The 54,091-nt window shown below is 51.4% G+C and carries 28 protein-coding genes, 1 tRNA gene and 1 pseudogene (1 of these 30 only partly in view); 6 read left to right on the top strand and 24 right to left on the bottom strand.

What is annotated here, in order from left to right; all coding sequences use genetic code 11:
* Positions 1–626: 626 nt before the first annotated feature.
* The 6 genes from ACMV5I_RS06200 to ACMV5I_RS06175 form a co-directional block, all read right to left on the bottom strand.
* The gene (locus tag ACMV5I_RS06200) at positions 627–1,745 is read right to left on the bottom strand and encodes a GGDEF domain-containing protein (RefSeq protein WP_414823895.1); all 1,119 of its coding nucleotides are present in this window, start codon (positions 1,743–1,745) and stop codon (positions 627–629) included.
* A gap of 137 nt (positions 1,746–1,882) precedes the next feature.
* Entirely contained in the window at positions 1,883–4,045 is a 2,163-nt protein-coding gene (speF, locus tag ACMV5I_RS06195) for an ornithine decarboxylase SpeF (protein WP_174333670.1), read from the bottom strand.
* 485 nt (positions 4,046–4,530) lie between these two features.
* Complete coding sequence (locus ACMV5I_RS06190) at positions 4,531–5,823, bottom strand: OprD family outer membrane porin (protein WP_414823894.1); 1,293 nt, start codon at positions 5,821–5,823, stop codon at positions 4,531–4,533.
* Positions 5,824–5,987: 164 nt separating this feature from the next.
* Positions 5,988–7,289, bottom strand: coding sequence for a pyrimidine-nucleoside phosphorylase (locus ACMV5I_RS06185; protein WP_024483783.1), 1,302 nt, complete (start codon positions 7,287–7,289; stop codon positions 5,988–5,990).
* A gap of 17 nt (positions 7,290–7,306) precedes the next feature.
* The gene (locus ACMV5I_RS06180; protein WP_414823897.1) at positions 7,307–9,250 is read right to left on the bottom strand and encodes a bifunctional 2',3'-cyclic-nucleotide 2'-phosphodiesterase/3'-nucleotidase; all 1,944 of its coding nucleotides are present in this window, start codon (positions 9,248–9,250) and stop codon (positions 7,307–7,309) included.
* 68 nt (positions 9,251–9,318) lie between these two features.
* Positions 9,319–10,500, bottom strand: coding sequence for a NupC/NupG family nucleoside CNT transporter (locus tag ACMV5I_RS06175; RefSeq protein WP_414823893.1), 1,182 nt, complete (start codon positions 10,498–10,500; stop codon positions 9,319–9,321).
* A 395-nt stretch (positions 10,501–10,895) separates the two neighbouring features.
* Between ACMV5I_RS06175 and ACMV5I_RS06170 the strand changes: the two genes are divergently transcribed.
* Positions 10,896–10,971, top strand: a tRNA-Phe gene (locus ACMV5I_RS06170).
* Between the two features lie 49 nt (positions 10,972–11,020).
* On the opposite strand, the gene ACMV5I_RS06165 is transcribed toward ACMV5I_RS06170, so the two are convergent.
* The 4 genes from ACMV5I_RS06165 to ACMV5I_RS06150 form a co-directional block, all read right to left on the bottom strand.
* Complete coding sequence (locus ACMV5I_RS06165) at positions 11,021–12,133, bottom strand: M20 family metallopeptidase (RefSeq protein ID WP_414823892.1); 1,113 nt, start codon at positions 12,131–12,133, stop codon at positions 11,021–11,023.
* Positions 12,134–12,229: 96 nt separating this feature from the next.
* The gene (locus ACMV5I_RS06160; RefSeq protein ID WP_037434993.1) at positions 12,230–12,691 is read right to left on the bottom strand and encodes a YjiG family protein; all 462 of its coding nucleotides are present in this window, start codon (positions 12,689–12,691) and stop codon (positions 12,230–12,232) included.
* 16 nt (positions 12,692–12,707) lie between these two features.
* On the bottom strand, positions 12,708–13,442 hold the full coding sequence (locus tag ACMV5I_RS06155; protein ID WP_024529096.1) for a nucleoside recognition domain-containing protein: 735 nt from the start codon (positions 13,440–13,442) through the stop codon (positions 12,708–12,710).
* Between the two features lie 559 nt (positions 13,443–14,001).
* A complete protein-coding gene (locus ACMV5I_RS06150; RefSeq protein ID WP_414823891.1) occupies positions 14,002–14,805 on the bottom strand; it encodes a histidine phosphatase family protein in 804 nt (267 codons plus the stop codon).
* A gap of 421 nt (positions 14,806–15,226) precedes the next feature.
* On the opposite strand from ACMV5I_RS06150, the gene ACMV5I_RS06145 reads away from it, so the two are divergent.
* Positions 15,227–16,618: a M24 family metallopeptidase gene (locus tag ACMV5I_RS06145; RefSeq protein WP_414823890.1), complete on the top strand. Its 1,392-nt coding sequence runs from the start codon at positions 15,227–15,229 to the stop codon at positions 16,616–16,618.
* Positions 16,619–16,668: 50 nt separating this feature from the next.
* Here ACMV5I_RS06145 and ACMV5I_RS06140 read toward each other — a convergent pair whose 3' ends face one another.
* The 4 genes from ACMV5I_RS06140 to macA form a co-directional block, all read right to left on the bottom strand.
* On the bottom strand, positions 16,669–17,328 hold the full coding sequence (locus tag ACMV5I_RS06140; RefSeq protein ID WP_414823889.1) for a 4'-phosphopantetheinyl transferase family protein: 660 nt from the start codon (positions 17,326–17,328) through the stop codon (positions 16,669–16,671).
* Positions 17,329–17,397: 69 nt separating this feature from the next.
* The gene (locus ACMV5I_RS06135) at positions 17,398–36,762 is read right to left on the bottom strand and encodes an amino acid adenylation domain-containing protein (RefSeq protein ID WP_414823888.1); all 19,365 of its coding nucleotides are present in this window, start codon (positions 36,760–36,762) and stop codon (positions 17,398–17,400) included.
* 169 nt (positions 36,763–36,931) lie between these two features.
* Positions 36,932–38,878, bottom strand: coding sequence for a macrolide ABC transporter ATP-binding protein/permease MacB (gene macB, locus ACMV5I_RS06130; RefSeq protein ID WP_121607842.1), 1,947 nt, complete (start codon positions 38,876–38,878; stop codon positions 36,932–36,934).
* The gene (gene macA / locus ACMV5I_RS06125) at positions 38,878–39,987 is read right to left on the bottom strand and encodes a macrolide transporter subunit MacA (protein ID WP_414823887.1); all 1,110 of its coding nucleotides are present in this window, start codon (positions 39,985–39,987) and stop codon (positions 38,878–38,880) included. Before macA ends, macB begins: the two co-directional genes overlap by 1 nt.
* A 756-nt stretch (positions 39,988–40,743) precedes the next feature.
* Between macA and ACMV5I_RS06120 the strand changes: the two genes are divergently transcribed.
* A complete protein-coding gene (locus tag ACMV5I_RS06120) occupies positions 40,744–41,148 on the top strand; it encodes a dTDP-glucose pyrophosphorylase (protein WP_414823886.1) in 405 nt (134 codons plus the stop codon).
* 93 nt (positions 41,149–41,241) lie between these two features.
* On the opposite strand, the pseudogene ACMV5I_RS06115 reads toward ACMV5I_RS06120, so the two are convergent.
* Positions 41,242–41,861 (bottom strand): annotated as a pseudogene (locus tag ACMV5I_RS06115) (transposase); the annotation flags it as partial.
* Between the two features lie 374 nt (positions 41,862–42,235).
* Between ACMV5I_RS06115 and ACMV5I_RS06110 the strand changes: the two are divergent.
* The gene (locus tag ACMV5I_RS06110; RefSeq protein ID WP_414823885.1) at positions 42,236–43,183 is read left to right on the top strand and encodes a LysR family transcriptional regulator; all 948 of its coding nucleotides are present in this window, start codon (positions 42,236–42,238) and stop codon (positions 43,181–43,183) included.
* A gap of 328 nt (positions 43,184–43,511) precedes the next feature.
* Here the strand turns inward: ACMV5I_RS06110 and ACMV5I_RS06105 are convergent, their stop codons facing one another.
* The 3 genes from ACMV5I_RS06105 to ACMV5I_RS06095 all read right to left on the bottom strand — a co-directional run bounded on the left by ACMV5I_RS06105 (position 43,512) and on the right by ACMV5I_RS06095 (position 45,885).
* Positions 43,512–44,090, bottom strand: a complete 579-nt coding sequence (locus ACMV5I_RS06105) for a helix-turn-helix domain-containing protein (RefSeq protein WP_414823884.1) — start codon at positions 44,088–44,090, stop codon at positions 43,512–43,514.
* A gap of 720 nt (positions 44,091–44,810) precedes the next feature.
* On the bottom strand, positions 44,811–45,119 hold the full coding sequence (locus tag ACMV5I_RS06100; protein ID WP_414823883.1) for a PapB/FocB family fimbrial expression transcriptional regulator: 309 nt from the start codon (positions 45,117–45,119) through the stop codon (positions 44,811–44,813).
* A 112-nt stretch (positions 45,120–45,231) separates the two neighbouring features.
* The gene (locus ACMV5I_RS06095; RefSeq protein ID WP_414823882.1) at positions 45,232–45,885 is read right to left on the bottom strand and encodes a hypothetical protein; all 654 of its coding nucleotides are present in this window, start codon (positions 45,883–45,885) and stop codon (positions 45,232–45,234) included.
* Between the two features lie 1,305 nt (positions 45,886–47,190).
* Between ACMV5I_RS06095 and ACMV5I_RS06090 the strand changes: the two genes are divergently transcribed.
* Both ACMV5I_RS06090 and ACMV5I_RS06085 read left to right on the top strand, forming a co-directional pair.
* The gene (locus ACMV5I_RS06090; protein WP_414823881.1) at positions 47,191–47,856 is read left to right on the top strand and encodes a DUF3313 domain-containing protein; all 666 of its coding nucleotides are present in this window, start codon (positions 47,191–47,193) and stop codon (positions 47,854–47,856) included.
* A 141-nt stretch (positions 47,857–47,997) separates the two neighbouring features.
* On the top strand, positions 47,998–48,291 hold the full coding sequence (locus ACMV5I_RS06085; RefSeq protein WP_414823880.1) for a PapB/FocB family fimbrial expression transcriptional regulator: 294 nt from the start codon (positions 47,998–48,000) through the stop codon (positions 48,289–48,291).
* A gap of 442 nt (positions 48,292–48,733) precedes the next feature.
* Here ACMV5I_RS06085 and ACMV5I_RS06080 read toward each other — a convergent pair whose 3' ends face one another.
* From ACMV5I_RS06080 to ACMV5I_RS06055, 6 genes are all read right to left on the bottom strand, one after another.
* Positions 48,734–49,561, bottom strand: coding sequence for a hypothetical protein (locus tag ACMV5I_RS06080; RefSeq protein ID WP_202672112.1), 828 nt, complete (start codon positions 49,559–49,561; stop codon positions 48,734–48,736).
* Between the two features lie 79 nt (positions 49,562–49,640).
* The gene (locus ACMV5I_RS06075) at positions 49,641–50,171 is read right to left on the bottom strand and encodes a fimbrial protein (RefSeq protein ID WP_121607845.1); all 531 of its coding nucleotides are present in this window, start codon (positions 50,169–50,171) and stop codon (positions 49,641–49,643) included.
* Positions 50,172–50,186: 15 nt separating this feature from the next.
* The gene (locus ACMV5I_RS06070; RefSeq protein ID WP_121607846.1) at positions 50,187–50,675 is read right to left on the bottom strand and encodes a fimbrial protein; all 489 of its coding nucleotides are present in this window, start codon (positions 50,673–50,675) and stop codon (positions 50,187–50,189) included.
* A 13-nt stretch (positions 50,676–50,688) separates the two neighbouring features.
* On the bottom strand, positions 50,689–51,225 hold the full coding sequence (locus ACMV5I_RS06065) for a fimbrial protein (protein WP_414823879.1): 537 nt from the start codon (positions 51,223–51,225) through the stop codon (positions 50,689–50,691).
* A gap of 64 nt (positions 51,226–51,289) precedes the next feature.
* Positions 51,290–52,039: a fimbria/pilus periplasmic chaperone gene (locus ACMV5I_RS06060; protein ID WP_121607847.1), complete on the bottom strand. Its 750-nt coding sequence runs from the start codon at positions 52,037–52,039 to the stop codon at positions 51,290–51,292.
* 8 nt (positions 52,040–52,047) lie between these two features.
* Positions 52,048–54,091, bottom strand: partial view of an outer membrane usher protein gene (locus ACMV5I_RS06055; protein ID WP_414823878.1) — the 3' portion only. The gene runs 533 nt beyond the window's last position; 2,044 of the gene's 2,577 nt are visible here — the last part of the coding sequence; its start codon lies off the right edge, out of view; its stop codon occupies positions 52,048–52,050.

Below are 54,091 nucleotides of genomic sequence, written 5' to 3'. Positions count from 1 at the left end.
TGAGAGACAGACCGGGAATAGTGAGACGGATGAATATAGTTAACATGCTGAAAAAGTTAGGGAATGAGTACAGTAATATGGTCATGGGATGCTGACCATATTACTGGGGATCACTCAGCCCACAGGGAGAGGGGACCGACCGTGCTAGATCTTAACTACGGTATTCGTCCTCAACATCACCTTCTTACAGAATAACTTCCACATCTGAGCACAGCACCAACTCCTTTTTGGGGACAGATCGAGTACGCTGATTTTTCTGCGCCATACCCCATCCTCGTTCTTCTTACTCCGCATTTACCGGAGCAGCACAGGCCAACCAAGCACTCAGGTCAACTCCCTCTCCCGAAAAATAAGGGGACTGAACGTGCCACAACTTAACTCCAGTATCCAACCGCCACATCAAATCGAACATGCCACAGCTTTACGCCACACCTAACCACCACACCGGTCAGCTCCCTCTCCCGAAAAGTGAGGGGACCGAACGTGCAACAACTTAACTCCAGTATCCAACCGCCACATCAAATCGAACATGCCACAGCTTTACGCCACACCTAACCACCACTCCGGTCAGCTCCCTCTCCCTGTGGGAGAGGGTTGGGGTGAGGGGCAAATACTGGACTTGAGAGCTACCCTTTTTCCGCCAATGTATAGCCGTTGCGTCCATTAGCCTTGGTTTGATACAGAGTCTTGTCGGCCATCTCTACCAGTTGCTCACGCCCCACGCCTGCTCGCCATAATGCAATCCCCTGGCTCACCGTGACCCATTGCCCAACGTCGGAGCCTTCATGCGGGATCGCGATCGCCGCGACCTGAGACTTGATCCTTTCGGCCACCGCTATCGCCTCGGCACGATCGGCTTTTGGCAGCAGAATGATAAATTCCTCTCCACCGTAACGAGCCACCAGATCCTGTGAACGACGCACGCTACTTTCAAAGCATTCGGCCAGGCGGATCAGGCACTCATCCCCCATCTGGTGGCCGTAATGGTCGTTATATTTTTTAAAGAAATCCACGTCCAGCAGGATGATGGCGAAAGGTTCGCGACTCTCCGCCTCCCGAGAAAACACCGAGTCGAAGTAGTTGCTGAAATAGCGCCGATTGGCCAGCCCGGTCAGCGGATCGCGGTTAGCCAATTTCCCCAGCCGGTCAATCAGTTGCTTGTTCTCCCTTTCCCGCTCGATGGCCAACATAAACCATTTCTCCAACATGCGTTTGGCCGAGTAGATCAGAAACAGCATCAGCAAATAAGAGAACACGTTCGCCACAGAGGCCGCACCGCGCAGGATAATATTTTCGCTGATGGACATCGCCAATATCGGTACCGTAAACAGGCACAGCAGCAAAGGAGAGAGGTAAAAGGGGATCAGTGAGGCAAACACCAAGCCAATCAGCAAGGGGTAGACCAAGGTAACGTTGTCCATGACAATCAGGTGATGAAAGGCAGCACACCAACATAGCGACAAAACCGTCACACTGGCGATCAACCCCCACCAGCGGGCTTTCTCACCGTATGGCCGTAACACCCTCAACACCATATAGGTGACGAAGGAGACCAACATCACGCCGGAGATCGCCGGAGCTGAACGTAGCAAATGGCTTAACGACTCGTAAAGCCCTGACCCCAGACGCTGTAGGAACAGGTAGAAAGAGAACAAGGCGTTAACCAGCAAAAACCAGTCAAAACTGTGAAACGTGGACTTTCTTTTTTCTTTGGCAACCCAGGCGGCGTATTTTCTATCTTTCATCGTTGGACTCGTTGTCATACCACTCTACTCAATGTAGTGGTGACATCCGCCTTTGTCATGCAAGATAGACGGGGCGGCATACGGCTAAGCGGGCGCAGCATGCGGCGCCCCTACAGCAAGGCAAATTGGTTGCGATTTTACGGCTTGATCATATAGCCAAAAATCCGTTTCCAACCGTGATCTTTCTTCTCGATATACACGCCCTGCAGCTCCGGTGAGAAGCCAGGCAAGCGGTTGATGCCCTCCTCCAGCGCCAGGAAGTAACGCTGTACCGCGCCGCCCCACACTTCACCCGGAACTACACACAACACACCCGGTGGATAAGGTAAGGCACCTTCTGCCGCTATGCGCCCGGCTGCCTGAGCGATCGGCACCAGCTCAACGTTGTCGCGGATAAACTCGACGTTGGCATCCTGCGGATTCATCATCACCGGCGGGAAATGATCCTGACGGAACATCTCTTTTTGCAACTGCTTCACGTCGAAGCTGACGTACAGATCGTGCATCTCCTGGCACAGTTGACGAAGGGTGTAGCCTGCATAACGCTGCTGATTCTTGCGATAGACCGTCGGCAAGACCTCACTCAGTGGCGCATCTGCCTCGACGTAACGCTCGAACTGCACCAGCATATCCACCAGATGATCCATTTTCGCCGGGTTCTCCGCCGGGGTGAGCAGGAATAGGATCGAGTTGAGATCGCACTTCTCCGGCACGATGCCGTTCTCACGCAGGAAGTTGGCCAGAATGGTTGCCGGGATACCGAACTCGGTGTACTGACCGGTGGCCGCATCAATCCCCGGCGTGGTCAGCAGCAGCTTGCAAGGATCGACCAGATACTGCCCCTGCGCATAGCCTGCAAAGCCGTGCCATTGCTCGCCCGGAACAAAGTTGAAGAAGCGTGCGTCGTTGGCGATCAGGTCGGTATCGTAGTCCTGCCAGTCTTTGCCTGCCACCTGCGGCGGAATAAAGGGCCGCAGCTGCGAGCAGCGTGCCAGCAGTTGTTTACGCGTGTCGATCCCCAGCTTGACGCACTCCATCCACATGCGGCGGCCCGCGGCACCGGCATGCATCTTGGCGTTGACGTCCAGCGCGGCAAACAGCGGATAAAACGGGCTGGTTGAGGCATGCAGCATAAACGCATTGTTGAGATGCTTGTGGTTGCAGTGGCGTTTCTGGCCTTTGATGTGATCGTCTTTCTTATGGATCTGCGAAGTCTGCGAGAACCCGGCCTGCTGCTTATGCACCGATTGCGTGACGAAAATACCCGGATCGTGCTCATCCAGTTCCAACAGCAGCGGCGAGCACTCTTTCAGCATCGGGATAAAACCTTCATACCCCACCCAGGCCGAATCAAACAGGATGTAATCGCACAGATGGCCGATGGTATCGATCACCTGACGGGCGTTGTAAATCGTGCCGTCATAGGTGCCGAGCTGAATGATCGCCAGGCGGAAAGGCCGTGCCGCAGCGGCTTTTTCCGGGGCAACATGGCGGATCTGCTCGCGCAGGTAAGCTTCATCAAAGCATTGGGAATCGATGCCGCCGATAAAACCAAACGGGTTACGCGCGGTTTCCAGATACACCGGCGTTGCCCCTGCCTGGATCAACGCACCGTGGTGATTGGATTTATGGTTATTGCGATCGAACAGCACCAGATCGCCACGCGTCAGCAGCGCGTTGGTCACCACTTTATTGGAGGCCGAAGTACCGTTCAGCACGAAGTAGGTTTTATCAGCGTTGAACACTTTCGCCGCGTGTTTTTGCGCATCCTTGGCCGAGCCTTCATGGATCAGCAGATCGCCGAGCTTCACATCGGCGTTGCACATGTCCGAACGGAAAATCGTTTCGCCGTAAAACTCGAAAAACTTGCGCCCTGCCGGGTGCTTGCGGAAAAACTCGCCGCCCTGATGGCCCGGGCAGGCAAAGGTTGAGTTCTCCATTTCCACGTAGGTTTTCAGCGTTTTGAAGAACGGCGGTAACAGCGCCTGCTCGTAGGCATCAGCGGCGGCCTCCAACTGCGCCATGTAAAACGCTTTGGTCGCGGCAGCCAAGGCAAATACGCCAGTAATCAACGGCAGGTGATCCGGGGAGAGCTGTTCATCCCCCTCAACGGCAACAAACGTCGGGATCTCAAAGCCGGTCGCTTTGAGCGTTGCCAGAATACCGGCATCCACATCGCTAACGGAGACCACGGCAGCCGCCACATCGGTATAATCAGTCTGCCCCACGCGCACGATTTCGCGCAGGGTTTCAATGCTGGCTACCAGGCTGGCGCTGGTTGCTATCTTCAATTCTTTCATCATGCTGAGTCTCAAACGGTTAAGGATGAGGGTGTGCCACTGGGCACATAATGAGATAACCCTGGTTATCCCGGCAAAGTGATGAGCCAAGGCGCAACCATGACCGGCCGATGCGGGTAGGCATCAGACAACTATCGGGGACTGGGATCGGCAGCGTCCGATAGACATCAGTAAAATCAGAGCCGCAGCTCTATTTTTAATCATGCCTAACAGCGAGCATTGGCTAGCTTTACCGCATAAGGGGCAGCGGTATTCGCATAAATGGCGTTAAGGAAACTCGGAGTGAGGGCGTCATCAGGCTTCTGGAGCGCAGTTGCGCTGAGGTGGTTAAACCCGTCATGCCTGTACTCCTCTGTGATGAAATGGGGAATTCGCGCAATGATTACACGTTTTTTTCGAGGGTTCAAGCCGGTTAATAGTTACTATTAATGCATAATTATTTAGTGATGCCGTGTGGGTTTCCCACACGGCCAGGCAGGCGTTGATTAGAACAGGTTGAACTTGTAATCCACCTGGAACTCAATCGAGTGGTTCTGAGCGCGCATCGGCTTGCCATCCGAGGTCAGTTTCGGCTGATTGTTCTGGCTCTGGTAGTTCCAGGATGGGCCACCGGAGAGCTGAAACGCCAGATTCTTCAGCGCAGGCTGTGACGGCGTCCAACGGGAGTAAACCAGGGTTTCACCACGCTCGATGCTATGGCCACGGTACTTCATCCCCCAGCCATAGTTGGTGACCATCCCTAACTCAACTTCTGGCGTAACGGCATAGCCGAAGGTCCAGGCCAGCATCTTTTCCTTATCGCCCACATAGTCGTTACCCCAACTGTCGGCCATGGAGTTAAAGGTGCCCCGGCTGTGTTTAGCCAGGTGCCACTCAAAGCGCCCTAACCCGTTGCCATTATCGAGTGAGGCCCGGGTGTATGAAGCCCCAACCTTGTGCTTCCAACGCTCGGCGCGCCATTCGGCATACATCGCATAATGGTAGGCATCATCATCGAACGTCTTGTGACGGGTGGACATGCGGGTCCAGTCTTGCAAACCATGGTTGTAATATACCTGGCTGGCAAACTTGAGGCGATTCTCTGCCCAGGACGCCGGTTGCCAACCCAGCTCCACCCCGTGCCGTTGCATATAGTTATGGCTTTCACCCAGGAAATAGAGCGCGCTATAGCCGTGATCGCTATAGCTCAATTCACCGGTCGCAATGCTGCTGATCTCCTTTTTATCCGCAGTGCGGAAATGGATCTTATCCGGAGAATCTCTGTCGCTGTAGCGGGTCACGTAGGCGCCACGTAACCGTACTGGCCCGGTAGCCGCTTCGCCACGCAACCCCAGATAGGTACTTGGAATGGCACGCGTGGAGTTATTGAGTGCGCCCCATTTTTTAATCTGCTGCCAACCTGAATAAAGGTGGAGATAGGTGTCATCATCACCCAAACGTCCTTTCAGGTAGAGCTGACCAATCTTATTGAAACCTTTCGCCTGGCCGTTGTCGTTATACAACACGCTACGGCCCCAGAAATCATCGCTGGCGGCCAGCTTAATCACGCCATAATAAGAAGCGTCTACTCCCAACATATCCGCAAAATAGCCGGACTGATAATCAAGAGTGATCCCCTGCCCCCAGGCTGTTTGGATGGAGCGCTCCCCATAATCCTCGGTGCTTAAATTTTTAAACACGTTACGGAAAGAAAGGTCTGCGTGGCTATCGTTAATAAAACTTGAGAAGAGACGATCGCTTACCTTTATTTCCTCTGCGCTGAGGGGTAAAGAGAACATAAGAGCAAACAATACCAGAGGCTTTTTTATTTTAAATTTATTTATTTGATACATAGAAAAATCCCGTTTTCTATCTACTCACCCAGAACTATTTAATTAAATGATTTCTAGATAATGTTGAAAATGTTTCACCCTGCAACCAGGGTGAAACACGGCTAATATTATTATTCTGTAATAATGGTATGGATCAGTTTTGGCGCTTGCGCCTTATCGGCAAGGGTAATGCTGTCATAGATTTTCTCCATGACGTTTGCCACATCCGGGCGATTGGCATGGATCGTTACCAGCGAGTCACCGATGGCGACACGATCGCCGACTTTTTTATGCATCATCAGGCCCACGGCCAGATCGATGTCATCTTCCTTGGTGGCACGACCGGCACCGAGCAACATGGCTGCCACACCGATTTCGTCGGCCACGATATTGGCAACCACACCCGCCTGCTTGGCCGGTACCTCAATCAGGTATTTAGCCTGCGGCAGCTTCTCTGGATGATCCACCATTGAAGCATCGCCGCCCTGGTTGGCCAGGAAGTCACGGAACTTGGCCAGTGCCTTGCCGTTATCGATCACCTCTTGCAGCATGGCGCGCGCAGCCGGTAACGAATCGGCCTTCTTCGCCAGCACGACCATTTGGCTACCCAACTGCATGACCAGTTCGGTCAGATCTTCCGGGCCTTCGCCACGCAGCGTATCGATGGCTTCCTTCACTTCCAGCGCATTACCGATGGCGTAGCCCAAGGGCTGCGACATATCGGAGATCACCGCCATGGTATTACGGCCCACGTGGTTACCAATGCGCACCATCGCCGTGGCCAGCTCGACGGCATCTTCAGTGGTTTTCATAAACGCACCGGCACCGGTTTTCACGTCCAGCACGATGGCATCGGCACCCGCCGCAATCTTCTTGCTCATGATCGAACCGGCAATCAGCGGGATTGAGTTCACCGTGCCGGTCACATCACGCAGCGCATACAGCTTTTTATCCGCCGGGGTCAGGTTACCGGTCTGGCCAATCACCGCCACCTTGTCGCGGTTCACCAGCTCGATAAACTGTTTGCTGGAGATTTCCACGTGGAAACCCGCTACCGCTTCCAGCTTATCAATAGTGCCACCGGTATGCCCCAAGCCGCGGCCCGACATCTTCGCCACCGGGATATCCAGCGCCGCTACCAGCGGTGCCAGCACCAGCGTGGTGGTATCACCCACGCCGCCGGTGGAGTGCTTGTCTACCTTGACGCCTTCGATCGCAGAGAGATCGATTACGTCACCGGAGTTCACCATCGACATCGTTAGATCGGCACGCTCACGGTCGTTCATATCCTGGAAGAAGATCGCCATCGCCAGCGCACTGGCCTGGTAATCCGGAATATCTCCCCGGGTGTAGCCGTTAACAAAAAACTCGATCTCTTGCGTAGTCAGCTCTTTTCCATCGCGCTTTTTGGCGATGATATCAACCATTCTCATTGTCATTCCCCGGATCTTTATTTCTGTAAGTCGATCTTGTAAACGGCAAAACCGATATCGTCTTTTCCTACCAGCGCCATTGGATGCTGAGCAGCCTGTTTGATGTAATCAGCCGCATTCTGGCTTGGTGAGGTCTCGATGCGGATATCCAACGGCTTATCCGCAGTAATTTGCGCGATCCGCCAGTTGTTTTTTACCTCTGGCTTATATGCGCCATGCTGTTTGGTCTGCTCGGAGATGTAGTTGGCCACGATAGTGCGCACTTCATCCGGCGAGGAGATAACGATATTTTTTTCACCCGTGCCGGCGAACTTGCCGGTAAATGCCCGGTAATTGTTCACGGCAACCAGGAATGGCGCGTCTGCCACCACCGGCTTACCTTTATAGGTCAGCGACTTGATACGCTGGGCCTGTGGATTGATCACGTTGCAATCCACGTCATAACGTGCTGGCTGGGTCACGTCGATCTGATAGCTCAGATCGTCAAACATATCGAAGTTGTAGGCCCGGAAACCGTTCCAGTTGAGCAGTGACTGTGGCTTATCACTTTTCACGTCGATCTGGTTGTACATGCCCGCAGAGCACTCCAGCCACTCTTTCAGATCGCTGCCTTTCACTTTCACTGCCGCCAGCGTGTTGGAATACTGGTAAAGATCGGCCGCGTTACGGAAGCTCAGAGGCCCTTTACGCATATCGACGAAGGCCGCTGGGTCGTTCTTCCTGCCACCCGCCTTGAACGGTGCCGCAGCAGACAGTACCGGGATATCAGCAAGATCCGGATCGCCCTGAATAAAGTGCTCAACGTAGGCTTTCTGCGCCGCACGGATGATCTGGATGGCCGAGGAGTCCTGCACTAATGACAGATAGGTATTGGTATCTTCGGCAATGGTGCCAATCGGCTTGTTAACGAACTCACGGGTGTCGTTATGTGCCTGCTCAAGCGTTTTCACCAACGAGGCCTTGGCATCGACCAGCGATTTGTCATTCTTCTTATCAAAGATTGGGCGCGCTTCTGCACGGCTGGAGACCACTTTCCAGTTATTGGTTTCCCCTTCCAGCACCAGATCGATCACCCCCAGGTTATCTGCCCAGTGGCCCGGCATGACTGCAGGTACGCCGTTGACCGTCCCCTTTTCAAGATCTACCCCAGGAATAGCGGCGAAATCCTTGCTTGGGAAAATACCGTGAGAGTGGCCAAAGGTAATGGCATCGATGCCTGGAACCTGCGTGAGGTAGTAGACCGAGTTTTCTGCCAGCGCCTTGTAAGGATCGGCAGAGATACCGGAGTGGGCGATAGCAATCACGATATCCGCCCCTTTCTTACGCATCTGTGGCACCAACTCCTTGGCAGTTTCGGTAATATCTTTGGCTATCACCTTGCCCGACAGCTTGTCCTTGTCCCACAGCACTACCTGTGGTGGTACAAAGCCGATATAACCGATGCGCAGCTTGTGCTCTTTACCCTCGGTATCTTTTACCGGCGTTTCCACGATCAGGTACTGTTTGAAATAAGGCTTGTTGGTTTTGGCGTCATAGACGTTGGCGTTGATGTACGGGAATTTGGCCCCGCTAATCGCCATTTTCAGGTAATCCAGCCCGTAGTTGAACTCATGGTTACCCAGGCTGCCGACCGCATAATCCAGGGTGTTCATCGCCTGATAAACTGGATGCACATCGCCCTTTTTCAGGTTGGCTGCAGCATAGTCCGCCATCGGGCTGCCCTGGATGATATCGCCGTTATCGACCAGCACGCTGTTGGTCGCTTCCGCACGGGCAGCATCAATCAACGTGGCCGCTCTCACCAAGCCGTACTGAGCGGTGGCTTTATCTTTGTAATAGTCATAATCCATCATGTTGCCGTGAACGTCGGTGGTTTCCATGATACGGAGATCCACCGTTGCGGCATGCGCAGCGCCTGCAACCAACAGGGCCAATAACGATAGCTTGAGGGGAGAAGTCATTTTCATCACATATTCCTTATTGTTATAGCGATAACAGGCCACAACCTCTCGATGTGGCCTTGAGCTAATTAAAAGAAGAAACCTACGACGGCGGCGTTCAGGAAGCTGACCAGCGTGGAGCCGTAAAGCAGCTTCAGGCCAAAGCGGGCAGCGGCGTTACCTTGCTTGGAATCCAATGCCTTGATGGCACCGACAATAATGCCGATTGAGGAGAAGTTGGCGAACGACACCAGGAACACCGAGATAATCGCCATGGTACGTTCAGAGAAGTTGTAATCACCCTGCGATAGGTTGAGCATGGCAACAAATTCGTTGCTGACGATCTTGGTTGCCATCAGGCCACCGGCCTGCACTGCTTCGTGCCACGGTACACCCACCAGGAAAGCCAATGGAGAGAACACGTAACCCAACACGCCTTGGAAGGAAATGCCAAATGCAGCGGTGAATAGCGCGTTAGCCATAGTGATCAGCGCAATAAAGCCAATCAGCATCGCGCCAACGATAATCGCTACCTTGAAGCCATCGAGAATGTATTCGCTCAGGACTTCGAAGAAGCTCTGCTTCTCCCCTTCAACCACATCCAGAATGTCTTCCTCAGGCTTGACCTGATAAGGGTTGATCAGCGACGCCATGATAAAGCCACCAAACAGGTTCAGCACCAAGGCAGTCACCACATAGCGCGGATCTAGCATCACCATGTAAGCGCCCACAATCGCCATTGAGACCGTCGACATGGCTGAGGTACACAACGTATACAGGCGGTGCTCCGGCAGCAGGCCGAGCTGTTTTTTCACCGAGATGAACACTTCAGACTGGCCGAGGATCGCCGAAGCCACCGCGTTATAGGACTCTAAGCGCCCCATGCCGTTGACCTTGCTCAGCGCCAGGCCGATGTACTTGATGATAAAGCCCAGGATGCGCCAGTGTTGCAGGATGCCGATCAGCGCGGAGATAAACACGATGGGCAGCAAAACGGACAGGAAGAAAGAGATCTCACCGTGATTCACCAAACCACCAAAGACGAAGTTTACCCCTTCGTTGGCATAGGAGAGCAAATTGCCAAATACCCCGGCGATCACGCCAATCACTTTATTGCCCACGTCAGTCTTAAGCAGCAGTGCGGTCATCAAAAACTGGCAGGCCAGCATGACGAAAATCGGACGATAGCGGATGTTTTTGCGATCGTTGCTCACTAAAAGCGCCAAAATACAGATAGTAAGGATACACACTATCCCTATGATATATTTCATTTTTTCCCCAAAATTATCTGTGAACTTTTACGTTCCGTTGCCGAGCCTTGTACCCTGACGTTTGCCGGGAACTAATGATGTTATTATCGAAACATAACACAGACAATATGTTATTAAAGTTACACCGATCACATTTAAAAATGACAATAGTCTTAAAATACATATATGTAACATGTTGTACTTATCACTAACATTAACTTGATTAGGGAATAGGCAGGGATGAACATTGTTGGGGTGAGTGTTTCGATCTCTGGTATCGGGCATTTTGGGGAAGAAGGGAGAATGCTGGCGCAGGAAGGTAGCCCTGCCCTTGCTTGAAATTAGAGCAATCGCTCGGCTTTGTGACAGAAACCCATTGACGACACAGGGCCAAATACGGTTTAATGCGCCCCGTTGCCCGGATAGCTCAGTCGGTAGAGCAGGGGATTGAAAATCCCCGTGTCCTTGGTTCGATTCCGAGTCCGGGCACCATCATTTAGAAGAACCCGCCTATGGCGGGTTTTTTGCGTTCTGACAGAGATCAAAGCGTTTCTATCACCCGGCGCAAAAGACGCACTCGGGGTTCGATGCTGGACAACTCCAGATATTCTGCCGGGCTATGGAAGCCAGCCCCAATTGGACCAAAACCATCCAGTGAGGGAATATCAAGCGCGGCGGTATGGTTGGCATCAGAACCACCACCGACGGCCTGCCAGCGAACGTCAATATTCTCCAACCTTCCCGCAGACTCCACCTTCGCCATCAGCTGTTCGGTTTTTTCTGAGGGTGACATGGCGGGCACATGAGCCTGTAGTGTCACATTGAGGCGAACATCGGCAGTAAAGCATTGAGGCGTCGTGGTTCGCATTAGTCGATCAACGCGCTCAAATTCGTCGTTCTGCCAGAAGCGGACATCCACTATCGCTTGCGCGTAGTCCGCAACTACATTGGCCGCTGAACCTCCACTCACCACTCCAACGTTCAGGGTCGTCCCAAGTTGCGCATTGGCCAACTGATTAAGATGAAGTATCCAGTGGGCCATTTCATTGACTGCGGAACGCCCATTCTCAGGATCGTTACCAGCGTGGGCGGCGACACCGTGAAATTCCAGCACGTAGCGAGCCATTCCCTTGCGAGCCTTGACCAGTGAGCCATCCGCACGGGCGGCCTCGCACACCAACACGCAGCGGCTGCGTTTCGCCAGGGCGCCAATCCATTCATGTGAGTAAACCGAACCCGTCTCCTCATCAGGGTTCATGGCAATCGCGATAGAGAGACGCTCTTTCGCCTCTGCAGACAGTCCCCGCATTGCCCAAAGAATATTAAGGAGCCCACTCTTCATATCCGCCACACCGGGGCCATAGGCGCGATCCTCCTTGATGCTCATGGGGCGCATCGCTACGGTACCTACTGGGAAAACCGTATCCAGGTGACCTACCAGTAGCACATCAAAGTGTGGACTATTGGGTTTGTTGGCAGCAAAAACGCCGGGCCCCACTTTATCGCCAAGATCGACAATTTCGCTGTGCCAGCCGAGCTGCTGATATTTCTCATGCATATTGCCAGCAACGGTGGCAACTCCGTCCAGCGTATTGGTACCACAGTCCACATTAACCAAGGAGGCCAACTCTGCCAGATAGTCGTCTAATTGCATGGTGTTTCCCCTGTTCTTTTGTGCAGGCTGCGCGTGCACTGAAATTAAATCGAGGGAGAGTACGATCTCGCACTCGCCCCGTAGGTCGCCGTGCCTCTAGATAAAAATGTGCATCAGCAACATGGCACCGAAGGCATTCAGTACCGAGATGGCTATCATCAACGGGATCAGTTTGGCGTTGGTGCCAATGACCCCAAGGATGCGTCCGGCATACTGGATCTGCGACCCCATCAGATAGATGGCCGGTGCCAGAATAGCCAGATGTTCTCCAGTCAGGATCCCGCTATCGAACAGGCTGACGGCTACGCCGATCCCACCGCCCATTGACATCCAGCCTCCGATCAGGACCGCTGCCGCCTCGCCCGGCAAGCCGAACAGCTGCATCAGGGGAGCAAAAATGAAAGCCAGCCCGTCCAGTGCGCCAGTGATGGTCAGCGCCTTGATCACCACAAAGGCCATCAGAACATTGGGCAAGGTACTGGTTGTGGCAATGGTCCAGCCTTTGCGCGCGCCAGCAACAAAAACATCGGTGATCATGGGTTTGGATTCAGTCGTCATGCTCATGGTGCTCTCCCTATGCCTTATGGATTTCAGAAGATGCGTTATCTTGACGACGCATTTTCAGCAACAAACGAAAAATATTCGCGCCAACGATTTTCATAAAAAACATGACGAGGATGCACAGGCCGATCGAGGCGGGAACCGCCAGGGTGCCGTCAGCGGCAACCAAAGTGAACAGAATGGCGCCGGAGGAGAAAAAGTTGGTGATCATTGCGCCTGCAGAAAACTGAAACATGGTGAAAACGTCTTTTTCATTCTCAGTAATCTGCGCCTCATCAGCCAGCTTGCGCGTCAGCGAGGCACCAACATCCGTGCTCTGCAGGCTGCCGATCAGTGCCAAACCTGTATTACCGCGCAGTCCCAGCAACGGACGCAACAGTGGGGTTAACAGTTTACGTGCTGCATTCAGCGCACCGTAGTGCTCCAGTACATTGATCATGCCAAGGGCAAACATGACAGCAGGTATCAGGCCGAAGGCGAAGAGAAAACCATCCATGGCACCATTACCGCCGGTACCACGAAAGGTACTGTTGGAAACGTTTAATGCCTCGTTGCTTTGAGTCACACCACTGACGACTCGACCGAAAGACCCGTTCAATGTCGTGAAATCAAACACGCCATACCATTCTTTACCGCCGAGAAGCCCGGAAAAGAATACCATGGCAAAAAGTAGCGCCACGTAGGCTCCCCAGCGAACGGGAGCCATTTCTGTTGCAGAGGAGGTAATATTTTGTTGCTGTCCGCTCATGTTATTTCCTTATCAGAGTGTCACAAAATAACCCAGTGCCAGTCATAACAGCATCGGCTTATGAATAGTCTACTGTGTGTATTTTTTGTTCATGAGCATCCTGATGGCGATCAATAAATCCTGCACAAAGGAAAATTTAACTTATAAAACATGACGTTGTTGGCATTTTATTCTGTCCAAAATAACGATTTATTAATGAAATCATGACAAAATATGTGCAGTTATTACCGAATATGTTCACAACATGGTCTGATTTAGTATGCTCATAGCATTGCCAACGGGTGCATTACTTGACCAACAGTGTTGTGATTTTTTTATTAATTCTTAATGTTTAATTAAATTAGCAGACTCATAATTAGAGATTTCATTTTCGCCTTGGCTTATGCATTGATGTGCGTCGGGTTAAGTTCCTGCGCAGAAAAAAAGCCGAAAACCAGCATCAGGGACTAAATAATCTTATCTATATGATGATGTGACAAGATTGCCGCTGATGCTGGTTAGATATTGAGGATTATGGATAGATAGTATTCTATTTAATTACCTTTAGCTCACCGCCCAATCAGAGCTTTGCACCTTTTTCTACATAGCTCATATCGCCCAGTTTACCTACGGTAAACTCACGGTTTTTATAAGTAATCTGCGTAACGCTAGCATTAGACAGTGGCGCGACAATGGGTGTAGAGCTCATATCCGCTACCATGGCCAGAATGGCTGCTCCATGTGAAACCAGGAGTATGTTACCGCCCCCTTGAGCTGCCGTTTCCTCAGCGATAGCTTTTAGCTCTGATTGCATACGTGCTTTGACGGTGGCAAACGTTTCAGCTTCACCGCTGGTATCGACCAGAGCTACACCGCCGAACATCTTGGCAAATGGCAATTTCCCTTTGGCAAAATCACCGAATAGCGCTTTTTCCGACTCATAGCCAAGCTTGGTGGCTATTGCTCCCCACATATTGGCATCGAGATCGCCTTCATAAATGCCGAAGCAGAACTCACGCAGTTTCTCGCTTTCAACGATGTTCAACTGCTGCCCTTTTGCGGCTAATATGATACGCGCAGTTTGACGCGCTCGCCCCAGATCGCTGGCATATACCTTTTTAAATTCAATATCTTTTAGGCCCTTACCAAGTTGTTCAGCAACCGTAACGCCTGCGGTAGTCAACGGGGTATCTGCCCAACCCTGAACCCGATGTACGGTATTAAACATGGTTTTGCCATGACGGGTTACATAAATGGTGACTGTATTATCACCTACGGTTTCAGCGTAAGCCAAAAGCGGACTTAAAATAAGTGAAGACAACAAAGTAAGTAATAGCGTAAACCGTTTCATGGTTATTTCCTCAATGGTTTTAGTTTGTATCATTATTGGCCTTCCGTAGATGGACCCTATCTCCATCCATAACTCTTTCGCTAGTTATTCATATTTTCATCGTTGCCTTCTTTATCCGTTATAGGAATGTCCTCTGCTACCTGCTTGTTGTATCAGCTGATTTTCAGGCAAAAAAAAACCTAAACCTCTGGTGGCATGCTAGCTAATAGCCAACACCACCAGAGGTTTAGGTTTTGCCTGTTAAACAGTAACAATCCTAATTTACAGTCCAATACGCTATCAGTTTGATAAATGAATGCAAGAAATCAAATCTATAAAAGTAGAAACTGTGATCAAATTAACGTTAAGCTGATTTTTAGCTGTTTAACACTGCGAGATAAGTCTCAACTATATTTTCGATGTTATGGCCTGATCAACAGGCTGTACGAACTCCCACTTGGCAAAAGAGGGTCAGATGAAAAACCAGCAAGTAAGCTTAAAAACCATCCCAGAGCCGCAAAAGGACTGTTCTGGCGTGCCCGTTGCACTAACGGACGAAACCATCCAACAAAGAAAGAGCAACATCCTTAGCAGGATGAAGCAACGTGGGCTTGATCAACTGGTGATTTACTGTGATGTCGAGCACGGTGGCAATTTTGAATATCTGGTCGGCTTTTTCACCCGCTTTGAAGAAGCCTTGTTGATTATCAACGCCGATGGCGAAATGACGCTGGTGCTGGGGAACGAGAATCTCAATAAGGTCAGCAAAGCCCGGATCCAGGCCAAAGCGGTACACCTATCTCAATTTTCATTGCCAAATCAACCCGGTAGAAGCGATAAGTCGATTAAAGAGCTGCTGGTTGAAGCGGGCATTCGGGAAAATGCCCGCACCGGCCTGGTTGGCTGGAAGATGTTTACCAACGGGCTAGAGATCGACAAGAAAATCTATGACCTCCCGTCATTTATTGTCGATACCCTCCGCAACATTGTCGGTGATGAAGCCTGCTTATCCAATGAGACCGACTTGTTTATCGGCGAGCACGGGGTCAGAACGGTCAATAATGCCAACGAGGTGGCTCACTACGAGTATGGGGCCGCATTAGCCTCCGATTGCATTCTGGATGCCATGAATAAGCTGGCGCCAGGCGTCACAGAGCAGCAGTTAGGGGATTGCCTGGTACGCTTTGGCCAACACCCGAGTATTGTCACCATTGCTTCCAGCGGCCCACGCTTTATCAAGGGTAATCTGTTCCCAACCGACAACACCGTGAAGTACGGTGATACGATCTCGCTAACCGTAGGCTATCGCGGCGGTGCCTCCAGCCGGGCGGGTTATGCGGTAAATGCTAATGGTGAGTTATCAACAGAGGCGAAAAACTATCTGGATGCGGTCGCCAAGCCCTACTTCTCTGCCTATGCCCACTGGCTTGAAGTGATTAGCGTTGGCATGCGTGGCGGCGAGCTGTTTGATCACGTGGAAGCGGTCTTACCGCGCTCAAAGTACGGTTGGTCACTGTGCCCAGGGCACCTGACCGCTGAAGAAGAGTGGATGTCTTCGCCTATTTATCAAGGCTCTCGGCAAAAGCTGTTGAGCGGCATGATCCTGCAGATTGATATCATTCCTTCAGTGCCCAACTTTGGTGGCGTTTCTGCCGAAAGCACCGTGCTACTGGCGGATGAACAGCTGAAGTTGGAGATCCAACGGCAGTATCCACAGCTATGGCAGCGGATGCAGCAGCGTAGAAAATACCTGGTCGAAACGTTGGGGATAACGCTGTCAGCAGATATCTTGCCGATGTGCAGCACGGTTGCCTATTTGCGCCCTTATTTGCTGGACAAGGACAGCGCCTTTGTCTGCCAGAGTTGAGTGACCAGCCATATCGCGTATGGCTTTGGCAGAGAACGGCAGCGATTAAATCAGGCCAACAAAGTGTCAAAGGCTAACGAAAACAGTGCGGTTTCATAGGATGTTGAGGCGCTGGATAATACGTATTCCTCCCCAATGTCCTGTGAGTACAAGTACCAACGCTTTTCAGCCACGTCGACGGTTAAGCCATTGGCAAAAGGGTGAGGTAAGGTAAACGTGGTCGGAGATAAAGCAAAACCCCGGCCATCCGCTTTTATGATGGCTTCTTTCAATGACCACAGACGAAAGAAATCAACGTTTTCCCCCTGAACAAGTTGTGTAAACTCCTCAGGGGTGAGCACATCCCGATAGTCATGTATGTCAATCGGGACTCTTTTTTCCACATCAACGCCGATATCCCCCTGCGTCGTATAGGCACACACGGCCCAGTCCCCCGCATGGGAAAGATTAAAAGCCCCTTTCATCCCCATCACCGCAGGTTTGCCATAGCGGTTATAGTGCAGCTTGGGAAAATGACTTCCCTGATACCCAACATGTTTTTTTAATGCATAACGTAGCAGCATTCTCCCTAATAATGACCGACGTTTGTCGTCATCAAATCTAAACCGATCGAAGAGGATCCGTTGGTCTTTATCAAGATAATCCCGCTGCGAATAAAGCAGTTCGCTGCTTAGCTCGTCAATACGAGAGCAGTAGATATAATTGGTCATGTTGTTTAGCCCTTCACCTACAGCATGCTGGGCAGGTAATAGAACCCCTGCCCAGCGCCAAGAAAGCAATTAGCGGATGTGGCTAATCAACTCATCCTCCTTTTCTAGCAAGGTAAAGTGACTGGCTGCTATTTCAAACAGCTGTAGTTGGGCAATGTTTTCAACACCAGCATCAACGTTGTTAAACCGGTATTGTTGATACTCCTCATAACCGATCTCCTCCATCGCCTTAAACAACACGATCTGAGTATGTTTTAATACGGCAGATAGTGGCTGTATATTCAACACCTTATCGCTTACGACAACCGATTCGACATTATGTCTTAAATAATGTGGAATTTGTAACCGCTCCATCATAGAGTCCAGGTTAAAGGATGACTCATTGCGCTGATAATGATCTTCACTTAACAACCAGGTATCCAGCAGATAGACAGTGATCGCCTTAACCCCACGCGCTTCTAAATAGGCCGCGATCTCCAGTGCAATCTTCCCGCCCAACGACCAACCTAATAAGGTGACCGGTTGGCTGACATCAAGAATGCGATCGATATGCTCCAGATAATAACGCGCCAACTCATCAAGCTGCTCGATCTTCTGCTCATGATAGAAGTTATATGAATCAACCCCATAACAGCAGTAACGCTCACTCAGCCTATTGGCCAAGGATTGGTAGACCGAACAGTTCCCCATCCCAGGGTGAACCATAAACATCTGTGGTTTTTGCGTTACCGTATTAAATGGCACGATCACCTCAAATGACTTCCCTTGAGCCTGTGCAATGGCTTGCGATAACTCGCTGAGGGTGCGCGCATTGATAATATCAAGCAGACGTATTTTAACCCTCAGCACCTGGTTAATCCGGTTGTTCAGCCTCATCGCCAGGATGCTGTTGCCGCCCAGCGCAAAGAAGTTATCCTCCATGCTGATTGCCTCAAAGGAAACTTGCAGCGTATCGGCGAGTAACTCACACAGCGTTTTTTCAACCTTGTTTTCCGGTGCCACATAGGTCACGGAATGGGTTATTTGCGGTTCAGGTAACAACCTTCTGTTCAACTTACCGTTGGAGGTCACCGGCAGCGCCGTCAAATGAACAAATACGCTAGGCACCATATAATCTGGCAGGGTTTCCCGCAGATGAGCGCATAGCTTTTCGGTGGGAATTTCCTGCGCGGCAACATAATAAGCCACCAGATATTTATCGTTGCTGCCACGTTCGCTGGCGATCACCACCGCATGATTAACGTCCGGATAACTGGCCAGGCGAGTCTCGATTTCGCCCAGCTCAATACGGTAACCGCGCACTTTAACCTGGAAATCATTGCGGCCCAGATATTGGATATTACCATCGGCTAAATAGCGAACCACGTCGCCAGTTTTATACATCCGGCCATTGTAACCTCGTCGCTTCTCCTCATTGCCCTGGAATGGATTACTCAGGAAAGCCTTATCCGTCAATGGCTTATTATTCATGTAACCTCTAGCGACACCGACGCCACCAATGAATAACTCGCCAATAGCCCCCGGTGGAATGGGTTGCAGTTGTGCATTCAGCACGTAGGCGGAAGTATTGTCTATCGGCTTACCAATTAACACATCCTTGATGGAGCGTGCGTTACAGTCGTAGAACAGCACATCCACCGTCGCTTCCGTTGGGCCATAGAGATTGTGGATCTGACAATGCGGCAGTAAGCGGTGGCATTTTCTGACTTCCCCCACGTTTAACGCCTCTCCGCTGCAAAACAGGTAGTTAAGGCTGCCCAGTTTTGCCTGCAACGCACTCTGCCCTTCCAGAGTTTCAAGGAATGCCGACAGCATTGAAGGGACGAAATGGAGCGTCGTTACCTGTTGCTGTTCAATCAGTTCTGCCAGATAGACATTATCTTTATAGGCCTCCTGCGAGGCAAAAACGATACAGGCCCCGTACCAGTTAGCCCAGAACAGCTCCCACACTGAAACATCGAAGGTGTAGTTGGTCTTTTGCAAGATACGATCCTGCGCCGTGATCGGATATTGCTTGTGCATCCAGACAATACGGTTGATCACGCTGTGATGCTCTAGCATGACGCCTTTAGGATTGCCCGTGGTGCCGCTGGTATAGATGATGTAAGCCAAATCGCTAGACCGCACCGATGAAGGCTGGTTTTCGCCTGGGTAGCGGGCAATATCGGATGACGTCTCCCGATCGGCGACATCGATAACGGTTCTGCCGGTTGCCGCTAGCGCTGCGGCTTTCTCGTCGCCAGGATGTGCCGTCAAGATAATATCGATACCGGCGTTGTCCAACATGTAACTGACTCGGTCATCCGGTGCCAGCGGATCCAGTGGTACGTAAGCGCCCCCCGCCTTGAGAATGGCCAGTATCGCGACCTGCATATGCTCAGAGCGGTTTAAACACAGCGCCACCAGATCGCCGGTGCGGACAGCAAAGCGTTCTCTCAAGTAAACCGACAAGCGGTTAGCCCGTTCATTCAGCTGCCGATAGGTCAGGCTCACACCCTCAAACACCAGAGCGATATTCTCTGGAGTTCTTGCTACCTGCGCCTCGAACATCCCGTGGATCGTCATCTCCCGTGGGTAGTCGCATTCGGTGCGGTTCCCTTGGAAAATGATTTGCTCGTATTGCGCCGAATCCAGGTACTGAAGCTCCGCGAGGGAACGCCCCTGACTGCACAGCGTACCCAGTTGGCGCAGGATATGCCGATAGGTCGCAATGTAGTTCTGCATCGTTTGCCCGTTGAACAGCGCCGTCGCATAGTTGAAGACGCCACCGATCGCCTCTTCACTGTCGTCCAGCATCACGGTCAAATCGAACTTCGCTGCCCGATACGCCCCTTCTTGCGCGTCATACTGCTCAAACAGACTTTCTCCTTCCGTACGTCCCGCTGCGCCAAACGATTGGAGACTGAACATCACCTGGAATATCGGGTGCCTTGAACTGTCTTTCTCCGTTTTCAGCACTTCAACCAGTTTTTCAAAAGGCAGATCCTGATGGGTATGCGCTTCACTGACCTGCTGCCCCGTTTCGCCAATAAATTCTCTGACCGTTTGGCTGACATCTATCTGCCTTCTGAGGACCAGCGTATTGACGAACAGCCCCATGGTGTCTTCCACCCCCGGGTAATGCCTGCCCGCTATCGGCGTCCCCAGCACGATATCCTGCTGGTTACTGTAAACCCCCAGCAGCAGGTAATAGCCGCTCAGCAGTACCGTATACAGGCTGACGTTCAACGAGGCGGCCAACGCCCGCAGCTCGGCACTGGTCGCCGCATCCAGTTGGAAGGTGATATCGTCGCCGCGGTAATCCAATTGTAGTGGGCGCACATGGTCCGTCGGCAGGTTGAGCGGTTCATGGTCCGCCAGTTGCCCATGCCAGTAGGCCAGTTGCTTGTCCAGCGTGGCCCCTTGCAGGTGTTGACGCTGCCACAACGCAAATTCCCGGTACTGCACCGGCGGTGCCGGGAGTTCATTGCTGGCCTCTCCGGTGAACACGCGGTAATAGTGCAGTAACTCTTTTAACAGCAGATCCACCGACCAGCCGTCAAACGCGATGTGGTGAATAACGATGCTGAAGTAGTCTGCTCCCGCCAGCGTATAACACTGGGCCACAATCGGGCATTCCTGCGCCAGGTCAAACACCCGGTGCTGATGCTTGTGCAGCCGCGCATGCAGCGCTTGTACGCTGTCGCATGTTTCGTGCGATATGCTCAGTGAGAATGTCTCGGCTGGCAGAATATGTTGATACCCCTGCCCGTCGTCATCGCACAGGATCAGGGTGCGCAGCACTTCGTGACGGTCAACCACCTTAATCAGCGCCTGGGCCACTTTCTGCGGATCGGTTCCGGCCTGCAATTTGAGCGTAAGCGGGATGTTGTAGGCGTTGCTGCCTTCTTCATAACGGTCGATAAACCACAGACGCTCCTGGGCAAACGACAGCCGCTGTTCTTCAGGCCGGGCGATCGACGGTGCCTGGATGATCTGGCTACCCTGCGCGGTATTATCAATAAATGCCGCCAGTGCCCGGATGGTTCTCAGGCGGAACAGGTCAGAGACATGCACGCTTTTTTCTAACGCGCGGGTCAAACGGCCTACCAGCTTGATCGCCAGAATGCTGTTACCCCCCAGGCGATAGAAGTCGTCCAGCACGCTGAGGCTGTCCTGTGGGATGGCGAGCAGCTCGGCGAAGACCTCGGCCAGTTGCTGCTCGGTCGCCGTCTCTGGTGCCACTCGGTCTGCCTGCGCCTCAAACGTCGGGACCGGCAAGGCCGCGCGATCGACCTTGCCGTTGACGGTCATCGGTAGCGACAGCAGGTGAACCAGGGCCGACGGTACCATGTAGTCTGGCAGAACTTGCTGCAGATGGGCACGCAGCATCTCCTGTTCCAAGGGCTCCTGCGCGACGTAGTACGCCGTCAGATGGGTATGCCCCGCCGGGTTCGTGCTCGCCAGGACCAGCGCCTGCTGGATGGCAGGATGGTCGTTCAACCGGGCTTCGATCTCCCCCGGCTCAATGCGGAAGCCACGGATTTTAACCTGGAAGTCATTGCGGCCCAGGTATTCGATGTTACCGTCCGGCAGGTAACGGCCCCGGTCCCCGGTTTTATAAAGGCGGGCGTTTTCACCACGGCTACGCTCGGCATCACTGCGGAACGGATTGGCAATAAACGCATCCGCTGTCGCCTGCGGGTTATTCAGATAACCGCGCCCAACGCCAGCACCACCGATATACAACTCACCAATCGCACCTTGTGGGACGGGGCGCAGGTGGCGATCCAGCAGATAAACACAAACGTTGTTGATCGCCTTGCCGATATTGGTATTGGCATCGCCAGGTTGATAGATCCGCGCCGTCGCCCACACGGTGGTTTCGCTAGGCCCGTAACCGTTGATCAACCGGACTCCGGCCTCACAGTAGCGGTCAATCATCGCCGCATCGAGACACTCCCCACCAACAACCAGCGTAGACAGCTCCAGGAGTTCATTTTGTGCCAGTAACGCCGGAGGAATAAAGGCGAACTCGATGGCGTGATCCCTGATATAGGCAGAGAGCGCGATAAAGTCGAGACGTTGCTGTTCTGCCAGAATATGCAGGCAATGGCCATTCAACAAGGCACAGAAGACATCCAGCGCATGGGCATCGAAAACATATTCCGAATACCACAGCGTGTTTAGCCTGGCAGCCTGCTCATGGCCCGTAGGCATACCTAGCAGGTCTGACTGCCCTTGCGCCAGGTTGATTAACGAGTGATGTTCAATCATCACCCCTTTTGGCCGGCCAGTGGTGCCGCTGGTATAGATGATATACGCCAAATCGTCTGGCTGCGTGCGTGACGGTACGTTGCTGTCATCGAGCTGCGCCAGCCTGTTGGCCAGTTGCGGGTTATCAATATCCAGCAGAGGGAAACCACAGCCAGCGATGCGTGCACCATAATGCTGCTGCGTCAGGATCAGCACCGGTTTAACGTCGTCGACCAGCAGACTCAAGCGCTCCAACGGTGCCTGAGGGCTAATCGGGACATAGGCCGCCCCGGCCTTGAGCACGGCCAGCATGGCAATGACCATATGGGTCGACTTATCAAAATAGAGGGCAATCGCGCTGTCAGGCTGTATCGCAAAGTTCGCCTGCAGATAAGCCGCCAACTGGTTCACCCGCTGATTTAACTCGCAATACGTCAAACGCGTATCCTGATATACCAATGCCAAAGCATCAAGCGTTCTGGCTGCCTGCTCTTCAAACATCTGACCGACCAGTTTATTTCGCTCCACGGCAACCTGAACCCGCGGCTGGTTTGCTACCAGCTGCGTATAGTCGTCCTGCGTCAGCAGCGATAACGCCTGGGGACCCATGGCCGGGTCCGCGATCAACTGCTGTACGGTGAGCCGTATTCCTTGCAGCACGCCTTCAATGGCCGAACGGCTGAACAGCTCGCCCGCATAGTTGATCTTGAACTCAATCCGTCCATCCTGTTCATACACCATGATGCCCAGCGGGTAATCCAGTTTTTCATCACTGTCCTCAAACTCGAGTTTGAACAGGCTCTCGCCGTTATCGGCAGGCACCGGATAGTTTTCAAACACGAAGAGCGAATTGAACAGACGTACCCCCGCCTTTTGCAGTGTGATCAGGCTGATATTGCTGTAGCTATTGATGTCATTAATATGGGCCTGCAGACGTTTGACATTCTCGATGATCGCCTCATCGGTGTGTGCCAGAACGACAGGCAACGTATTGATGTATAGACCAACAGAGCGTTCAATCTCCTCCACCGGCAGGTTACGGCCAGACACCGTCATGCCCACAATCGTCACGTCCGCATGGCTATAAAGACTGAGCTGTTGGTGCCAGCAATACTGCATCAGCGCATTCAACGTCACGCCATGCTGCCGTGAGAGCGCCTTCAGCCCGTGGTAAAGCTCACCAGCCAATGCGGTCGATACCGTCTGGGGATCTTGCAGGTGTTTATATTCACTTAAATTGACGTGTTTCATCTCCGGCTTTAGCAGGCCGGTGAGATTCTCTTGCACCTCTAAGCCACCCAGATAGTTTTGCCAGAACTGCTCGGTTTCCTGGCTAACCGTCTGTAGCAATGCCTGTGCCTCCAGATAGCTTTGATCTGCGGCTTGCTCCGGCGCGCTTCCCTGTTGCAGGGCCAGATAATTTTGGTGCACGTCATTGAGCAAGATCGGCAGGCTCCAGCCGTCCAGAATGGCGTGATGGTTATTAAATAGACAAATATAGTGATCGTCCTCGCACTTAACGATATACAGCCGGAATAACCCGCTAGCAGACAAATCGAAATGGGTCTGCTGATCCTGCTTGACGAGTTCAGCCACGGTGCTTGCTCGTGCACGTTCGTCCTGCTCACTGATATCGATAAACTGCCAACCAAAGGTGCCTTGCTTATCGACAATCTGCACAAACTCTTCCTGCCAGGAGAATCTTAGCCGCAGCGCCGGATATTTCGCCTGGCTGCATTGCCACGCCCGTTTTAACAGCTCGACATCCAACGCATTGCGATAGTGCCAGACCATTTGCGTACGGTAGGCGTTGTCGATATCACCTTGCAGGACGTAATGATAAATAAATCCTTGTTGCAGGCTGTTAGCCGGATAAATCGCCGCCACCTCTTCATCCTGCTGGAGGCGCGCTAACAATTCACCGGAGACCACACCCTTAACATCAGACTCGGTGAGATAAGAGCGAGTTGACCGCTTAAGCTCGTCGATCAACTGGATTAACCGCTGGCGATAAGTCGTGGCAAACAGTTCGAGCTGTTCCAGGCTGAGATCCCCTTCGACCAGGAATTGTAATTGGCCATTGAGCACACCGCCGTTCAGCGCTAAGAAGTCCGTTGTGCGGTTATTCGCTGATAATGCCAACCCCGTAGATTCCTGAACAAACGCCCACTCGCCATCTCGTTCATCGCCATCGAACTGGCCAAGGTAGTTGAAGGTCACGGCGGGCAATGCCTGCGCATCATAGCCAACCAGCACGCCATACCCTAAGCCATGGTGAGGAGGGGTTCGTAGCCTGTCTTTAATCAGCGGTAAATTGCGTACAAGGTCACGCTGCTCAATACGCAGATTGACCGGATACATGCAGGTAAACCAACCGACGGTATTGTTGATATCCACATCGTCAAACATCGCCTCTCGGCCATGCCCTTCCAGCAGGACATACTGGCTGTCACCGCCAACCACCTGCGACAGCGCATCCGCCAGTACGGTCAGCAGAATATCGTTCACCTCGGTGTGATAAACATGATGAAGGTCTCGCAACAGACAACCGGTTTGCTCTGGCGACAGGCTTATCATCGTACGATTGAGCGTCCCCACGCGATGGGTGTCCAAACGCTGGTGCCAGGCGTCTAAATCCGTGGTCAGGTTCTCCCAGTAATGCCTCTCATCCCTATGGCTGTTCACGGCAACGGCTGGGTAGTTTTGCAGTGAGTTGACCCATTGGCGGTAACTCGTGCCTTTCTGGCCCAGGATAGTTTGCGCATCAACCGTCACATCCAGGTTATCGCCTTGTGCAGCAAAGAACTGGTAAAGCGTGCGTAAGTCTTGGTTAATAATCCGCCAGCTGACCGCATCAATATTGAGATGGTGTACCGCCACATGGATACGCGCAGTCTCGTCAGCGTAGCCCGCAATATAACCGATATGGAACAGTGGCCCTTCTGCCAGGCAAAAACGGTTCTGCCAGGCCGTCAACTGCGCATCGAGCTGAACGGCTGTGAAATCCTGTTGGTTGATCGCATCAAATGGCAACGTCGCTATCGTTTGACGGTAGTGGCCGGCAGCGGCATCTTTCGGGTAAACGGCCCGCAAAATATCATGGTATTCAACCAGTTTCGCCACGCTCAAACGCAGTAGCTCAACGTTTAACGTGGGCACTTTAACCATAAATGCCTGGTTCCAATGCCCAGCATCAGGCAATTTCCCCGACTCTACGGCCTGGAAGAACCAGCGCTGGATCGGCGCCAAGGGTAGCTCATCCGCCAGCATACCTGCCTCTGACTGGATAACCGGCAAATTGTCACCCTGACGTTGCAGCAGGTAAGTGCTCAATGCTTTGGCCGTTCTGTGGGCAAAGATGTCCTTCACCGTGAGATGGTGGCCAGATAACTTTTTGAGTTTGTTCGCCAGTTGGATACTGCTGATACTGTCCCCGCCTAAACGGAAGAAGTCATCGGTGACCCCCACCGCATAATCCTTAAGCTGTAATACCTCCGCAAATACGCGGCAGATCAGCATTTCACTCTCGTTGGCTGGGGCCACGTAGTTCACCTCATCCGTTAATATCGGCAGAGGTAAGGCTTTGCGATCCAACTTATTGTTCATGTTCATCGGCAATGCCGTTAAATGAACAAACGCCGTGGGGATCATGTAGGCAGGTAAACGCTGTTGCAGATGCTCAGACAACACATCTGCTGGCAATGCGTCTGGTGCAACATAATAGGCTACCAGGTACTTTTGCCCCGAGTCATGCTCCAGCGCCAGGACCACTACCTGTTCAATATGTGGGTATTCGGCCAGACAGTTTTCGATTTCGGCCAATTCGATCCTGAAGCCACGGATCTTCACCTGGGCATCATTACGCCCAATATAGTCAATCTTTCCGTCGTTCAGGTAACGGACTAAATCGCCCGTTTTATACAGCCGATCGTGACGTCCTCGCGCTTTATCTTCATCACTTTGCAATGGATTGACGATAAACGCCTGATGAGTCGCCTCTGGGTTATTTAAATAGCCACGGCCTACACAGTCACCACTGATATAGAGTTCACCCACGGCACCCGCAGGGAGCGGCCGTAGACAACTGTCCAGAATATAAGCGTCAGCATTGCCTATCGGCCGGCCAATGATGGTGTTGCTATCGCCCGTTTGGTAAACGTTCCTGGTGACAAAGACCGTGGTTTCCGTTGGGCCATAGCAGTTAACTATTTTTACCCCCTGAGCGCTATAGCGCTCTATCACGCTGCTACTAGCCACCTCCCCTCCCAGGATTAGCGTGGAAAGCTCCAGTGTTTCATTGTTATTGAGCAGCGCAGGAGGCACAAAGCCGATATCAATGGCATGTTGTTTTATGTAGGCAGCCAGCGCAGCGAAATTCAAACGTATCTCTTTAGACAAGACATGTAAGCAATGGCCGGTCAGCAACGGGCTGAACACATCCAGGACATGCGCGTCAAAGGTGTAATTTGAATAGAAGAGGTAACTTTTTGTCGGCTCTCCGGCCTGGCAGATCTCAGTGCCAAAGATACTCCGCTGCGCCTCCACAAGATTGGCGACAGAATGATGCTCAATCATCACCCCTTTAGGGGTGCCCGTCGTCCCGCTGGTATAGATGACATAAATCAGATTGTCAGGTCTGCTTTGGGTTGCCACATTAACCACCGGGTGGCTGGCAGCCTGCGCAATCAACTCAGGATCGTCCACGCACAGCAGCGCCGTCTGCTGTGGATTAATCAGTTTGGCCAGCGCCTCTTGCGTGCCCAACTCCGTCAGAATGACGCGGGAATGAATATTTTCTATCGTCCAGAGCATTCTCTCCGCAGGCATATCGGGGCTAAGCGGTACATAGGCGGCTCCGGCTTTCAATACCGCCAGGATACTCACGATCATGCGCTCCGATCTTTCCAGGCAAAGCCCGATCAGATCGTCCGGTTGTAAAACAAACTGCGCTCTCAAGTAAGCCGCCAACCGGTTGGCACGTTCATTCAACTGCCGATAGGTCAGGCTCACGCCCTCAAACACCAGTGCGATATTCTCTGGGGTCCTTGCTACCTGCGCCTCGAACATTTCGTGGATCGTCATCTCCCGCGGGTAGTCGCATTCGGTGCGGTTCCCCTGGCAGATGATTTGCTCGTATTGCGCCGTATCCAGGTACTGAAGTTCCGCAAGGGAACGCCCCTGACTGCACAGCGTACCCAGTTGGCTCAGGATATGCTGGTAGGTGGCGATGTAGTTCTGCATCGTTTGCCCGTTGAACAGGGCCGTCGCATAGTTGAAGACGCCACCGATCGCCTCTTCACTGTCGTCCAGCATCACGGTCAAATCGAACTTCGCCGCCCGATACGCTCCTTCTTGCGCGTCATACTGCTCAAACAGGCTTTCTCCTTCGGTACGTCCTGTGGCGCCAAACGATTGGAGACTGAACATCACCTGGAATATCGGGTGCCTTGAACTGTCTTTCTCCGTTTTCAGCACTTCCACCAGCTTTTCGAAAGGCAGATCCTGGTGGGTATGCGCTTCACTGACCTGCAGCCCCGTTTCGTCAATAAATGCTCTGACCGTTTGGCTGACGTCTATCTGCCTTCTCAGGACCAGCGTATTGACAAACAGGCCCATGGTGTCTTCCACCCCCGGGTAATGCCTGCCCGCTATCGGCGTCCCCAACACGATATCCTGCTGGTTACTGTAAACCCCCAGCAGCAGGTAATAGCCGCTCAGCAATACCGTATACAGGCTGACGTTCAACGAGGCGGCCAACGCCCGCAGCTCGGCACTGGTCGAAGCATCCAACTGGAAGGTGATATCGTCGCCGCGGTAATCCAATTGCAGTGGGCGCACATGGTCCGTCGGCAGGTTGAGCGGTTCATGATCCGCCAGTTGCCCGTGCCAGTAGGCCAGTTGCTTGTCCAGCGTGGCCCCTTGCAGGTGTTGGCGCTGCCACAGCGCAAATTCCCGGTACTGCACCGGCGGTGCCGGGAGTTCATTGCTGGCCTCTCCGGTGAACACGCGGTAATAGTGCAGCAACTCTTTTAGCAGCAGATCCACCGACCAGCCGTCAAACGCGATGTGGTGAATAACGATGCTGAAGTAGTCTGCTCCCGCCAGCGTATAACTGCTGGCTGCAATTGGGCACTCCTGCGCCAGATCAAACACCCGGTGCTGATGCTCGTGCAGCCGCGCATGCAGCGCTTGCACGCTGTCGCATGTTTCGTGCGGTACGGTCAGTGAGAAGGTCTCTGCTGGCAGAATATGTTGATACCCCTGCCCGTCGTCGTCACACAGGATCAGGGTGCGCAGCGCTTCATGACGCGCGATCACCTTCATCAGGGCCAGGGCCACTTTCTGCGGATCGGTACCGGCCTGCAGCTTGAGCGTAAGTGGGACGTTGTAGGCATTGCTGCCTTCTTCATAACGGTCGATAAACCACAGGCGATCCTGGGCAAACGACAGCCGCTGCTCCTCAGGCCGGGCGATCGACGGTGCCTGGATGACCTGGCAGCCCTGCGCTTCGCCGTCAATAAATGCCGCCAGTGCCCGGATGGATCTCAGGCGGAACAGGTCAGAGACGTGCACGCTTTTTTCTAACGCGCGGGTCAAACGGCCCACCAGCTTGATCGCCAGGATACTGTTGCCCCCCAGGCGATAGAAATCGTCCAGCACGCTGAGGCTGTCCTGCGGGATGGCGAGCAGTTCGGCGAAGATCTCGGCCAGTTGCTGCTCGGTCGCCGTCTCTGGTGCCACCCGGTCTGCCTGCGCCTCAAACGTCGGGACCGGCAAGGCCGCGCGATCGACCTTGCCGTTGACGGTCATCGGTAGCGATAGCAGGTGAACCAGGGCAGACGGTACCATGTAGTCCGGCAGAACCTGTTGCAGATGGGCGCGCAGCATCTCCTGTTCCAAAGGGCCCTGCGCGACGTAGTACGCCGTCAGATGGGTATGCCCCGCCGGGTTAGTGCTCGCCAGGACCAGTGCCTGCTGGATGGCAGGATGGTCGATCAGCCGAGCTTCGATTTCCCCCAGCTCAATACGGAAGCCACGGATTTTAACCTGGAAGTCATTGCGGCCCAGGTATTCGATGTTACCGTCCGGCAGATAACGGCCTTGATCCCCGGTTTTATAAAGGCGGGCGTTTTCACCACGGCTGCGTTCGGCGTCACTGCGGAACGGATTGGCAATAAACGCGTCCGCTGTCGCCTGCGGATTATTCAGATAGCCGCGCCCAACGCCAGCGCCACCGATATACAGCTCACCGATCGCCCCCTGTGGGACGGGGCGCAGCTGTTCGTCGAGTATATACAGCTGGGTATTACTGATTGGCTGACCGATAGGAACAGTGTAATCAAACGCCTGCGTCGCCGTGTTGGTCAAATAGGCCGTAGCGTAGGTTGTCGTTTCCGTCGGCCCGTAAACATGCACCAACTTGACCTGAGGATAAAGCGTTCTGAAACGATTAACATGGTTAACGGACACCTGCTCACCGCCGAACAGCAGGTAGTTCAACTGCTGCAAACCAGGCAGTTCAGCATCCACCAGCGTATTAAAGAAGGCGGTCGTGGCAAAGAAATTGCTGATCTGACGATCGACAATCAGCTGAGAGAGACGGTCTAAGTCGAGGATATTTGGTTTGTCGGCAATCACCAACGCGGCGCCATTTAACAACGCCCCAAAGATGTCATAAATGGAGGCATCAAACTGATAGCCTGAAATACCAAGAATGCGATCCTGTTCACCGATCTCAACATAGTTGGGATTAATCACCAGCCGGTTCACACAGCGTTGCTCTATCAGCGTCCCTTTAGGGTATCCCGTCGTGCCACTGGTATAAATGACATACGCCAGATCTTCGGGGCCGGTATTGCTGCATGGGTTATCTGTTGCACAGCGCGCCAAACGCGCGGTGGTATCTGGTGCGTCAAGAGGGATAAGCATGGCTCCGGGTGCCATCAGGTCTACCCTTTGCAAAGCCTGCCGTTGGCAAAGCACCGCTTTTACCTTGGCATCCGCGATAATATAGCCATTGCGCTCATCGGGGGAATCCGGATCCATCGGCACATAGGCCGCGCCCGCTTTCAGTATGGCCAGAATAGCAATGACCAACTGCTCACTGCGCTCAAGATAGAGACCCACGAGATCGTTGGCGCGCAGCTGGCAACATTGCTGCAAATAATGCGCTAGCTGGTTCGCCTGTTGATTTAACTGTGCGTACGTTAACACCACGTCGTTAAATTCTACGGCGACGCTGTCTGGTGAGGCGGCCACGCGAGCTTCAAACAGCGCGGCGAGGGTTTTATCCTGCTCGTAGGGCCTGCGGGTATCATTCCACTGGTGGATCATCGTTTGATACTGCGCCGCCTGTAGATAAGGCAACTCGGTTTGAGACTGAGAGGCACCCTGAACAATATTTTCTACCAACGTCCTCATCGTGTTCAGCAGTTGCTCGATCAGCACGTCGTCAAACAGTTCACCGGCATAATGCAGGCTCAGCGCCAGCTGCTGTTGTTCCAGCACGGTCACCACCAACGGATAATCTTGTTTCTCGTTAGCACTGGCGAAACGTAGCCGTAAATCGCTATCGATATCCCCACTGGGCATCGGGTAGTTTTCATAGACAAACAAAGAGTTAAACAGGCGTTTTCCTGCCGGTTGTAGCTGAGCCAGATTGACATGGCTGCGGGTATTTGCCTCGTTGATCGCGTCCTGCAGGTTTTGAATAGCCGTGAGGACCGACACAGAAGCCTGATGATCGACGATCAGCGGCAGTGTGTTGATCAATAATCCTACCGTTTGATCAATACCATCCACGGGCAGGTTGCGGCCTGAAACCACCGTACCAACGATGCTGGCCGTATTGCCAGAATAAATACTGAGCACTTTGTGCCAGCAATATTGCAATAGCGCATTAAGGGTTATCGCGTTCTCGGCGCTGAACGATTTCAACTGTTGGTAACACGGCTCATCAAACATCAGTTGCTGTGTTTTCGACGTTTTAATGTGCTTATATTCATTTAACTGAACGTGCTTCGCCTGCCCGCACAGCAAGATATTTAAATCTTCGGGTTCATCCTGTGCTGCCAGATAGTCCCGCCAGTACGGTAAATGCTCGCTTTTGTGCGACTGTATATAGCGCTGAACCTGGTGGAAACCGAGGTCACATGCCTGTGGCAATGTGTCACCACGCAACAACGCCAGATAGAATTTATGCACCGCTTCAATCAGCAGCGGGTTACTCCAGCCATCCATGATGGCGTGGTGGCAACTGAAAATGCAGCGGTAACGTTCATCCGCATTTTTGACCACATAGACACGGAAGATCCCGCTGATCGACAAGTCATAAGGCCTTGCTCGATCCTGGGCAGATAAATCAGAGAAGAAGGCTTGTTGTTGGTGCTCGCTTTTTCCGCTGAGATCAAAGAAATGCCAGTTCAGTGCGGCATGGGCATCGACAATCTGCACCAACTCTTCATCCCAATCAAACCGCAGACGGAGCGTTGGATAATGCTGTTGCGCCTGCAACCACGCCTGCTTCAGACAGGCGATATCCAGCGTATTGTCATAGTCCCAGAACATCTGGGTATGGTAGGCATCGTCGACTTCACCCTGCGATAACGCATGGTAAATAAAGCCTTCCTGCAAACTATTGGCCAGATAAACCGACTCCAGCTCAGTATCACGCTGCAGAGCGTCAAGGGTTGCTTGAGGTATTACCCCGTCAATATCTCGCGCGGTCAGATAGGTGCGGCTTTCCGCCAGCAAGCGCTCAATAACGCCTGCAATCGCCCCCTGGTAACGGCTCGCCAGGTGTTGCAATACGTCATCCGTCAGGTAACCGGAGAGGCGTATTCTCAGTTCCCCGCCAACGACACCACAGTTGACGCTGAGCAGATGCGCTTCGCCATTCTCATGCGCAACGGTTTGCCCGCTGTTTGTCGGGCTGAAGCACCATCCCTCCTGCTGAACCTCATCAAAGCGCCCTAAATAGTTAAAGCTAACCGGTGGCAGTTGGTCGGCGTCGTACCCCATCAGCGGCGCAAATCCAACGCCCCGGCGCGGGATCCCACCAACGGTCTCTTTGACGGTCACGATCCGTTGACGCCAGTCCCCCTCGCTGCTCAAGCGGACCGGGTACATAGTGGTCAACCAACCTACCGTACGGTTGATATCGACGCTGATATCGAGCGCTTCTCGGCCATGGCCTTCTAGCGTCAGGTACTGGGTATGCAGCCCGGTAAACTCATTGAGGATCTCAACGAAGCTGGCTAACAGAAGATCGTTAACCTGGGTATTGAACACATGATGTACCCCACCCAACAGATGCTGCGTTGAGGTTTTGTTTAACGATAACTCGCGTTGGCTCAACGATGGCGAGGTGAAAAGCGGCGCTATCCGTTGGCGATAGTCACCCAGGCCGCCAATAACAGTACGCCAATAAAGCGTTTCCTCATTGGCTCCCTGATGGTTGGCATAATCCTGTACCTGGGCAGCCCACTGACGATAACTGGTGGGTTTATCACCTAAAATCTCAACGGGATCGCTAATGCCCGCCGCGTTTGCTTCCAGCGCGCGATAAATCCTTTCCAGATCCTGTTTGATGATATGCCAACTTACCGCATCCATAATCAGGTGATGGAAAGCAAAATGTAGCTTGGCCCGCGGCGCATTTTCGCTTGTTATATAGCCAATATGGCACAGCTTGCCGCCAAAGATATCAAACTCACTTTGCCACCGATCAAAGAGCGCGATTTGTTGCTCGGCACCCACGGGTTCATCAATAACCGACAGCGGTATTTCGCCGACGTCTGATTGGTAGTGCTGGCTGTAACCCCCGTTACCGTCACGCGTAAAGACCAGTCTCAGGGCATCATGATAGGCAAATAACAGCGCCAGGCTCTTGTTGAGTATGCCAATATCCAACGGGGGAACATCCAGCACAAAGGATTGGTTCCAGTGCTGATAAGCGGCAAAAGTCCCCTGATCGACACGATCGAAGAACCACTGCTGGATCGGCAGCAACTGTGCAGGGCCGCTCAACATCCCCGACTCGGAGAGATGTTTGATGTGATGTTCATCGCTATCCAGCACGATATTCCGCGCCAGTAAACGAACGGTTTTGCAGTCGAAAATATCTTTGACGCTGGCCGTCCCCTTTAGCCTTTGACGGATCATTCTCACCATCTGAATGGCGCTGATACTGTCGCCGCCCAGCTTAAAGAAATCGTCATTAACACCGACCTGACCCGGCGCCTGGCCTAATATCTCACCATAGATCTGGCATAGTGCCCTTTCCATCTCATCGGCAGGTGCGACATAGTCATCCTGCCCGCTCAGATCGGGCAGCGGTAATGCCTTACGGTTTAATTTACCGTTAACCGTCATCGGGAACGCCGTTAAGTGAACATAGGCCAGCGGGATCATATAGTCAGGCAAAGCATCCGCCAGGTGCCCAATGATCTGCTCTTTGTCCAAAGCAACTTCCGCAACATAGTAGGCAACTAACGACAGCGCTCCCGTCGGGAGCTTATGTGCAATGACCGCCGATTGGATAATCTGCGGAATTTGCACCAGCTGCATTTCAATTTCGCTTAATTCAATTCTGAAACCGCGGATCTTCAGCTGGGAGTCTCGCCTGCCGACATACTCAATGTGACCGTCGGCCAAGCGGCGGACAACATCGCCGGTTTTATACAGCCGTGCCGCTTCATTACGCTGCTTTTGCTCGTCGCTCTGGAAGGGGTTGGCGATAAAGGCGCGCTCGGTCTGCTGCGGATCATTCAGATAACCCCGGGCCAGACCAACGCCACTGATATAAAGCTCGCCGATCACACCGACAGGGACAGGTGCCAGGTGCTCATCTAAAACATGTACATCAAGATTCAGCAGCGGCAGGCCGATATTGAGGTTGCTATCGCCATTTTCGTAATAGTGCAACGTCGCACAGACGCTGCTTTCCGTCGGGCCATAGGCATTGATGACCGTGGTTCCCTGCGCACGATAACGTTGCATAATCTCACGATTACAAGGTTCACCGGCAACCACCAGAGTAGAGAGCGCTAACAGGGAGTTTTTATCCAATAACGCCGGGGGAATGGTGGCAATATCAATGCTGGCATCGGCAATATATGCCGCTAACGCGTCAAAATCCTTGCGCTTATCTTCCGGCAAAATATGTATCACATGGCCATTGGCAATCGCCGTAAAGAGCTCAGAGACATGGGCATCAAAAACATAGGCGGCATACCAAAGACATTGCTTTACCGACGCCTCGCCAGGTGCCAGGCCAAACGCTTCGCCCTGAACCCGCGCCAGATTGATTAAGCCCGCGTGTTCAATCATGACGCCTTTTGGCTTACCTGTCGTGCCGCTGGTATAAATAATATAGGCTAACTGCTGCAAACTTATGGCGATATCAAGGTTCTCTGACTGCTGCTGAGCAACCAGATCGCGCTGGAACTGCGGGTTATCAACGGCAATAATCGGCACCTGCGGCAGCTCTGCAATCTCATTCAAATAGCTCACGCTGGCGCTATCGCCCAAGATGGCTTTCGCTTGCGTGTCCTGCAGAATAAAACTTAACCTGTTCCCGGCCTCGCCAGGGTTAAGCGGAACATAGGCGGCCCCAGTTTTGAGTATGGCAAGAATACATACGGGCATTGCTGCCGACTTTTCAAGGCACAGGGCGACGAAATCGCCACTCTTAATCCGCAGTTCACACCTTAGGTAATCAGCCAGACGGTTGGCCTGCTGATTAAGCTGTTGATAGGAAAGTGTTTGATTGCCACAAACAACGGCGTTGCGGGCTGGGTAAGTCGCGGCCATACGCTCAAACTGTTCGACAATCGAATGTTGAGGGACTTTAGCGCCAGCGCATACATGCTGGGTGTGGTGTGGCAGTTGCGCAATCAGCGTGATGGAATTTATTGGCGTGTCTACTTCACCCGCAAGCAGCTTATCGAGCGTATTAATAAACAGATCTTTATAGAGCTCAATAAAATTCTCAACCAATGCGGCATCAAGGACGTTGCTATCAAACCGGACGCGATAGTTGATACCACTCGCTAACACCTCCTGTTCAAACAGCAGCTCATTCACCAGGTCGATATGAAAGTCGTGATTGGCCGACTCATCCACGACGCCGCTAAAATGGGTCTGATGATCGCGCAGGAAAGTCTGGGCAAAAGCGACATCCAGTACGCCGGTAGCCTCGCCACAAGCCAGGATCTCATGGACAGGTAAATATTTGGCTTTTGTCTGTTTTAATGATTTGTAATAACGATGAACACTGGCAATAACGCTACGGATCGTCGCATCATCCGCAAAGCGATAATCGATGGCCAAGGTATTGATATGCGCGCCATACAACAGCTCCTTACCTTCAGAGATCGCCACCGGGTAAGCGAGCGCAACGGCTTTTTGCCCTGACATTTTGTGTAACAGCAGGGCCATGACCATTTGCCCGAACAAGTAAGTGGTCAACTTATACTTACGCAGTAACAGCTTTACGCGTCGGCTGATATCTTCATCAAAACCAAACAGTAACTCGCCGATCTGACGCCGGGTTGCAGCGGTTGTAAGCTGGCGGCCCGTTTGTAAAAAGCGTAAATCAACGCCTTCAAGATCGCCCAGACGCTCGCGCCAAAACTCACGCATTTGTTCGCCTTTTTCTTGCAGAAGCGTGGCGAAATTATGGCAAAGCTGCTGGTGCGTAACCCCCTGTTCCTGCAGCGATGGCACCTGATAGTCGATGCCATTGTAGCGTTTACGCCATTTGTCCCAGATCTCTTCGGTACTGATGCCATCGACAACAATATGGTGAAAAATAAACAATGTACGGTATCGCTCTGCCCCAAGAGAAATCAAATGTATCCGTACCAGTGGACCATTTCTTAAGTCAAAGGGGGCAGAAACTAACGCATAAATTTCTTCATCGGTTAACGGGGTGTCGTGATAGGTGACTAAATTGAAAACGGGCTCTCTCGGTACCCAAAAGGCGCCATCAGGTCCATCATCAACGTTATGACGGGTAATAAAATGCTCGTTAAGCATTTGTTCAAAACTATCGTTGTACTTTTTTTTGTCTATTTCGCCAACAATAGTATTGTCGATCACAATATTGTAATCACTGCGATCGGGGTCTTGTAGCCACTCATAATAAAAAATTGTCTGGTAGGGGGTGAGCGTTATTTTTTCCATATTATTCGCCATAATTATTTTACTCCTTGAGATATTTTATTTATAAATATTTGGGCTGGCTTGAGCCATAGCACGGCCAACACCGTGAGCATCGACTCACAGCAATAGGTATCACCTGAACGTTATTGTGCCGAGGGTTCAGCAGTACTCGCGGATCAGGGTGAAATTAGGGTTTGGCTGATTATTCCCGTGCCAATGCGTCAATCGGATCCAACCGCGCAGCGCTGCGCGCAGGCAGATAACCAAACACGACACCAATACCGGTGGAACACAGGAACGCACTCAGCAGTGCCACCGGCGGGAAGTTGATCTGCCAGCCCGGCATCGCCAACTGCACCAGCAAGCCGATGGTGAACGACAGTACGATCCCTAAAATCCCCCCCACCAGGCAGACCAGCACCGCCTCAATCAGGAACTGTTGCAGAACGTCGCCGGAACGAGCGCCAACGGCCATGCGGATGCCGATTTCTCGCGTTCTTTCTGTTACCGAGACCAGCATAATATTCATCACCCCAATACCCCCCACCACCAACGAAATCACCGCCACCAGGATCAGGAACAGTTGCAGCGTACGGGTGGTTTTCTCCGCCGTTTGCACCAGGCTATCCATGTTGTAGGTAAAGAAGTCTTTCTTGCCGTGGCGCAGCGTCAACAGCCGCGTCAGTTGCTGTTCTGCCTCCTGGCTGTTATAGCCATCGCGGATACGCACGGTGATAGAATCGAAGTAGTCGTTGCCCATCAGGCGATTGGCCATCGTGGTATAAGGCACCCAGACGCTGAGCATCTTGCTGCTGCCAAACATGGTTTGCTTTTCCTTCGCCACCCCCACCACGGTCGCAGGCATATTGCCAATCAGGATCACCTCACCCAGCACGTTTTTTTGTTGCGGGAACAGACGGCGCTGGGTGTTGGTATCGATCACCACCGTCTGCGTCTGGGACTCTACCTGCCTGACATCAATAGCCGTTCCCTGGGAAAACTCCATGCCGTACACCCGGAAAAACTGCTCGCTGACGCCCGCCACATTAGCCGCCACATCGATATTGCCAAAGCGCAGACGCATGCTGCTGCGAGTCATGGGAGAAAGCGCGCTGATATAAGGTTGTGCATCCAATGCGCTCAGATCGTCATATTTCAACGCCTGGCGGAGGGTTGGGTCATCGTCACCAAAATCCTTACCGGGATAGACGTCCACGGTGTTGGTGCCGATGGATTTGATCTCGGCCAACACCTGCTGTTGGACTGCATCCCCTATCACCAGGATCGAGATCACCGAGGCAATGCCGATGACGATCCCCAGCATGGTCAATAAGGTGCGCATCTTGTTGGCCGCCATCGCCCACCAGGCCATCGACAGCGCCTCCCGGAAACGGTCGGCCATCTGCTGCCAGGACGGGGCTGGCGTGGCCAGTTCCAATGATTTGGCCTGTGGCTTGCCCTGCGCCTGTGGCCGAGAGTCGCCAATGATTTCGCCATCGTGGATTTCGATAATCCGCTCGGCCTGCTGCGCTACCGCCGGATCGTGGGTAACGATGATCACGGTGTGTCCCTGCTCGCACAGCTGCTTGAGGATCGTCATCACCTCTTTACCTGAGTGGCTATCGAGCGCACCGGTTGGTTCATCCGCCAGGATCACCTGGCCACCGTTCATCAATGCCCGCGCAATGCTGACACGCTGCTGCTGCCCACCAGACAGTTGGCTTGGCCGATAGGCGATACGTTCCCCTAACCCCAGGCGTTGCAGCAAGGCCGCCGCCCTGGCATGCCGGGCCGAGTTATTCATCCCAGCGTAAACGGCAGGCACCTCCACGTTATGCGCCGCACTCAAATGTGGCAGCAAATGATAACGCTGGAAGATAAAGCCGAAATGCTCGCGCCGCAGTTGAGCCAATGCATCGCCATTGAGCGTGGCCACGTCCTGCCCGGCCACGCGGTAAATGCCGCTGTTGGGTTTGTCCAGACAGCCGAGAATGTTCATCAACGTCGATTTACCGGAGCCGGAAGCCCCGATGATCGCCACCATCTCACCGGCATCTATCCGCAGGCTGACGCTTTTCAATACCTCCAGGGTTTGATCGCCGGATTGATAACTACGCCGGATATCACTCAGTTCCAACAGTGCGGCCATCAGCTGTCCTCCACGCCGCCGCGGCTGACAATCACCTCTTCACCGGCTGTCAATCCACTGACAATTTGCACATCCAGGTTGTTACGCATGCCGATCGTCACCTCCCGCAGCTGTTTCTGGCCCTGTTGCAGCACCGCAACGTGGTAACGGTTATCGGCGATCTGCTCCCCTAACGCTACCAGCGGAATAACCAGCGCATCGCTGGCGCCAGCCAGCTGAATATGCACCTGCGCGGTCATTTGCAGGCGCAACAATCCCTGTGGATTGGGCACTTCGAAACGCGCGTAATAAAAGATGGCGTTATTGACCTTCTCTGGGGTGGGTTGGATGTCTTTCAGCACGCCCTCAAAGCGTGTGTTCGGATCGCCCAGCACGGTAAACCAGGCTTTCAACCCCGGCTTGAGGTGGATCACGTCCGCCTCGGAAACCTGAGCCTTCACCAGCATGGTACTCATGTCTGCCAACGTCAGAATGTTGGGTGCCTGCTGTGCGGCGATCACCGTTTGGCCCTGAAAGGTGGTGATCTGCACCACATCACCGTCCATCGGCGCTTCAATGCGGGTATAGGCCAGATTGATCTTGGCGGTATCCAGGCTGGCCTGATTTTTGGCGATCTGCGCCCGGGTGTTTGCCACCTGCGCCTTTTTCACCGCCAGATCGGTGGTTAATTTATCCAGATCCTGGCGCGATAACGCCTGCACCTTGGCCAGCTCGCGGTTACGCTGCAAGGTGACCTCTGCCAGTTGCTGCTCCGCCTGCGCCTGTTGCAGCTGTGCTTGCAGCTGCTGTAGCGTGGCCTCGCCTTCGCGAATGCTGTTTCGTGCCTGTTGGGGATCGATCACGCCGAGCAGTTGGCCTTTTTGCACCTTATCGCCAATCTCGACCTTCAGGCTCTCCAGCTGTCCGCTGACCTGAGCTCCCACATCAACCTTACGTACCGCATCCAGTTGGCCAGTCGCCAAAACGTTCTGTTGAAAATCACGCTGGGTAACCTTAACCGTTTTAAACTCCGCAGGTAGCGGTTGGCTGAAATGCCAATAGGCCAGCATGGCAATCGCCACTAAAACGCCTCCCCCTAGCAGCCTAAGTTTTGTTCGTCCTTTTAACATATGGATATTTTTCCCTAGCTATTTCGTCTATTCCTGCCAATTTCTAGCCGCAAAGCCGCCATCGAATTAAACCATCACGTGAATCCATAATCCTCTACGCCAAGGCCAATATGTGCAGAGAGCCTATTATTGATATTACTTATAACTTCTATCTCTTTCATAACGCTTAAGCTATAAATAAAATCATTCACCCCTAATTCAGGAATGGTTTTTATCAAGGCACAATGGCGCAGGCCGGATAGCAAAGCCGCCGCCCCCAATCGTGTGCCGAACCTGTAGTGAACAAATACGTTTAAATTGACATGAGTTATAATAAAACTGATTGAAATTTTGAATGACAACCATTATTGATTAATTTTTCTGATAGTTCAAATAGAATCTTCCCTAAAACAGGCAAATAATCCTGTATTTATTGGTGTATATTCTTAATATCTAAGTTATTACTTAATATAAAACAAGAAGAATCTTATTTAAATATAAGATAACATGATTAATTATCAATTGAGTTATTCAGATTGATTATTAATGGCGCTATCTATTGGCACTATTGATGCCAACACGATGCAGACCTCAACCAAGCATTTGAGTTTAGGCAAAAGCCCCTTTAAAGGGCGAAGAAGAGTGAGCTGAATCCCGTTTTTCAAATTATCTGGCATCCGCCCTTGCTTGAGAGACAAAAAAGGAGGTTTGGTAGAGGGGATGTTCAGTGAGAGCAAACTAACGCTCCTGCGGCAACTCCAGACAAAGGCTGACCCGATGACAGACTTATCCTCTTCGCCTAATACTCTCGCGATGCCAGAAATCACCGGCGTCACCGTACCTCATGACGGCCTGCATTACCTCAAACCGGAGCTATTACTGGATTTTATCAGCGTGACGCCGCGGCCGCTGGTATCCATAACTGCGGTGGCGGTGCTGTATGCTTCGATTGGCGTTTTGCAACGAATTGACCTGCGGAAGATCCCGGTCGCTATCAAAGGACGGGTCATTTACCCCATTTGCCCCCAGTCCCTACCCAACCTACGGGCCAAATTGGTGATCAATGGACCGCTGAAGAAGGTTAAGTTTCAGGGAAGCCTCATCCCGGTAACAGAATCTCAGTCGGTAAAAAACATGACGCTCATCGGCGTGGCGCTGGAGTTTACGGTGCGAAAAACCTGATGATTGGATTAAACGGGCGTAGCGTAGACCATAATACCCATTGTTTGTGTGCAACGGATATAACCGGTCTGCCGCGCCTGATGTCCTTCAATACAGAATGCCTGTCATCTGAAGGCCTGAAATCCCGAGAGCGACGCTGATCGTCAGGCACTTAATCCGGCGCCCACTGGAGAGCGCATCCATGACAAAGTCCATTAACCAGGTCAGATGAGGTGCCGCCGGACGTAGCTACGGCAGACGCTCTGCTACCCGTCCTGTACGGCGCCGTGTGCGCTTTACCCACATACTCTGTAGGCGGCTAACCCGCTTGTGATTAACGTGAAGCCCTTCACGCCGCAGAAGCGGCCATATGCACCGGTAACCAAAACGTCTGCGTTCAAATGCTAATTCAGTGATGCATCCGGATAAACGTGCATCAACTGCCCCTCATAACGGCATGTTGACAGCGACAAACCAGCCTCGACGTTACGACAGGGCTGTCGCGTCACACATCACTAGCACAACTTCCAGCTTCTGGTCTGTCATCAGTACTTTCGCCCGAGAGTCTTCAGAAGCTTAACTTCCGACACTTCCATACCGCCAAACTTTTTACACCATGTGTCGAAGCCGGCGTCGGAGATGACGTGCTTACGGCAGAGTTCACGGGCCAAAACCCCGACTTCGGCCTCGCGGAGAATACTGATGATCTGTTCGTCGGAAAAACGCTTCTTCATGGGAGAACCCTCATGTTGCTTATGAATATATTACAAACATCGGGGGTATGTTAATCAATGGGGAGCAGGTCAGTGTCAGAAGAACCGAATCAACAAATGAAACAGGCTCATTGCCTAGTAATTAATTTTAATTCACTGCAAGGTTTCATAGATTGAGCTTTTTCTCAGCATCAAATTTATAGGAGACACCTTATGTCTTCCTATAACTAACGTCATGCTGCTCAACGATTTTTAGGGCCCAGACACGATAAATGTGATAAATAACCCCATCACTTTACCCGTAGCACGAGATAAGCTAAGTAATTTACAACTTGCCAGTTAAGTACATCTGGCTACATAATATTAAGCTCAATCTTGTAGAATGGCAGAAAGTAATGAAAAAACTACAGTTTAAACTTAGAGATTTAAAAATCATTTCTGTCATCGCCGAAACTCGTAGTATTGGAGGTACAGCTACATTGCTGGGGATCGCTCAAGCAAATGTCAGCAAACACCTCTCTGACTTCGAAAACCGTATCGGTTTAAAAGTCTTTGAGCGTACTACCCGGTATCTAGCTCTTACTCAGTTTGGCGAAGCCCTCGTTCCTTTCATTAATGCGTCCTTAGAAAAACATGAAGATTTAGCTAATTTTATTTCTGATTATAAGCATGAAAAACGTGGGCGAGTGACTATCTATGGGCCAATAGGGATTATTTCTTACCTTTCCAAAAGTGTTATTCATGAAATAAAGGATATTGGTGACATTCACATTCACTTGAAGACTTACAACCTTAATCGCCATGAGTTCTTTGAAGGTGCCGAGTTTCCAGACGATTGCGATATTTTGATCACAAACACGCTACCAAAAGATGAAAATTTGGTTGCTAGTTATTTGACAAAATATGCCGTCACCGCATATGCAACACAGGAATATTTAAACAGACATCCAATAAAAAGCCCAGAAGAGCTGGAGAGTCACTCCTGCATTCTTATCGACTCAATGATGATTGATGATGCCAATATCTGGCGTTTTTATCCTCATGAGTCTGATGAACCTCGTGAATTCAGAGTTACGGGGAATTATATCTGCGATAATTCACAAACTGCATTTGAACTTGCAAGAAATAATTTGGGAATATTTTTGGCCCATAAAGATAACCTTCAACAATATGTTAAACAAGGAATTTTTATCCCCTGCTTTAACCACAAGTATGAATGGAGGCTGGATCTGATAGCTATCTTTCGTAAACGTGAGTACCAGCCATGGCGTGTTCAGTATGTACTAGATAGCGTACTCGAAACCCTTCGACGACAAATCGAGCAAGATGCAAACCGTGAGTAGTTAGTACACTGCTGCAAATTAACTCAAGTTCTGGAGGCGAAAATACCGCAAAATAAGTTCAGAAGTGGTATTATCTCCGCCAGGGCGGTGCAGATAGCAGGGGCTCTTTCCTTGCAGTAGCTGACGCAATGGGCATATAGCGCTCTTGGTACCGAGTATGCCCGATTTATCGTCGATACCTGCCACATCTACCCGTTGAAACACCTAGTCCTGATAGACACACTCATTGATACTATTACCCCGGTAACCTGTGGTGGCCTTCTGATATACCAGAGCACAATAATATTCTGTAACTGTATCGCGGCACTGACGTCTAGGTAACTGCCAACTAAGGTATCAACAGGTCCTGAATATTACGAGCGCCCAGCTTACTTAACCCAGAGCGTTTGTAATGACTGATGGTCTTGACGCTCAGCGCCAAAGTCTTGGCAATGTCGTGCGCACTGAGTTCTTTCATCAATCCCTGCAGAACTTTACGCTCACGCCAGTTCAGCAGTTCCCCACAGATAATTTCTCTGGTTGATAACATCTTCTCGCCGCATATCACCTGCCCAATGAAACTCTGTAACGCCAGCACAGTCTGGGTTAAATCAATCAGCCCGACATGGCTATTCAATAAGTTGAGATAAAAATGCCGCAGCGGGATGCTAGCCGAACTGAGGTCCATCAGTATCTGACAAGAGGGGTGGCAGCAACCTATCAAGGTTGCCAGACGCAGCAGGGGATCAATCCTGTAATTGCTGACTGACAAGATAACCAGGTCAACCTCACCGTCCAGAGAACGCGACATATGCAACCAGCACTGCTCAACGTCAGCTGTACCGAAAACCTGGGCTTGCGGTTTCAACAACATCTCCAGCGCTGTGCGGGTAAAACTGCATTCACACAGCAGAACAACATTTTTCATTTCTCGCTCGCTCGTCATGGGCTTTACATCATTTGCTGCCCTTATCAAGGACGGAGGACCCTGCCGGTCATCGCGCCTTAAAGGCAAGCTGCATTACTGCTAGAAGGGATTTCCAAACTCTGGACAGGACAGCATATTGATTTATCGGGGTCTGTCAGTTGACTGTCAGGGTTACACTGAGATTCGTGCTCTGCAGATCCGTCATGTCAGTTTTGGGATCCAGGCTCAAAGTATGTTCACCGCTTGTACCCCTGATGGTTACCGGTGACCCCAGAGGATGATATTTCCCAATTCATCCTCGATAGTGATCATGACATCCCCCGTAACTAGGTATCCCAGTTTTTGTTCGGCTATCGTAGGTTAAGTTCCAGATATCAGACTGCCCGCTTCCCGACATTCTCTAGGTGAGTGGCCACACGACGGTATCCTGTCGAAGCAATACGGTGGCAAAACTGATGACTGGGAGGGAACTGGATAATAGCTTCCCGGCCCAAGATTGATCTTGACCGAGCTGGAGATATTATTTCCAATCGCCAGCATCGTCTCCGAGAAAGTAATGCTATGAGATTGATATTCGTTTTTTGGTCCTTGTATTTAGCTATTCAGCGCTGTCAGGTACGTTTTCTGGGTTAATACTGATAGTGGTCGGATTATAGGTGGACAGCTACATCAACGTATTACCGCTACTCACTCCATTTTTTGGCTTTCATATCAGTATTATTATTCAGATACTTTGCTTTCTTCCTGCGACTCGTCTTGAGTCATAAACTCGGGCGTATACATCAGGGCAATGGTTCGATTCACTGTTTGCATATGGTGGTATTTCACCGAAAAATAACTCTGTGACACACTATGTTTCCCACAGGCTTCTTGGCGAGACAGACCATTGACTAACACATCCTTAAGGGCGTTTCGCATATTTTTTCCCCGTAGGGTGCAAACGGCTGCCAGAAGCAGAAAATATCTCTCCGCCACCTCCCCTGGGACCAGCGTGCTAGGCAATTGGTGGTTATTGTATAATGCGCGCATTCATCTGCCTTTAATAATTATTAAACACCTATGTTTTTATTAACTGTCGACAAAGCAACCTGCACTATAAACTTATTATTAAAAAATCCTCCGATTGATAAGTGGTGATATTTCAGGCATCACTGAAAGTCAACGAAGGTATTAACTCCATTGCCGGATTCTTCAGCCTCAGCGCTTTCTCTATCACTTGGCGATGGTGGTAGATGACCTGATGGCTTCGTCCGAGCAACTTTCCTGCTTCTGCTGGTGTGTATCCTTGGGACAGCAAGTCTATCGCAACGGCCCTCGCCTTTGGGGAGGTAACCACACCGGCAAGCCGCTGACGCAACCACTGATTAATCTCTATAAGAACCACCTCAGGCGGAATTTCTGTAAGTGATACTCTCTGACACCCTGCCCATTCTGGCCCCGCAAACTCTAGGCCGACGTGCTCTGTAGCAGATATATTGGGAAAACCAGCCAGCAAGGCATCATACTCCTTCAGAAGTAGACACCCGAAATACTCCTGCATCATTCTGTCTGAAAATAAAAAATAGTGTTGCGTCGCCATTAATATCAATGCTGGCCAGTTCGCACGCAACTGACGAATAAGGTTGAAATGACACCTCGGCGCACCATCAATAATGAGTAAGTCCGGTCGAGTGGCAGATAGGGTTTCAAATAAAACTTCGGCGCTGCATGTTCTTACGACATAAACATCACAGCCTGATTTTGGCTGACACAAATATTCAAGCGCGACGCCAGTAACCGTATTTATTGAGTGCACAATAATATTTATAAATTTATTTCCCTACTCATAGCATAGGCTAATCTATACATACCGACACAGGATGCCCCCCTACTTTTGATATGGGCAATAATAGCCCCCGACAAATAATCGCCAAAACAATATTTTTTAATCCTGTAGATTAAATTCATTAATGCACAGGGATATTTACAAACAAAAAGATTAGCTTACTTACAGATAATCAGCATAGATCTACATTTTACAATTTAATTGTAAACATGCAGGAACTCATATAGTTAAAAAAACAAATTACAATTAAATTGAAATATAAAATAATCATAAAAACAAATAAATTCATAGAGTTATTTTTTTTATAAATAAACACAAGAAAAGTATTCAACATGGAAACATGTCAATTAAATTGACTTTACCGGTAACATTGAAAAGATTAAATCATGCAATATCTTTACAAAATTCAGATTCTTTCTTATTAATGATGACTCAGTGAAAGCTTTAGGAACCCGATCAGAATGTCCAGGCCAAGGCAAACGTAGATGTGTTTGTTTTTTGTTCGCCTCATTTATTCCCGCCTGTATCGTTTTCTCCAGATAAGCACTATTAATGCAACAACGGATAACTCCCGCCGCGCCTAGCCCATCACTAGTACCTCGCGGCGTGCATCGATTCACTAGTTGAGAGGAGATATCATTTGGCTATTTACCTCTTACCAGTGTGTATCAGGCTGAGTACCACTAAGCAGAGGAGGCAAGAAAGCTCACTCTATAGAGAGTATGGTCTCGCGCGATGTTCGCTTCTTTCTCTAGAACAATCGGAATTTGGTTGAAATCCCAGCATTCCGTAGAGAAAGCGCAGCTAGCGAAAATCCTGAGGACAACGCTGAATGAGCAAAAATCATGTATCTTCAACATCGACGCAATGGGCCATTCTGTTGGCTATCAGGATAATAATTCCCCACTCCTTCATAGCCGTATAATGTTAACAAATATCGGCATTACCCTATCCAGTTATGGGGAGGGCATTTTTTGTATTTATATATATATAAAACAATATATATAGTAACTAGCTGTATTAAAGTGATTTTTTTATTTAACAGTAAAATATTTCAATGCAGTGGATTGACGTTTTATTCCTGATGTAATAATTTCAATCCACAAACAAAACGTAAGTCTATTTTCATATTAGACAGTAATTGTAAACGTCAAAGATAAAATAATAACCTTACTACTGAAACACATTAGATATAAATCTTAGAATGCTGTGCATAGCAGTAAAATTATTCTTTTTTATGGCCGTCGTATAACCGTCAAGGTAGACATCTAAGTAATGAAAAACATACTTCAACTTGTTCTTTTCTTTCTTTTGGCAATAACATTATCTGGATGCACGGGTAAATACACCGAACCAGAGCGGTATTCCGGCTTCCTTAATAATTACAGTCGTATGAAACCAGAAAGGTCAGCATCTGGAGTTCCTGTTCTTCGTTGGACCTCATCAAGTTTTAAAACGAGCGATTATGATTCCATCTATATTGCCCCGGTTACTTTCTGGCCAGAAATCCCTATTTTAGAGCAGGCGGAAAAAGACAAACTTCAGGCTATTCTGGATTATACCAATACCAAACTCCGTCAATCACTGAAGAGTAGCGTTCCCGTCGTTGATAAACCTGGCACTCGAACTTTAACGCTTCGCCCAGCTATTACGGCTGTGGATTTGCAAAAACAGGGGTTGAATGTGTGGGAGATCATGCCAGTCTCCGTACTAATAGCTGGAGTGCAGTATCTTACTGGCTACCGGACACTGGATGTCACATTCTATTTCGAAATTGAGGTGAGTGATTCACTAACGCATATTCCGCTCATTACAGCCATACGCCGGAGCCAATCAGCAACAATCAGTAACTCTCATAAAAAACTGACCGTAGGAGAGGCGAAAGAAACGATTGATGAACTGGTAAATGATCTCTCTCTTTATAGGGGCGATTATCAGTAAATATCTCGTCAACTTTGTCGCGTGAGGAACAGGAGGGACGCTCCCTGTGGGTCACAGAATACTGAAATAGAAGTTTCAGCACTCACAAAATGGCAAGTAGTTAATAAAGACATGTATTCTATAGTTATTAAAGGCAGATAAATGCACGCATTAAAAAACAACCCAAAATCACCCAGCACGCTGGTCCCAGGAAAAGTGGAAGAGAGATATTTTTTGCTTCTGGCAGCCGTTTGCACCTTACGGAGTGAGAATATGAGGGGCGCTCTTGAAGATGTATTAGTCAATGGTCTGTCCCGACAAGAGGCCTGTGAGAAACATAGTGTGTCACAGAGTTATTTTTCGGTGAAATACCACCATATGCAAACAGTGAATCGAACCATTACCCTGATGTACTCATCCGGATTACTGAATGCTAGTGCTCAGCAGAAGGAATGAGAGCAGCCTACCTTAATCGTCAAAATATTATACTGCCATAAATAAAATACAGCACTAATAACTCATTACACCTAACCATAAACGCACTAATTAAACAAATAATTAAAGTATGCCAAGCAGAGAACATTTTACATGGAAACATCACAATCTATCGTTATCGCATTACTGAAGGAGCTTACTCGTTTAATCCACCTAAGCGGATATGATTACGCATCGTCATATATCGAGGAGTGTATTATTTTTTGTATCCATCATCTGGGTGACCAAGGCAGGGCAAAGGCACGTATGATCACTTTTTACCCCCCATTAATACCTACCAGTATCACATGCTCAAGAAAATCGCTGTTTATGGTAGCCATCGTCTGAGACTGGCCTTTTGCCGTTCGCTGAGCACAGCATGGGGCCGGTTGAAGCAACCTCATGCCGCGCCCGATATCAGTAACTAAGGCATAGTCAGTATCGCGGTGGCCGAACCAAAGAAATCACCGGCTTCAACGGTCCCCACTTTAGTCAGCGTAGACATAAACTCCAGCGGCATCTTGGTCGCTGCTAAAGCATGGATCCTGACCCCGGTAGAGCCACTCACCCCACCAATGGTCAAGCGGGTTTGCAGGCTACCATCACTTCTCAGGTTAACCATCCCGTTACCAGCCGACCCTGCAAGGTAAACCATAACGTCCATTGTTTGCGTGCAACGGATATAACCTGTCTGCCGCGCCTGATGCCCTTCAATATCCCTAAGTTGAACCTGACCATGGGTCAGTTCAATGCTGGTTTCGGTAAATTCACATTTACCCACCGGCGGTGGTACGATCCCGCATAAGCTACTGGGCATCATTCTGCTGCCACCTGCATCTGTGGTCCCGGTGGTCGTTTTAAAGTACATCCCAACGCATTCCTGCGTCACTGCTGGGCCAACGTGATCCTGGGTTCCACTGCGCGGTAGCGAATACTTACGCTGAAAAGCCGCGCCCACATCGCCTACCGTCCGCAAAGTCTGGATGCCATCAAGATATTCCATACCATCAGAAACACCAGGGCCAGCCTCTCCGGCATCACTGTGCCGGTGGCCAATAAATACCGTACATTGCCCCCACCCGTAACACGGATTTGGTGTCGCATCAACGGTGTCCCAGTATTCAATAGTCCACCAATATCTGGCGTTCTCAGGTGTCCCCTCACTGCGGGTAATATAAGAGTAAATCGCGCTATTGGCGCTATACGCTGTCAGCAACGTGACAGCCAAAAGTATCGCTTTAATGGCTTTCATAACTACCCCTGTGATCATCCCTTATCTACCGCGGACTCATTAGTCACGCCGTCGATTTCAGGGTAAGCCGTATTACGGGCTACTCGTATTCCAATAAAAACGTCGCGCTGGCGGTAAAGTCGCCAGGGTTAATGGTTTTTTGGCTAATCGCATCGGGTTCACCCTGCACATAGGTCCGCAGGCTAATGGTATTATTGCCCGAGATCAGCCCTTGGTTATAGCTGCCGGTATTGATCGCAACCTTATTTCCCTGTTGCGTTTCAATACCGATGCCAATACCGCTGGTCTGACTCGCCCCGGATATCGCCAGCAGACCATTCAGCCTGCTATTTTCCGTACCGGAAAAGGTCAATTTCACCATATTTCCCAGGCTAAGATCGCAATCATCGAGATGTAATACCAATGGCACCCCTAGCGTACGGGTGTTGAGATAAAGATATTTCTCAACGATCGAGCCAAAATCGATATTGATATTTTCATCCGTGACTCGCAATGTGCAAGGGTCAGCCACCAGAGCGCCTCTAAAGCGTAAATTATCAACCGCCTGGGATACGCTGGATAAACTGCCAAGCCCTATAGTCAGGGATATTAACAGTGCCGAAAATCGCATGATGGTTTCTCCCTGTTATTGATAATCAGCCTGCAGCGTTGCCGTTGCTTCAAACGCGCCTTCCGTTAAAACTATGCCTACCTGCTGTACTGGCACGGCTTTAAGATGGGGTTTACTGGCCGGCGTGATGGTTATTTCACTTCCAAGAACAAAGGGTTGACCGTCACGCAGGATTTTAATCCCCAGCCCGTTAATATTGGTTTGCACCGCGGCGTTATCAAAAGAGATGGGGTTGCCTGTGAGCTTCAACTTCAACGCCCAGCCATGGGTATTTGGCTCACAAACCAGATCATAATTAATGTCCTGCATATAGTTAACGCCATCCACTTTTTTGACACCGACCTTAAGGCCAAAATCAACGATGACATTATTACCGCTGTTAATGCGACAAGGAGGTGGCTCGAGCAGCGTTCCTCGAAACTCCATATCGCCCCCTGCAGCAAATGCAGTAGATAACAAGCCACTTATACCCGCAGCCAGTAGGGATAACAGTAGAATTCGCATGTCTTATGCTCCCTTACTGGTAATCAATTAATAACGTGGCGGAGGCGGTAAATTCGCCCCCCGTCAAGGTGGCCCCGCTACGCTTGACCGGCACCGCATACAGCACTGGCTGATTGGGGTAGGTGTAGTTAAACCAGGTATTGATATTTAACCGTTGCGTCCCATAGTACAAAGCGATACCCAAATCGCTTTTATTGGTGCTCAAATATCCGGTCCCAAAGCCCGCCGTGCCGCCCTGAATACTCATTTTCAGATTGTTGGATTTCTGAATGTCACAATTCAGGCTATAGACAATGGTCTGCTTATAGTTGACGCCATCAATCCGGGTCGTCATCACCTCATCGCCAAAGTCCACCCGAATGGTTTGATTATTATTAATCGTACAGGGCGGTGGCAGTATAACGGTTCCCCTGATATTCACCGGCATCGCGCTGACCGGAAAGCTGGTCAGCACGACACTGAATAGCGCCCCGGCAAAACAACAGCCTGAGGCCCTCGATCTCATGCTCCCCCGGCGATGCTTACCAGGAACAGGATAATATTGTTGCATACGTTCTCTCCTTGCAGACCTGACCCCGCGCCCTCTCCCTGTAACCTGGCACGACCGGTTTCAATTAACTCTTCTTCGCCGGTTCCACCTGGCAGTCCGATCCGCCGCAACGGAACGTCAGCACTGGGCGGCCGCCATAATCGTTGACGTAGGTCAGCACTGGCGATGCCCCTAATACCGACGCGCTGATACCTAAAGGAGCACTGCTTTTCGGCTCCAGCATCAGCGGCTCAAAACCCGTTGCGCTGACGCCCTTTCTGCTGCCCGCATCCACCAGCGTCACGTAATACGGCGTCGGGTTGTTCACCACATACTTGTCGCCCTGCTTGGTCAACGTCAGTTGGTCTTGCCACGGCGTCGCCATCTCGGTGACCGTTTTCACCAACGCTTTTGGCCGATAGAACAGTTTGATGCGCGTCTGCAACGCCAGTTGCAAGGTGTTAGCCTTGTCACTCTTCGGCGGGATTTCACGCAGGTTAAAGTAGAACAGCGTTTCCCGATCCTGTGGCAGTTGGCTCAACACCGGTAACGCCTGTACCTTCACCTGGCTCTTGGCACCCGGTTCGATACGCTGTACCGGCGGCAGTACCGTTAACGGACTGGTCACCTTGTTGCCCTTGGTATCCTCTATCCAGCCCTGCGCCAGATACGGCAATTGCGGGTTGTCATTGTTGACGCTCAGGCTGACCGACTTATCGCCGCCAGGAAAGATGATCCGGGTACGATCTAGCGCGATCGCCGCCTGGGCCTGCGTGGTCAGCGCGCACAGTAAGGTTGCGGCGACCAGCGCCATCCCCGTATTGGTTTTCGTCATTTCGTATCTCATTGTATTGTCTCAGCCTTTTTCTGTATTGCGGCCAGGTCTGTGGTGTCTTTTTTCGCGGTTATCGCCCGGCAAGGCAGCAAGAGTTCAGCCATGCCGTTCGCTGGCAATACCGCCGGTAATGTCAGTTCACACTGCGCCTGTTCATCCCAGTGAACCGTCATCGTTTCACCGCGCTCAATACCACTCAGGTACACGCTGCCGGCGTCACTGACGATCCCCACATCGCGTTTTTTCAGGTTCTGCACCGTCGCCCCGAACGGCGGCATCGTGCCGTCTGCCAGACGGATCACCGCCATGGCCTTCTCACCCGCTATCACGTCAAACCGCCGATAACCTATCGCGCCTTCCGTCAGCGTGGCCTGCACCACCGACTTCATCGCTTCGGCGTTATCCGGCAACTTATCCAGATCGATATTCACCCGGTTGCGGTAATAGCTGTTCATGTCAGCCACCACGGCTTTGCCGTAGCGGTTGGTGCGCACTGGGGCACCGTAGTTACGGATCGGGATATTGGCTACACCATCGGTGTCGACCAGCAAACGGGTGCCCCCCGGGATAGCGACCCGGTGCATTGCTGCACCTTCCGCAGTCGCCGTTACCCCACCCTGCAATGCCAACCCCACCGTGCTGTAGCTCCCGGATTGAGCACTGGCTGTAGCGTTAATCTGTGCCCAATCCGCCTCGTGGCTATAGAAACCACTGGCCAATGGCCCTTTGCGATTCCAGCCGCTGCTCACCTGATAGCTGCCGCGATCGCCGACCCGGTCTGAGTAGCTGACCCGGTGGGTATTGTCATTACGATCCAGCGTACCGCTGTAGCTCACCGAACCGCTGTTGCCCCACGGCAGCGACAGTGACAGGAACACCCCGTCGTCATTCTGCCCGTTGTACTGATTGCGGTAGCCGGTCATCGACAGGCTGAGGTTCTTGAAGCGGCCAATATCCATGTAGCGCATCAGCGACAGGCTGTAGCGATCGTTGGCGTCCCGATCCCAATAGGTCTGGTGGTCATAGTTCAGGTTGGCCGTCAGCCCTATCTCGCGGAATTGCTGGCTGTAGGACACCGTGTACATCTCTTTGCTGCTCTGGCTGCGGGTTCCGAGGTTACGTACCTCCAGGAATTCCCCCATGGTCATAAAGCTGCGTTCAGAGAAGCGGTAACCGGCAAAGGTCACCTGACCACCAATCTGATCAAAGTTCTTCGAATAGCGCAGGCGATAAGAGCCACCGCTCAAGGTGTCCCCCTGAGGCAAATTGGCCCGCGACTGCGTCACGTCAAACGACAGTGCGCCAAACGCCATCAGGTCACGACCAATCCCCACCGCCAACGCGTTGTACTCGTCACCGGCCACCACGCCACCGCCGAACAGTGACCAACCATTGCTGACGCCCCAAGAGAATTCACCGCTACCGAATAGCGGTCCTTGCGTACGGTGCCGCCAGTCTGTTGGCCGCCCACTCGCCAGCTTGTAGCGCACCATTCCAGGGCGGGTCAGATAAGGGATGCTCGCCGTGCTGATAGTGAACGCCTGGACGCTGCCGTCCTGCTCTTCGATCCGCACGTCCATCAGCCCCGATACCGCGTTGCTCAGATCCTGAATACGGAACGGGCCAGCTGGCACCAGAGATTCATACAACACTCGCCCCTGCTGGCTGACCACCACACGGGCGTTGGTACGTGCCACGCCACTCACCTCTGGCGCATAGCCGCGCAGGTTCGGTGGCAGCATCGCGTCGTCGCTTACCAGGCTTAGCCCGGTGTAGCGGAAGCTGTCGAAAATGTCGGAGTTGAGGAAGTCTTCACCCACAGTCAATTTGGCACGGAGCCGCGCGATCGCCCGGTAGGCGGTATACTGTGTCCACTCAAAGTTGCGCTGGCTGGACTGCCCAGAGCCGGTTTGATGATCAATCTGTGTCTGCCAACTGGCACGCAGCCGCCAGCTTCCCGCATTGGCGCCCACCACCCCGTTGCCGCTCAGGTTATAGCCTTTCTCGACACCGTCATTTTGATCCTGACGTTGGCTCTGAGCATTGAGGTTG

The sequence above is a fragment of the Serratia sp. T13T92 genome, assembly GCF_047530105.1.
Lineage (GTDB): Bacteria > Pseudomonadota > Gammaproteobacteria > Enterobacterales > Enterobacteriaceae > Chania > Chania fonticola.
Note: the sequence above shows the minus strand (reverse complement) of the source record. Positions and strands in the feature narration are given on the sequence as shown.

Bases quoted from the DNA above. Each gene is read 5' to 3' on its own strand.
- ACMV5I_RS06135 (WP_414823888.1), bottom strand. From the start codon at position 36,762: ATGGCGAATAATATGGAAAAAATAACGCTCACCCCCTACCAGACAATT.
- ACMV5I_RS06065 (WP_414823879.1), bottom strand. From the start codon at position 51,225: ATGCAACAATATTATCCTGTTCCTGGTAAGCATCGCCGGGGGAGCATG.
- ACMV5I_RS06140 (WP_414823889.1), bottom strand. From the start codon at position 17,328: ATGACCAATTATATCTACTGCTCTCGTATTGACGAGCTAAGCAGCGAA.
- ACMV5I_RS06160 (WP_037434993.1), bottom strand. From the start codon at position 12,691: ATGACGACTGAATCCAAACCCATGATCACCGATGTTTTTGTTGCTGGC.
- speF (WP_174333670.1), bottom strand. From the start codon at position 4,045: ATGAAAGAATTGAAGATAGCAACCAGCGCCAGCCTGGTAGCCAGCATT.
- ACMV5I_RS06075 (WP_121607845.1), bottom strand. From the start codon at position 50,171: ATGCGATTTTCGGCACTGTTAATATCCCTGACTATAGGGCTTGGCAGT.
- ACMV5I_RS06145 (WP_414823890.1), top strand. From the start codon at position 15,227: ATGAAAAACCAGCAAGTAAGCTTAAAAACCATCCCAGAGCCGCAAAAG.
- ACMV5I_RS06175 (WP_414823893.1), bottom strand. From the start codon at position 10,500: ATGAAATATATCATAGGGATAGTGTGTATCCTTACTATCTGTATTTTG.
- ACMV5I_RS06185 (WP_024483783.1), bottom strand. From the start codon at position 7,289: ATGAGAATGGTTGATATCATCGCCAAAAAGCGCGATGGAAAAGAGCTG.
- ACMV5I_RS06100 (WP_414823883.1), bottom strand. From the start codon at position 45,119: ATGCGCGCATTATACAATAACCACCAATTGCCTAGCACGCTGGTCCCA.
- ACMV5I_RS06060 (WP_121607847.1), bottom strand. From the start codon at position 52,039: ATGACGAAAACCAATACGGGGATGGCGCTGGTCGCCGCAACCTTACTG.
- macB (WP_121607842.1), bottom strand. From the start codon at position 38,878: ATGGCCGCACTGTTGGAACTGAGTGATATCCGGCGTAGTTATCAATCC.
- ACMV5I_RS06110 (WP_414823885.1), top strand. From the start codon at position 42,236: ATGAAAAAACTACAGTTTAAACTTAGAGATTTAAAAATCATTTCTGTC.
- ACMV5I_RS06155 (WP_024529096.1), bottom strand. From the start codon at position 13,442: ATGAGCGGACAGCAACAAAATATTACCTCCTCTGCAACAGAAATGGCT.
- ACMV5I_RS06165 (WP_414823892.1), bottom strand. From the start codon at position 12,133: ATGCAATTAGACGACTATCTGGCAGAGTTGGCCTCCTTGGTTAATGTG.
- ACMV5I_RS06080 (WP_202672112.1), bottom strand. From the start codon at position 49,561: ATGAAAGCCATTAAAGCGATACTTTTGGCTGTCACGTTGCTGACAGCG.
- ACMV5I_RS06190 (WP_414823894.1), bottom strand. From the start codon at position 5,823: ATGTTCTCTTTACCCCTCAGCGCAGAGGAAATAAAGGTAAGCGATCGT.
- ACMV5I_RS06200 (WP_414823895.1), bottom strand. From the start codon at position 1,745: ATGAAAGATAGAAAATACGCCGCCTGGGTTGCCAAAGAAAAAAGAAAG.
- ACMV5I_RS06105 (WP_414823884.1), bottom strand. From the start codon at position 44,090: ATGAAAAATGTTGTTCTGCTGTGTGAATGCAGTTTTACCCGCACAGCG.
- ACMV5I_RS06070 (WP_121607846.1), bottom strand. From the start codon at position 50,675: ATGCGAATTCTACTGTTATCCCTACTGGCTGCGGGTATAAGTGGCTTG.
- ACMV5I_RS06085 (WP_414823880.1), top strand. From the start codon at position 47,998: ATGCACGCATTAAAAAACAACCCAAAATCACCCAGCACGCTGGTCCCA.
- macA (WP_414823887.1), bottom strand. From the start codon at position 39,987: ATGTTAAAAGGACGAACAAAACTTAGGCTGCTAGGGGGAGGCGTTTTA.
- ACMV5I_RS06150 (WP_414823891.1), bottom strand. From the start codon at position 14,805: ATGATACAAACTAAAACCATTGAGGAAATAACCATGAAACGGTTTACG.
- ACMV5I_RS06120 (WP_414823886.1), top strand. From the start codon at position 40,744: ATGACAGACTTATCCTCTTCGCCTAATACTCTCGCGATGCCAGAAATC.
- ACMV5I_RS06180 (WP_414823897.1), bottom strand. From the start codon at position 9,250: ATGACTTCTCCCCTCAAGCTATCGTTATTGGCCCTGTTGGTTGCAGGC.
- ACMV5I_RS06090 (WP_414823881.1), top strand. From the start codon at position 47,191: ATGAAAAACATACTTCAACTTGTTCTTTTCTTTCTTTTGGCAATAACA.